This is a genomic window from Exiguobacterium sp. s130, assembly GCF_018619055.1.
Classification (GTDB): Bacteria; Bacillota; Bacilli; order Exiguobacteriales; family Exiguobacteriaceae; genus Exiguobacterium_A.
In genome coordinates this window covers 166,707-223,245 of sequence record NZ_JACSNI010000003.1, presented here as the reverse complement: position 1 = coordinate 223,245, position 56,539 = coordinate 166,707, and the positions used below count along the sequence as shown (strand labels likewise).

The 56,539-nt window shown below is 48.1% G+C and carries 63 protein-coding genes, 1 riboswitch and 2 other annotated features (2 of these 66 only partly in view); of the genes, 15 read left to right on the top strand and 48 right to left on the bottom strand.

Translation table 11 applies throughout. The features are described 5' to 3' along the window. Positions 1-247: the 3' end of a glycoside hydrolase family 3 protein gene (locus HZS85_RS08795; protein WP_214855140.1), read on the top strand. 1,670 nt of this gene lie to the left of the window's left edge; 247 of the gene's 1,917 nt are visible here — the last part of the coding sequence; its start codon lies off the left edge, out of view; the stop codon is at positions 245-247. A gap of 30 nt (positions 248-277) precedes the next feature. On the opposite strand, the gene HZS85_RS08790 is transcribed toward HZS85_RS08795, so the two are convergent. Continuing rightward, on the bottom strand, positions 278-586 hold the full coding sequence (locus HZS85_RS08790; RefSeq protein ID WP_214855138.1) for a hypothetical protein: 309 nt from the start codon (positions 584-586) through the stop codon (positions 278-280). Positions 587-637: 51 nt separating this feature from the next. Continuing rightward, positions 638-1,333, bottom strand: a complete 696-nt coding sequence (tenA, locus tag HZS85_RS08785) for a thiaminase II (RefSeq protein WP_214855136.1) — start codon at positions 1,331-1,333, stop codon at positions 638-640. 73 nt (positions 1,334-1,406) lie between these two features. After that, positions 1,407-1,513: riboswitch (TPP riboswitch) on the bottom strand. A 193-nt stretch (positions 1,514-1,706) separates the two neighbouring features. Here tenA and HZS85_RS08780 point away from each other — a divergent pair. The 7 genes from HZS85_RS08780 to HZS85_RS08750 all read left to right on the top strand — a co-directional run bounded on the left by HZS85_RS08780 (position 1,707) and on the right by HZS85_RS08750 (position 10,896). Then, on the top strand, positions 1,707-2,588 hold the full coding sequence (locus tag HZS85_RS08780) for a DUF1002 domain-containing protein (protein ID WP_214855133.1): 882 nt from the start codon (positions 1,707-1,709) through the stop codon (positions 2,586-2,588). Positions 2,589-2,863: 275 nt separating this feature from the next. Continuing rightward, positions 2,864-4,663, top strand: coding sequence for a ribosomal protection-like ABC-F family protein (gene abc-f, locus HZS85_RS08775; RefSeq protein ID WP_214855130.1), 1,800 nt, complete (start codon positions 2,864-2,866; stop codon positions 4,661-4,663). A gap of 196 nt (positions 4,664-4,859) precedes the next feature. Continuing rightward, positions 4,860-6,323, top strand: coding sequence for an alanine/glycine:cation symporter family protein (locus tag HZS85_RS08770; protein ID WP_214855128.1), 1,464 nt, complete (start codon positions 4,860-4,862; stop codon positions 6,321-6,323). 137 nt (positions 6,324-6,460) lie between these two features. Next, positions 6,461-7,354, top strand: coding sequence for a diacylglycerol/lipid kinase family protein (locus HZS85_RS08765; protein ID WP_035409044.1), 894 nt, complete (start codon positions 6,461-6,463; stop codon positions 7,352-7,354). Positions 7,355-7,599: 245 nt separating this feature from the next. Next, complete coding sequence (locus HZS85_RS08760) at positions 7,600-8,316, top strand: peptidoglycan DD-metalloendopeptidase family protein (RefSeq protein WP_214855126.1); 717 nt, start codon at positions 7,600-7,602, stop codon at positions 8,314-8,316. Between the two features lie 116 nt (positions 8,317-8,432). Then, on the top strand, positions 8,433-10,406 hold the full coding sequence (locus HZS85_RS08755) for a penicillin-binding transpeptidase domain-containing protein (RefSeq protein WP_214855124.1): 1,974 nt from the start codon (positions 8,433-8,435) through the stop codon (positions 10,404-10,406). 19 nt (positions 10,407-10,425) lie between these two features. Further along, positions 10,426-10,896, top strand: coding sequence for a GNAT family N-acetyltransferase (locus HZS85_RS08750; protein ID WP_251137943.1), 471 nt, complete (start codon positions 10,426-10,428; stop codon positions 10,894-10,896). A 260-nt stretch (positions 10,897-11,156) separates the two neighbouring features. Here the strand turns inward: HZS85_RS08750 and trpA are convergent, their stop codons facing one another. The 15 genes from trpA to HZS85_RS08675 form a co-directional block, all read right to left on the bottom strand. Further along, complete coding sequence (trpA, locus tag HZS85_RS08745) at positions 11,157-11,939, bottom strand: tryptophan synthase subunit alpha (RefSeq protein WP_214855120.1); 783 nt, start codon at positions 11,937-11,939, stop codon at positions 11,157-11,159. Then, positions 11,939-13,135: a tryptophan synthase subunit beta gene (gene trpB / locus HZS85_RS08740; protein WP_214855118.1), complete on the bottom strand. Its 1,197-nt coding sequence runs from the start codon at positions 13,133-13,135 to the stop codon at positions 11,939-11,941. The genes trpA and trpB overlap by 1 nt, the downstream gene beginning before the upstream one ends. Further along, the gene (locus tag HZS85_RS08735) at positions 13,132-13,701 is read right to left on the bottom strand and encodes a phosphoribosylanthranilate isomerase (protein WP_214855115.1); all 570 of its coding nucleotides are present in this window, start codon (positions 13,699-13,701) and stop codon (positions 13,132-13,134) included. The genes trpB and HZS85_RS08735 overlap by 4 nt, the downstream gene beginning before the upstream one ends. Further along, positions 13,698-14,465 carry an indole-3-glycerol phosphate synthase TrpC gene (trpC, locus tag HZS85_RS08730; protein WP_214855113.1) on the bottom strand — a complete coding sequence of 256 codons (768 nt, stop codon included), beginning with the start codon at positions 14,463-14,465 and terminating at the stop codon, positions 13,698-13,700. The genes HZS85_RS08735 and trpC overlap by 4 nt, the downstream gene beginning before the upstream one ends. Next, positions 14,462-15,478 (bottom strand): anthranilate phosphoribosyltransferase, encoded by a 1,017-nt coding sequence (gene trpD / locus HZS85_RS08725; protein WP_214855111.1) that lies wholly within the window; start codon positions 15,476-15,478, stop codon positions 14,462-14,464. Before trpD ends, trpC begins: the two co-directional genes overlap by 4 nt. Before the next feature lie 6 nt (positions 15,479-15,484). Continuing rightward, on the bottom strand, positions 15,485-16,051 hold the full coding sequence (locus tag HZS85_RS08720; protein WP_214855109.1) for an anthranilate synthase component II: 567 nt from the start codon (positions 16,049-16,051) through the stop codon (positions 15,485-15,487). Next, a complete protein-coding gene (gene trpE, locus HZS85_RS08715) occupies positions 16,048-17,442 on the bottom strand; it encodes an anthranilate synthase component I (RefSeq protein WP_214855107.1) in 1,395 nt (464 codons plus the stop codon). Before trpE ends, HZS85_RS08720 begins: the two co-directional genes overlap by 4 nt. 49 nt (positions 17,443-17,491) lie before the next feature. Continuing rightward, positions 17,492-17,741 (bottom strand) — a binding site (T-box leader). A gap of 48 nt (positions 17,742-17,789) precedes the next feature. Continuing rightward, positions 17,790-18,041: a binding site (T-box leader), on the bottom strand. Between the two features lie 56 nt (positions 18,042-18,097). Next, on the bottom strand, positions 18,098-19,366 hold the full coding sequence (locus HZS85_RS08710) for a dihydrolipoamide acetyltransferase family protein (RefSeq protein WP_214855105.1): 1,269 nt from the start codon (positions 19,364-19,366) through the stop codon (positions 18,098-18,100). A gap of 14 nt (positions 19,367-19,380) precedes the next feature. Further along, positions 19,381-20,364, bottom strand: coding sequence for an alpha-ketoacid dehydrogenase subunit beta (locus tag HZS85_RS08705; RefSeq protein ID WP_214855101.1), 984 nt, complete (start codon positions 20,362-20,364; stop codon positions 19,381-19,383). Further along, positions 20,361-21,374, bottom strand: a complete 1,014-nt coding sequence (locus HZS85_RS08700; RefSeq protein ID WP_056060235.1) for a thiamine pyrophosphate-dependent dehydrogenase E1 component subunit alpha — start codon at positions 21,372-21,374, stop codon at positions 20,361-20,363. The genes HZS85_RS08705 and HZS85_RS08700 overlap by 4 nt, the downstream gene beginning before the upstream one ends. Before the next feature lie 13 nt (positions 21,375-21,387). Next, the gene (lpdA, locus tag HZS85_RS08695; protein WP_214855098.1) at positions 21,388-22,809 is read right to left on the bottom strand and encodes a dihydrolipoyl dehydrogenase; all 1,422 of its coding nucleotides are present in this window, start codon (positions 22,807-22,809) and stop codon (positions 21,388-21,390) included. Further along, on the bottom strand, positions 22,779-23,882 hold the full coding sequence (gene buk, locus HZS85_RS08690; protein ID WP_214855095.1) for a butyrate kinase: 1,104 nt from the start codon (positions 23,880-23,882) through the stop codon (positions 22,779-22,781). The genes lpdA and buk overlap by 31 nt, the downstream gene beginning before the upstream one ends. 16 nt (positions 23,883-23,898) lie before the next feature. Beyond that, positions 23,899-25,023: a Leu/Phe/Val dehydrogenase gene (locus HZS85_RS08685; protein ID WP_023467593.1), complete on the bottom strand. Its 1,125-nt coding sequence runs from the start codon at positions 25,021-25,023 to the stop codon at positions 23,899-23,901. Positions 25,024-25,036: 13 nt separating this feature from the next. Next, entirely contained in the window at positions 25,037-25,957 is a 921-nt protein-coding gene (yqiS, locus tag HZS85_RS08680) for a phosphate butyryltransferase (protein WP_214855093.1), read from the bottom strand. A gap of 144 nt (positions 25,958-26,101) precedes the next feature. Then, positions 26,102-27,757 (bottom strand): sigma 54-interacting transcriptional regulator, encoded by a 1,656-nt coding sequence (locus HZS85_RS08675; RefSeq protein ID WP_214855091.1) that lies wholly within the window; start codon positions 27,755-27,757, stop codon positions 26,102-26,104. A gap of 122 nt (positions 27,758-27,879) precedes the next feature. On the opposite strand from HZS85_RS08675, the gene HZS85_RS08670 reads away from it, so the two are divergent. The 3 genes from HZS85_RS08670 to HZS85_RS16955 all read left to right on the top strand — a co-directional run bounded on the left by HZS85_RS08670 (position 27,880) and on the right by HZS85_RS16955 (position 29,393). Beyond that, positions 27,880-28,134 (top strand): DUF2627 family protein, encoded by a 255-nt coding sequence (locus HZS85_RS08670; protein ID WP_023467590.1) that lies wholly within the window; start codon positions 27,880-27,882, stop codon positions 28,132-28,134. A 674-nt stretch (positions 28,135-28,808) separates the two neighbouring features. Then, positions 28,809-29,162 carry a dihydrofolate reductase family protein gene (locus tag HZS85_RS08665; protein WP_214855089.1) on the top strand — a complete coding sequence of 118 codons (354 nt, stop codon included), beginning with the start codon at positions 28,809-28,811 and terminating at the stop codon, positions 29,160-29,162. Between the two features lie 18 nt (positions 29,163-29,180). Then, a complete protein-coding gene (locus tag HZS85_RS16955; RefSeq protein WP_214855954.1) occupies positions 29,181-29,393 on the top strand; it encodes a dihydrofolate reductase family protein in 213 nt (70 codons plus the stop codon). 157 nt (positions 29,394-29,550) lie between these two features. Here HZS85_RS16955 and spo0A read toward each other — a convergent pair whose 3' ends face one another. The 15 genes from spo0A to aroQ all read right to left on the bottom strand — a co-directional run bounded on the left by spo0A (position 29,551) and on the right by aroQ (position 43,352). Beyond that, positions 29,551-30,273, bottom strand: coding sequence for a sporulation transcription factor Spo0A (gene spo0A / locus HZS85_RS08655; protein WP_214855087.1), 723 nt, complete (start codon positions 30,271-30,273; stop codon positions 29,551-29,553). A gap of 3 nt (positions 30,274-30,276) precedes the next feature. Continuing rightward, entirely contained in the window at positions 30,277-31,983 is a 1,707-nt protein-coding gene (recN, locus tag HZS85_RS08650) for a DNA repair protein RecN (protein ID WP_035409085.1), read from the bottom strand. Positions 31,984-31,995: 12 nt separating this feature from the next. Next, entirely contained in the window at positions 31,996-32,445 is a 450-nt protein-coding gene (ahrC, locus tag HZS85_RS08645) for a transcriptional regulator AhrC/ArgR (protein ID WP_214855085.1), read from the bottom strand. Between the two features lie 154 nt (positions 32,446-32,599). Beyond that, positions 32,600-33,406, bottom strand: a complete 807-nt coding sequence (locus HZS85_RS08640; protein WP_214855083.1) for a TlyA family RNA methyltransferase — start codon at positions 33,404-33,406, stop codon at positions 32,600-32,602. A gap of 6 nt (positions 33,407-33,412) precedes the next feature. Next, a complete protein-coding gene (gene dxs / locus HZS85_RS08635; protein WP_056060225.1) occupies positions 33,413-35,299 on the bottom strand; it encodes a 1-deoxy-D-xylulose-5-phosphate synthase in 1,887 nt (628 codons plus the stop codon). 118 nt (positions 35,300-35,417) lie between these two features. Beyond that, complete coding sequence (locus tag HZS85_RS08630; protein WP_214855080.1) at positions 35,418-36,287, bottom strand: polyprenyl synthetase family protein; 870 nt, start codon at positions 36,285-36,287, stop codon at positions 35,418-35,420. Continuing rightward, positions 36,284-36,505 carry an exodeoxyribonuclease VII small subunit gene (gene xseB / locus HZS85_RS08625; RefSeq protein WP_023467583.1) on the bottom strand — a complete coding sequence of 74 codons (222 nt, stop codon included), beginning with the start codon at positions 36,503-36,505 and terminating at the stop codon, positions 36,284-36,286. The genes HZS85_RS08630 and xseB overlap by 4 nt, the downstream gene beginning before the upstream one ends. A gap of 2 nt (positions 36,506-36,507) precedes the next feature. Next, a complete protein-coding gene (gene xseA / locus HZS85_RS08620) occupies positions 36,508-37,830 on the bottom strand; it encodes an exodeoxyribonuclease VII large subunit (RefSeq protein WP_035409097.1) in 1,323 nt (440 codons plus the stop codon). Next, on the bottom strand, positions 37,827-38,660 hold the full coding sequence (folD, locus tag HZS85_RS08615; RefSeq protein WP_081780391.1) for a bifunctional methylenetetrahydrofolate dehydrogenase/methenyltetrahydrofolate cyclohydrolase FolD: 834 nt from the start codon (positions 38,658-38,660) through the stop codon (positions 37,827-37,829). Before folD ends, xseA begins: the two co-directional genes overlap by 4 nt. 71 nt (positions 38,661-38,731) lie before the next feature. Continuing rightward, complete coding sequence (gene nusB, locus HZS85_RS08610) at positions 38,732-39,133, bottom strand: transcription antitermination factor NusB (RefSeq protein ID WP_035409747.1); 402 nt, start codon at positions 39,131-39,133, stop codon at positions 38,732-38,734. 123 nt (positions 39,134-39,256) lie between these two features. Then, positions 39,257-40,609 (bottom strand): acetyl-CoA carboxylase biotin carboxylase subunit, encoded by a 1,353-nt coding sequence (gene accC / locus HZS85_RS08605; RefSeq protein WP_214855077.1) that lies wholly within the window; start codon positions 40,607-40,609, stop codon positions 39,257-39,259. Positions 40,610-40,624: 15 nt separating this feature from the next. Continuing rightward, positions 40,625-41,074: an acetyl-CoA carboxylase biotin carboxyl carrier protein gene (gene accB, locus HZS85_RS08600; RefSeq protein WP_214855075.1), complete on the bottom strand. Its 450-nt coding sequence runs from the start codon at positions 41,072-41,074 to the stop codon at positions 40,625-40,627. A 168-nt stretch (positions 41,075-41,242) separates the two neighbouring features. Beyond that, complete coding sequence (efp, locus tag HZS85_RS08595; RefSeq protein ID WP_023467577.1) at positions 41,243-41,809, bottom strand: elongation factor P; 567 nt, start codon at positions 41,807-41,809, stop codon at positions 41,243-41,245. A 35-nt stretch (positions 41,810-41,844) separates the two neighbouring features. Next, positions 41,845-42,909, bottom strand: a complete 1,065-nt coding sequence (locus tag HZS85_RS08590) for a M24 family metallopeptidase (RefSeq protein ID WP_023467576.1) — start codon at positions 42,907-42,909, stop codon at positions 41,845-41,847. Further along, positions 42,906-43,352, bottom strand: coding sequence for a type II 3-dehydroquinate dehydratase (aroQ, locus tag HZS85_RS08585; protein WP_214855073.1), 447 nt, complete (start codon positions 43,350-43,352; stop codon positions 42,906-42,908). Before aroQ ends, HZS85_RS08590 begins: the two co-directional genes overlap by 4 nt. Before the next feature lie 156 nt (positions 43,353-43,508). Between aroQ and HZS85_RS08580 the strand changes: the two genes are divergently transcribed. Further along, positions 43,509-44,441, top strand: coding sequence for a DUF1385 domain-containing protein (locus HZS85_RS08580; RefSeq protein ID WP_214855071.1), 933 nt, complete (start codon positions 43,509-43,511; stop codon positions 44,439-44,441). 20 nt (positions 44,442-44,461) lie between these two features. Then, the gene (locus HZS85_RS08575) at positions 44,462-44,863 is read left to right on the top strand and encodes an SA1362 family protein (protein ID WP_023467573.1); all 402 of its coding nucleotides are present in this window, start codon (positions 44,462-44,464) and stop codon (positions 44,861-44,863) included. Between the two features lie 57 nt (positions 44,864-44,920). On the opposite strand, the gene hpt is transcribed toward HZS85_RS08575, so the two are convergent. From hpt to HZS85_RS08560, 3 genes are all read right to left on the bottom strand, one after another. Then, the gene (gene hpt, locus HZS85_RS08570) at positions 44,921-45,448 is read right to left on the bottom strand and encodes a hypoxanthine phosphoribosyltransferase (protein WP_035398306.1); all 528 of its coding nucleotides are present in this window, start codon (positions 45,446-45,448) and stop codon (positions 44,921-44,923) included. Positions 45,449-45,597: 149 nt separating this feature from the next. Then, positions 45,598-46,020: a transcriptional regulator MntR gene (gene mntR / locus HZS85_RS08565; protein ID WP_035398709.1), complete on the bottom strand. Its 423-nt coding sequence runs from the start codon at positions 46,018-46,020 to the stop codon at positions 45,598-45,600. A 24-nt stretch (positions 46,021-46,044) separates the two neighbouring features. After that, complete coding sequence (locus HZS85_RS08560) at positions 46,045-46,875, bottom strand: lipoate--protein ligase family protein (protein ID WP_214855069.1); 831 nt, start codon at positions 46,873-46,875, stop codon at positions 46,045-46,047. 138 nt (positions 46,876-47,013) lie between these two features. Between HZS85_RS08560 and HZS85_RS08555 the strand changes: the two genes are divergently transcribed. After that, positions 47,014-47,394 (top strand): rhodanese-like domain-containing protein, encoded by a 381-nt coding sequence (locus HZS85_RS08555; RefSeq protein ID WP_023467569.1) that lies wholly within the window; start codon positions 47,014-47,016, stop codon positions 47,392-47,394. A 66-nt stretch (positions 47,395-47,460) separates the two neighbouring features. Here the strand turns inward: HZS85_RS08555 and gcvPB are convergent, their stop codons facing one another. The 8 genes from gcvPB to HZS85_RS08510 form a co-directional block, all read right to left on the bottom strand. Further along, on the bottom strand, positions 47,461-48,930 hold the full coding sequence (gene gcvPB, locus HZS85_RS08550) for an aminomethyl-transferring glycine dehydrogenase subunit GcvPB (RefSeq protein WP_214855066.1): 1,470 nt from the start codon (positions 48,928-48,930) through the stop codon (positions 47,461-47,463). Continuing rightward, positions 48,923-50,269: an aminomethyl-transferring glycine dehydrogenase subunit GcvPA gene (gene gcvPA, locus HZS85_RS08545; protein ID WP_214855063.1), complete on the bottom strand. Its 1,347-nt coding sequence runs from the start codon at positions 50,267-50,269 to the stop codon at positions 48,923-48,925. The genes gcvPB and gcvPA overlap by 8 nt, the downstream gene beginning before the upstream one ends. 13 nt (positions 50,270-50,282) lie before the next feature. Further along, on the bottom strand, positions 50,283-51,365 hold the full coding sequence (gene gcvT, locus HZS85_RS08540; RefSeq protein WP_214855059.1) for a glycine cleavage system aminomethyltransferase GcvT: 1,083 nt from the start codon (positions 51,363-51,365) through the stop codon (positions 50,283-50,285). A gap of 184 nt (positions 51,366-51,549) precedes the next feature. Further along, the gene (locus HZS85_RS08535) at positions 51,550-51,864 is read right to left on the bottom strand and encodes a hypothetical protein (protein ID WP_214855057.1); all 315 of its coding nucleotides are present in this window, start codon (positions 51,862-51,864) and stop codon (positions 51,550-51,552) included. Then, complete coding sequence (locus HZS85_RS08530; protein ID WP_214855055.1) at positions 51,861-52,346, bottom strand: shikimate kinase; 486 nt, start codon at positions 52,344-52,346, stop codon at positions 51,861-51,863. The genes HZS85_RS08535 and HZS85_RS08530 overlap by 4 nt, the downstream gene beginning before the upstream one ends. After that, positions 52,339-52,611 carry a hypothetical protein gene (locus HZS85_RS08525; RefSeq protein WP_251137904.1) on the bottom strand — a complete coding sequence of 91 codons (273 nt, stop codon included), beginning with the start codon at positions 52,609-52,611 and terminating at the stop codon, positions 52,339-52,341. Before HZS85_RS08525 ends, HZS85_RS08530 begins: the two co-directional genes overlap by 8 nt. A 282-nt stretch (positions 52,612-52,893) precedes the next feature. Beyond that, on the bottom strand, positions 52,894-53,253 hold the full coding sequence (locus tag HZS85_RS08515) for a type II secretion system protein (RefSeq protein ID WP_214855051.1): 360 nt from the start codon (positions 53,251-53,253) through the stop codon (positions 52,894-52,896). Positions 53,254-53,258: 5 nt separating this feature from the next. Then, complete coding sequence (locus HZS85_RS08510) at positions 53,259-53,720, bottom strand: prepilin-type N-terminal cleavage/methylation domain-containing protein (protein WP_214855048.1); 462 nt, start codon at positions 53,718-53,720, stop codon at positions 53,259-53,261. A gap of 313 nt (positions 53,721-54,033) precedes the next feature. Between HZS85_RS08510 and HZS85_RS08505 the strand changes: the two genes are divergently transcribed. After that, the gene (locus HZS85_RS08505) at positions 54,034-54,240 is read left to right on the top strand and encodes a hypothetical protein (protein ID WP_214855045.1); all 207 of its coding nucleotides are present in this window, start codon (positions 54,034-54,036) and stop codon (positions 54,238-54,240) included. A 50-nt stretch (positions 54,241-54,290) separates the two neighbouring features. On the opposite strand, the gene HZS85_RS08500 is transcribed toward HZS85_RS08505, so the two are convergent. From HZS85_RS08500 to HZS85_RS08480, 5 genes are all read right to left on the bottom strand, one after another. After that, positions 54,291-54,647, bottom strand: a complete 357-nt coding sequence (locus HZS85_RS08500) for an MAG6450 family protein (RefSeq protein ID WP_214855042.1) — start codon at positions 54,645-54,647, stop codon at positions 54,291-54,293. Continuing rightward, the gene (locus HZS85_RS08495) at positions 54,648-55,106 is read right to left on the bottom strand and encodes a Panacea domain-containing protein (protein ID WP_214855039.1); all 459 of its coding nucleotides are present in this window, start codon (positions 55,104-55,106) and stop codon (positions 54,648-54,650) included. 221 nt (positions 55,107-55,327) lie between these two features. Beyond that, positions 55,328-55,588: a holin gene (locus tag HZS85_RS08490; protein WP_214855036.1), complete on the bottom strand. Its 261-nt coding sequence runs from the start codon at positions 55,586-55,588 to the stop codon at positions 55,328-55,330. A gap of 23 nt (positions 55,589-55,611) precedes the next feature. Next, entirely contained in the window at positions 55,612-56,286 is a 675-nt protein-coding gene (locus tag HZS85_RS08485) for a M15 family metallopeptidase (protein WP_214855033.1), read from the bottom strand. Positions 56,287-56,298: 12 nt separating this feature from the next. Next, on the bottom strand, positions 56,299-56,539 hold the 3' portion of the coding sequence (locus tag HZS85_RS08480) for a hypothetical protein (RefSeq protein WP_214855030.1). It continues 176 nt past the right edge of the window; only the last 241 of its 417 coding nucleotides appear in the window; the start codon falls outside the window, past its right edge — the gene reads right to left on this strand; the stop codon is at positions 56,299-56,301.

Sequence of the window (56,539 nt, the reverse complement as noted above, 5' to 3'; positions counted from 1 at the left end):
CGTTCAACCGGACGCACCGGCACACGTCCTCGTCTATGGTTTTAAAGGGGATCCGAACGGACCGGACTCTGAAGCAGGCAATCTGAAATCAGCGGGACCGAACCTCCCTGCTGGTATTCGAGCAATTTTCGGAACGTTCAAACCGCAAGGCACTTTACCGGTTGATGTGCCGGTCTTTCAGAACGGTGTCTTTACCGATCAACTGCATCTCGAATTCGGTGATGGCTTTAAAAACTGGAAAAAATGAGAACATGATACACAAAAGACCGAGCCCCCTTTAAAGGATGCCTCGGTCTTTTAATGCTTGATACGGATATTCCGCTTCTTCTTTCGCACGATGGTAGACGCGGTAAAGTGAGTAGATCAGCAGTCCATAAATGACAATCATTATGACAGTCGAAATGAAGCTACCGACGCTAAATTCAAACTTGAACGTCACCTTCAAATTCCAGATGGTAGCATATGTGCCATACATCGTCACTAAAAGGGGGATGATATATCCAGCAAATCTAACGTTCGCTTTTCCAAGCATACGTTGTACAACGTAGGCAACGATAATGATCAGCAAAATGATAAAGATTTCCATTTTGATCCCTACTCTCACTATGATATATACCTAATTCTACCATCTATTCGTTTAAGAAGATACCGTCCGTGCTGGAATCGTCTCGTAAATCGACGTAAACGTTTCTTCCGTCCATCCCATATGCCAAAATAGCAACTCATAATAACAGCTCGTCACGAAATGCCGTTTCATCCGCTCTCGTTCAGCCGAGCTTGCTTGTTCCGCCAACGCATCAAGCCGTGCAATCTGTTCAAAGACGACCTTTTTGAACCATTCCGAACTATATGTGTCGATCCATTGCTGATAGATTTTTTCATCCGGTGTACACGTCAATAATTGTTGTCCAACTTCATAATACAACCAGTAACATGGCAAGATGGCAGCAATCGTCTCACCAAGCGTCCCTTCACTCGCATGATGCATGTGGGAGACGTAAGCATATGCTGTCGGTGCCGGTTCAAATGCTTCAAGATCTGCTTCCGTAATACCGAGCGGCTCAAAAAATGATTGATGTAAGCTCAACTCTGCCTCGTAAGTCGAAGTAGCATGCTCGGCAAGTGTCGCGATCGTCGCGAAGTCGTCTGCTTTTGACGCTGCCTTCGCTTGAATCTTCGCAAAGTGTTTTAAATAATAGGCATCCTGCATGACGTAATGCCGAAATTTCGAGAGCGGTAACGTTCCCTCGCCGATTCCTTGTACGAATGGGTGGGTAAAACTACTATCCCAATACGCTTGTGCCGCTTGTTTGATTTCTTGTGTGAATGTCATGATCTCATCCTCCTCGTTTAGTATGATACGAAAAAACACCACCCCGAAACACACGGGCATGGCGCAAGAAGAACAAGACTTGACGCCACTTCCCTCCGTAAGTACGAACTTAATCAGGTTCAAAGGGTCCGAACGTCTTCGTTCGTCTCAGTCGGTCTACCGACTCCCCTAGTGGTCATTATTCGATTCAAATTCACTATAGCATGCTGAAAATGGAAGTCAAGTTGTCCTCTTTTCGCTATACTATGGAGTGTCAGAAGACGGATGCCGTCTCCATCTACAGACCGATTCCGAACTTCTTTCGTTCTCGTACACTAATTTTAGTACCTGATACTATAGTTCATTCTGTTACTTACAATTGGAGGAATTCATTATGCATACACCAACAAAAATCATGGCGTCAGCCGTTATCGCTTCTGCTTTATTACTTCCGACAGCCGCATCCGCTGAGCAAGTCGTTGATAAAACAATCGTCACTCTCGGGGAGTCGCTCGGCGCAAAGGATAAGGCTTGGGTGCTTTCCCGTCTCAATGCACCGGAAGGCATCACGCCGATCATCGCCACTTCTGCTGACGAAGAAAAATATCTCGGGAAAAACATTCCCCAGTCGCAAAAAGGTGGCAACATGTATTCATCCGCTAAAATCGAATTGACGGAAAAAGGTGACGGACTTTCCGTTGCGACGGAAAACATTACGTGGGTGACGAAGGATATGTACTTGAACGCTCTCGTCACGGCAGGTGTCAAAGATGCCGACATCACGATCACTTCTCCTTATAAAGTGACTGGAACATCGGCACTGACAGGAATCATGAAAGCCTATGATCAAACTTCGGCTGAGACCGGAATCAAGCTGAGTGACGAACGGAAAGATTTAGCACAGCAAGAATTATCGGTCACTTCAGACGTCGGGAAGACAGTCGGGACAGATAAAGTCGCTGATTTGATGAATGAGATCAAGGCCGAAATCGCCAATCAAAAACCGGAAACAAAAGTCGAGATCGAAAACCTGATCGTCCAAGTCATTCAAAACAACAACATCCAACTGTCTGATGCACAGATGGATCGGTTGACGAATCTATTCAATCAAATGGAGCAAGCGAACATCAACTGGGGGCAAATCGAGAGTGGACTAAAAAATGCTGGTCAAGACATCCATGCGTTTGCAACGTCCGAGGAGACAAAAGGATTCTTCGCTAAATTATTTGATGGTCTGAGTGACTTCTTCAGCTCGATTGCTGGTGTGTTCAAATAATTCAGACTTCCGCAATTAACAAGATAATGGTAAACTGATTGTATCTGAAACGAAAGGTGGTGTGAAATGATGGACTTTGCTGCGTGCAAACATTGGTTAATGGAACAATTGTATCTGTTGCGCGCGATTTTTCATGGAATGGCGTTCTAAGGCACCCGTCTGCCCTTTTTAGAACTTCATGATTGAAAAATACAGCAAAGCGCATCTTTCACACACTAGGGAGAGTGCTATTTGCGCTCTCCTTTTTTTAATGCGCGCGAAAGGATCAACTCATTATGATGATTTGCGACATTCAACATCTGACAAAACAATTCGGAGGCGAAACGATCTTAACGGACGTTTCCCTCTTCTTAAACGAACACGATCGTGTCGGTCTGATTGGACGAAACGGGAGTGGTAAAACGACATTACTCCGCTTACTTGCTCGCCTTGACCAACCGGACGGTGGCGTCATCTATCAAAAGAACGGTTTGACGATTGGCTACTTGGAACAACTTCCCACTTATACCGAAACGATGACCGGACTCGACGTCCTTTGGGCGGCGTTTGAAGAGATCCTCGCAATCCGTTCTCGGATGCAACAGTTGGAGCTTTTGATGGCGACAGCGCCAGATGATCTGGATGCACTACTCGTTCGATATGCGGAAGCGACAAATGCATTCGAACAAAAAGATGGCTATCTACTCGACTCGAAGATCGAGCGCATGGTGAACGGATTACATTTACGTCCGTTACTCACTCGCCCTTTCCATCAGTTGAGCGGCGGTGAGCAAACTAAGATTTGCCTCGGTCGCATGTTGCTGATGGAACCACACCTCCTAATCCTTGATGAGCCGACGAACCATCTTGATTTAGCTGCCGTTGAATGGTTAGAACAATTCTTACGGGACTACACTGGAACTATCCTGCTCGTCTCTCACGACCGGGTCTTCTTAGACGCCGTCGTCACCTCGATCGTCGAGCTTGAAGATGGTGAACTGACCTCCTATCTAGGGAACTACAGTGCGTTCGTCGTCGAACGAGAACGTCGCTTGATGGAACAGTTCCACGCCTATCAGGAACAACAGAAAAAAATCAAGAAGATGAAGGAAGCGATTCGTCGACTACGGCAGTGGGCAAACGAAGCATCTCCACCGAGTGAGAAATTATTCCGTAAAGCAAAATCGATGGAGCGGGCACTCGAGCGAATCGAACGGATCAAACGACCGCAACTCGAAGCCAAAACCGCTGATGTCTCTTTTTCTTCTACCGATCATACGAGTCAAGTCGTCTTTCGCGCTGAAGAACTCTCGTTTGCTTACGGAATCCGCCACATTTTTGATGACGTCTCGTTCGAGATCATGGCACAGGATCGGGTCGCGATCGTCGGAACGAATGGGAGTGGGAAATCGACATTGCTCTCACTGCTGCTTGACGAATTATCACCAGAGGCAGGCACACTCACGCGTGGACCATCGAATCATGTCGGTTACTTGTCCCAGCATGCCCATTTCGAGGAGGACGCGCGGTTAATTGACTGGTTTAGAGACCGGATTGCCGTTCCAGAAGCGGAAGCCCGCCATATCCTAGCCCGGTTCCTGTTCTTTGGACCAACTGTCTTTCGGTCCATTTTGTCACTAAGCGGAGGAGAACGTGTGCGATTGCAACTCGCCGTCCTCGTTCATTCGTCGATCAATGTATTAATTCTCGACGAGCCGACGAACCATCTCGATATTGAATCAAGAGAGACACTCGAAGAAGCACTCGAGAATTTTTCTGGTACATTGATTGCCGTCTCACACGACCGCTATTTCTTGAATCGGCTTTTTCCGCAGATCCTGTGGCTCGAAAATGGTCTGACGCGTTATCATGGTACGTATACGTATGCTCAACAGAAGCGTACTGAGTTCGCTACGTCTTCCTCACTCCACGTAACCCCTCAAAAACCAAAACGCTTGTCACAATACGAGTTAGAAGTGCAGATCGAGCGGCTTGAACAGAAATTAACAAAACGTGAAAAACCGACCGATACCGTTTCTAAAAGCATCCAACAGCAACTCGATGACCTATACGAACAGTTGCTACAGTATGGATGATTTAGCTTTACTTGCCTGTCACTCTCGATACCGAGAGTGGCAGTTTTTTCGTTCATTCACAAGATTTCAGCATACGGTTTTTTAGCTAACCTTATTAAGTTTTAAAATTTTATTTTATTTTGTTGTTGATTATTTTCAGAAAATTCGTATAATTTAGCGTATAGTTTTTATTATTCTTTGGGAGGAATACACCATCATGAACGCCATTCAGCAAGTCATTCAAGGAAGTGTCGATTACGCTAACAACATTTTATGGTCGTATGTATTAATCGCTGTATTGATCGGCGGCGGGATCTACTTCACCATCCGAACTGGCTTCATCCAATTCACTTACTTAAAAGAGATGTTCCGCGTCACGCTCGATAAAAGTGAACAAACAACAGACGATAAAGGAGAAAGCATCACTTCTCTCCAGTCATTCTTCATCGGTGCTGCGACACGGATCGGTACGGGTAACCTTGCCGGTGTCACGATTGCCGTCACACTCGGCGGACCAGGTGCCGTCTTCTGGATGTGGATGGTCGCTCTCTTAGGGGGCGCGACGGCTCTCATCGAAAGTACACTGGCTCAAGTCTATAAAGTACGCGATACGAAATCGAACGCATACCGTGGTGGTCCTGCCTACTACATCGAAAAAGGCTTGAAGAACCGAGCTCTCGGAATCGTCTTTGCAATCTTGATTGCTGTGACGTTCGGCCTTATCTTCAACTCCGTTCAATCAAACACGATTGCCGCTGCCTTTGACAATGCGTTCGGTATCAACACAGCTGTCGTCGGCGCAGCACTCGTCGTCTTGACGGGACTCGTCATCTTTGGTGGTGTCCACCGTGTCGCGAAGTTCTCTGCAATCATCGTTCCTATCATGGCAGGTCTCTACTTGATTGCTGCTCTTTATGTCGTCGTTACGAACCTGACGGAACTTCCTGGTGTGTTCGCAATGATTTTCAAAAGTGCCTTCGGAATCGAGCAAGCATTCGGTGGCTCGGTCGGTGCTGCAATCTCACTCGGTGTCAAACGCGGATTGTTCTCAAACGAAGCGGGAATGGGGTCTGCTCCAAACGCTGCGGCGGCGGCTGAAGTCTCTCACCCAGCAAAACAAGGTTTCTTACAAACACTTGGTGTATTCCTTGATACGTTGATCGTCTGTACAGCGACAGCAACGATTATTCTCCTCAGTGATAGTTATGCGGCTGGAAATGGCGAAGGAATCGGCATGTTGCAAAACGCGCTCTCCGAAGAATTTGGTGCAATTGCCCCACCATTCATCGCACTCAGCGTCTTCTTATTTGCTTTTAGTTCGATCGTTGGTAGTTACTACTACGGTGAGACGAACATCGAGTTCATCAAACAAAGTCCAGCAGCCGTCTTCGGTTTCCGGATTGCGACAATGGGCTTCGTCTTCATCGGATCTATTCTCAGCCTCGGTATGGTATGGAGTTTTGCCGATCTCTTCATGGCAGGCATGACATTAATCAATATGACAGCGATCCTCCTCTTGAGCGGCATCGCTCTCAAAGTCATCAAAGATTATCAGGAACAACGGAAACAGGGACTCGATCCTGTCTTCTCAGCAAAAGCACTCGGGATTGAAAATACGGAGTGTTGGGACGTTGAAGAAGAAGCTCGTCCTGCTGCTGGTGAAGTGCCGCCATCACAATGATTTAACTCTGAGTTCAAACTTCAACACCGAGGAAGCCATGCGCCTACTCGGTGTTTTTATTTGTAAAAAAGAATTTGGATTATGTTTTCATCGGACAGGGAAAAAGTCAACAGATTGCCCCGAAGGAGGAATTCATCTTGTCTCAAGCTATGTTGATCATCAACCCGTCTTCTGGTAAAGAACTCGGAAAAAAACACGCGACGCTCGCTGAAGAGACGCTTGCTACTCGCTTTCAAACCGTCGACGTTCGATTCACGGAAAAAGAACACGATGCAACGGAATTCGCACGTCATGCCGCCCAGTCTAATTACGACGCCGTCATCGCCATGGGTGGTGATGGAACGGTCAATGAAGTCATTACTGGAATTGCCGAGCAACCACATCGTCCAACACTCGGGATCGTACCGCTTGGGACGGTCAATGATTTATCACGCGCGTTACACATCCCGACGGACCCCGAAGAGGCGATTCAGATATTAGCTGATGCCCCTGCCCGCCCGCTTGATATCGGTAAATATGATGATCATTACTTCATGAACGTCATTGCGGTTGGTCTGATTGCGGAAGCCGTCGAAGAAGTGAGCATCGAACAGAAAACGTCACTTGGATCGGTCGCTTATTTCATTGAAGGTCTGAAAGCCTTTAAGGATCATAGTCCTTATCCAATCGAAATCAACTCTGCCGAAAAACAATTTGATGGAGAAGCCCACTTGTTAATCATCGCCTTGACGAATTCCGTTGGTGGATTCGAATCGTTTGCGGAAGAAGCAAAAGTCGACGATGGATTACTGCATGGATTCATCATTACGAAGCTCGGATTCTTTGATGCGCTTCAAGCATTACCTAAACTCATCACGGGTGGGTTATCAAAGGCGGATCAAATCGAACACTTCACGACGACACGTGTCGAGATTCGTTCGAAAGAAGAGTTACCAATCAATGCCGATGGTGATACGGCAGGTCATGTTCCTGTGACTGTCGAGGTACTTCCTCAACATCTCACTGTATATTCACCATTCTCTGCTGACTAACGTTATACGAGTAAAAAAAGAAATCGACGATTTGTCGGTTTCTTTTTTTACTTTAAAATCCATTACAATATATGTTAACAAAGCGTAATTTTGAAACATATTTGAAATATTTTTGTGTTATTGACGATGCTATAATCATCTCAGGCGAAAAATCATTCTTTAAAATAAATAAATATGCATAAAATCTTACAATTTTGTAATGATCAGTTCTGGCGCTTCAGATTTTTAAGGAGGAAATACACTTAATGAAACGTTTGCTTACAACAATGACAATGACAGCTTTGGTAGTTTCAGGTTTTGCTACAACGAGTGCTTCGAAAGTTGAGGCCGCAACGACATATAAAGTAAAAGTCATGGCAGACGGACTACGCGTCCGGACAGGTCCATCAACGGCTTATAAAATCGTCGGTAGCGTCAATACAGGACAGACATTCAATTATCTCGGTGTTTCTGGTTCATGGACAAAAATTTCATACGGCGGCGCATCACGCTACGTTTCTTCTACATATGTTAAAAAGTACAGTACGACGACTTCAACAAAAGCAACGACTGGTTTTTCGCGTCCAGCAAGCGGTCCGATCACACAAGGATACGGTGCGGCAAGCGGTGTTTATGGTTACACGTTCCACAATGGTATTGATATCGGTGCTCCGACGGGTACACCCATCTATGCTTCAGCTGCTGGAAAGGTCATCACGTCTCGTTACTACGGTGCATACGGTAATCATGTCATGATGACGCATACGGTTAACGGCATCCAGTACACGACAGTTTACGCACATATGAACAGCCGTGCTGTTTCTGTTGGACAAACGATTGCTAAAGGAACAAAAATCGGGACAGTCGGCTCGACAGGAAATGCCTTTGGTGCTCACTTGCATTTTGAAATGCACCGCGGCTCTTACGTTTACAGTGGAACGTCTGCAGCAAACAGCGTTAATCCACTCAATTACTTCAACTGAATCAGATTTGCCGGACTTCTCATCTTGAGAAGTCCGGTTTTTTGTTTCAGATGAAATCTTCTGACAGGAGTGGTACGGTATATGCATGGCTCTCATGCATATAGGAGGCGAATCATATGAAACGAACCATTCCCTTGATTCTATCGGCATCTTTCGGCGTGACTCTGCTTGCCGGTTGCCAAGATCAACCGACACCTGAAGAACGTCTTGATGCCTATATCAAACTTTGGGAGAAACAGGACTACGATAAAATGTATACGTACGCGAGTACAGCTACTAAAAAAGAATACGGTAAAAAAGAATTCATCGAGCGAACGAAACAATTGTCGAAATCACTTGATATTCAAAAGTTATCCGTCGAACGAAAGAAAGCGGAGGAAGCAACGGATGACGAAAAAGCGTCCCTTCCCGTGCGGATTTCCTTTGATACAGTTGCAGGAACCGTTGCCTACGATAAACAAGTTCCACTGACATTCGAGAAACAAGGTGAGACCGAAAACTGGTTCATCGACTGGGATACTTCTTTTGTCCTAAAGGATTTTAAAAAGGACGACAAAGTCCAGCTACAAACCGTTGAAGGCAAACGTGGTGATTTACTCGATTCGAATGAGAAACCGCTCGCAACCTCTGGAAAAGGATTTGCTGTCGGCGCGACAGCCGGACAATTAAAAGACGTCGAGAAAGTTGCCGAATTGCTCGACCGCCCGACCTCTTCAGTCGAAGATTCCTTAAAGGCAAGTTGGGTCAAAGATGGACAGTTCGTTCCGCTCAAAACGATGACCGACGAAGCAATGGTTGAAAAATTGCGTGACATTCCTGGAATCAGTGTCCAAGAAACGGAAGTCCGAACGTATCCACTTGGTAAAGCAGCCTCTCATTTGATTGGATATATCGGTTCAGCGACAGCAGACGAGATTAAACAATCAAAAAATCAAATCCAAGCTGGCGAGCAAGTCGGGAAACGTGGACTTGAACAAGTACTCGATGAGCGCTTACGTGGTAAAGCCGGTGCGACAATCACTTTACAGAAAATAGACGGCTCAAACGTTACTGTTGCCGAAACGAAACCGACAGATGGCGAAGATATTGCGTTGACAATTGATGCCACTCTTCAAAAAAAGACTTATGAAACGATGCAGGATGATCCCGGAACAGCATCAGCGATTGATCCGCAGACCGGCGAGACCCGTGTCTTACTCAGCTCTCCTGGCTTTGATCCTTCTGAATTCATGTCAGGAATCTCACAGGCACGACTCGATGAACTGACGCAGGACCCGGACCAGCCATTATTGAACCGATTCACAAGTGCCTTCGCACCCGGTTCGACTCAAAAACCATTGACGGCTGCTGTCGGATTAAAGAGCGGAACGCTCGACCCGGAAAAAGCCTACACAATCAATGGGCTGAAAAATAAGATCGATGGTTTTAACGTCACCCGCATTCATGAGACACCGGCCCCGGTCAATCTGCATAATGCGCTCGTCTATTCCGACAACATCTATTTCGCCCGTTCGACACTCGAACAAGTCGGAACGAAAGCATTTACGTCTGGTCTTGAAGCGCTCGGATACGGTGAAAAGCTACCGTTCACGTACCCCTTACGTGCCTCACAGATCTCAAACGACGGGACGATTTCTTCTGATGGACAGCTGATGGACACGTCTTACGGACAAGGTCAGATGTTGACGAACATTCTACACTTAGCATCGATGTATGAAATTTTCCTGACGGATGGAACAATCTATCGTCCGACACTCTTACAAGAGGAAAAAACGAAGCAAGTCTTTAAGAAGGATTTACTCGACGCAGACGACGCGAAGATGATCCGCGATGATTTGTATGATGTCGTTCATAACGGTTATACGCTTCCGGCTGATATCAAAGAAGTCGATGTTGCCGGTAAGACAGGTACGGCAGAATTGAAAAAGGCAGGCGAAACCGACGGCAAAGAGAATGGCTTCTTCGTTGGATACGACAACGACAAAAAAGATCTTCTCGTTGCCATCATGATCGAGTCAGTCGAAAAAGAAGATCGTGGCAGTCCGTACGTGTCGGGACTTGTCGCCGAAGTACTCAAACAAAATCGATGATCGGAGTGATCGCTTCTTGATGATCCGCACTAGCTGTACTTCAGACCTCCCTGCCCTGCTTACACTGACGGCAGAAACATTCGCGCATCACAAGCGGTTGTCGCCTCACTTTCACCCAGATGTAACGACACCATACACGCTAGAGTCTTTAAGTCAGATGATAGAAGCAGAACAACACCTCTGTCTGACAGCGCTCGATGGAGAAACACTCATTGGTTACTTGTTTGGCAAGTGGACGGCGCCAGCATCCGATCGATTTACGCCCATTCGTATCTTGAACATCACTGACGTCGGTGTCACCTTTTCCCATCGTTCATCAGGAATCGGTCGCCAGTTGATGCAGGTGGCAGAAGAACTCGCACTCGAACGAAAGGTCGATGCTGTTCGCTTAAACGTTTGGACGGTCAACGACCGGGCCGCAACGTTTTATGAAGAACTCGGATTTGAACCGCTGTATACGAACTTGCAGAAGTCACTCGTTCAAAAGTGACATCTATACGAAAAAGGGGCTGACTCAAAAAAGAATGACGCGTCTTTTCACGCCCTTTCCTCAGACGAGACACAAGCCAGTTTTCCTGCTTCATTCAAGCAGGAAAGCGGGTCTTGTTTGTCTCTGACAGCGCATAATGCGCTTTTTCCTGTAGGAGTGGCGTGTGACGCGTCATTCTTTTTTTAGAGATACGGGTGGCAGATCATCATTCTGCCACCCTTATGTTTGTAGAAACTGACTTTTGAGACAGCCCCTTTTTATTAATGTGACGGCGTCGCCGCAAGACGTGCTGCCATCAACTGTTGAATCGTTTCTCGATCGTTCTGATGGAGTAAGTCGACGATCTTACTGCCGACGATGACCCCCGAGACTGGGCGGCTTAATTGTTTGACGTGTTCCGGTGTACTGATTCCGAAACCGGCAAGTACCGGTACCGGACTATGGGCTGCGACATTTGCTAAATGTTCTTCAAGTGTCTTATCAAACGTCGTCTGTCCGCCTGTTGTCCCATTGACCGTAACCGCATAAAGGAATCCTTCGCTTTTATCGGCAATCTTTTGAATCCGTTCCATTGGACTCGTCAAGGAGACGAGTTGAACGAGCGCGATATCCGACTTGTCCTCTTGTTCGAAGAACTGTTCGCTCTGTTCAAGTGGTAAATCAGGAATGATCAATCCGTCAACCCCGACTTCGCGACATGTAGCAAGAAACGCCGTTAATCCGTAGCGGAAAATCGGATTCAAGTACGTCATCAAGACGATTGGAACATCGACGGTCTGACGGGCAACGCGAACCGCCTCAAGAACATCCTTCAGTCCGACGTTCGCTTCTAGCGCCCGGAGTCCCGCTTCTTGAATGACTGGACCGTCAGCAACGGGATCCGAAAACGGAACGCCGACTTCAATCGCTGTCGCTCCGGATTCAGCGAGAAACGCTAAGATTTCCGGAAGGCGATCAATCCCTCCATCTCCCCCCATGACGTACGGGATGAAGGCTTTTTCGCCCTTACTTGTAACGTTACGAATCGCTGTTTCTAATCGCATCATTCTTCCCCCTTTAGTGCGTTTCTGACAGTAACAACATCTTTGTCGCCACGTCCTGATAAGCAGATAACGAGAATCTCTTCCTTGTCCATCTCTGCAGCGAGTTGAGTCGCATAGGCAATCGCGTGTGCCGACTCGAGTGCCGGGATGATTCCCTCCTTGCGGCTCAACAGCTGTAGTGCTTCGAGTGCTTGTTCGTCGGTCACTGCTTCATACTGAACACGACCGATATCTTTGAGCAAACTATGCTCGGGTCCGACGCCCGGATAGTCAAGTCCAGCTGAGATCGAGTGCGCTTCTTGTACTTGACCATGGGCATCCTGTAAGAGATACATCATCGAGCCGTGCAAGACACCGACCTCTCCTTTTGTCATCGTCGCTGCGTGTTGATCCGTCTCAACACCACTTCCCGCTGCTTCAATGCCGTACAATTTTACGTCCGTATCATCGATGAACGGATGGAACATGCCGATCGCATTACTGCCGCCGCCGACACAAGCGACGATCGCTTTCGGCAGACGCCCCTCTTTTTCGATGATTTGACGTCGTGTCTCTTTTCCGATGACTGCTTGGAAATCACGGACGAGTTGCGGGAATGGGTGTGGTCCGAGAACAGAACCCATCAAGTAATGCGTGTCTTCGACATGTTTGACCCAGTAACGGAGTGCTTCATTGACGGCATCTTTGAGTGTCCGACTCCCTTGTGTGACCGGGATGACGGTTGCTCCAAGTAACTCCATCCGAAAGACGTTCAACTCTTGACGACGGACGTCCTCTTCGCCCATGAAGATGACACACTCGAGGTCGAGCAAGGCACAGACCGTTGCTGTTGCGACACCGTGTTGCCCTGCCCCTGTCTCAGCAACGATTTTTCGTTTCCCCATCCGTTCAGCCAGTAACGCCTGACCAATCGTATTGTTGATTTTGTGGGCACCGGTATGGTTCAAGTCTTCTCGTTTCAAGTAGATCTTTGCGCCACCGATCGTTTGCGTCAAATGTTCAGCAAAATAAAGTGGTGTCTCACGTCCGACGTATTCTTTCAGCAATTCGTCCATCCGCGCTTGAAATGTTGGATCCTCTTTTACTATTGCATAAGCTTCTTCGAGTTCAATCACCGCGTGCATCAATGTTTCCGGGATGTAGCGTCCTCCGTATTTACCATATTGCCCTAATGTATCCGGTTGTGCGTAGCTCATGCTTCTCTCTCCTTTACGGCATCTGCGAATGCCTGCATTTTGATGGAATCTTTCTGTCCATCCGTTTCGATGCCACTTGAGACATCGACGGCGAACGGGTGATATCGTTTGATTGCTTCTCCTACATTTTCAGCTGTCAAGCCACCGGCAATGAACAGTGGACGATCGGCTTGAATGTCTCGTGACCAGTCGAATGTCTCGCCACTTCCAGCAACCGGTGCGTCGACGAGCACGTACTCCGTCTGTTGCTCTACTTCCGTGATGTCCGTCACGGGAATCGCTTGAATGACGGGAACCGGTAGCTTGCCATCCGGGATGATCCCGTGAATTTGAACGAGATCTAGCGCGACTTGCTCGACCGCGTCGACGACCTGTTGATTAGTCGGGGAGACGAAGACACCGACGACCTGGACCGTACTCGGAATGTCGCGTCTAAGACGCGCCGCCTCTTCTAGCGTGACCTGTCTTTTGCTTTTAGCAAAGACGAAGCCGATGTAGTCCGCTAAGCGAACTGCCGCTTCGACATGTTCTCCTTCCCGGAGACCACAGAACTTAATCCGTGTCATACGCGAACGCCACTCACTTCTCGGATGAAGACTTGTGGATCGTCTGCTCGCATCAATGTCTCACCGACGAGGATCCCGTCTGCACCGGCAGCGTGTAATCGCTGTGCTTCCTCGACCGTCTTGATACCACTCTCACTGATATACCGGACGTCCGGTTGTTTCTGTTCGAGTAATCCGACCGATGTCTGTAAATCGACTTCGAACTTTTTCAAGTTCCGATTGTTGATTCCAATGATTTGTGCACCGATCGCCTCTGCCCGGCGTAATTCCTCTTCGTCATGGACTTCGACTAAGACCTCAAGTCCTTCTGCGTAAGCATACGCATACAAGTCAGCAAGCGTCTCCTGCTCGAGGGCCGCAACGATCAAGAGAATCAACTGTGCGCCATGTGATTTTGCCTGGTCAATCTGAATCCGGTCAATCATGAAATCCTTACAGAGGACAGGGATGTTGACTGCTGCAGCGACTGCCGCTAAATCGTCCATCGATCCTTTGAAGTACGTCTCGTCCGTCAAGACAGAGATGACGGTCGCCCCACTCGCTTCATATTGTTTGGCCTGAGCGATGACGTCGACGTCGAGTGCGATGGCACCTTTTGATGGCGAAGCTCGTTTGATTTCCGCGATGACGGATAAATCCGCTCCGGCTAGTCGTTGCTTGATCGACGGCTTCAATGCCTCCCGATCAATCCGTTCGACACCAGTTAATTTTAATTGCAGGACTTCTGCTCGTTTCGTTTCGATGATGCGATCTAAGATATTCATCCGATTGCTTCCTCCCGTGTCATTTGTCGTAATTGGTTCAATCGTTCCATCGCCCGTCCTGAATCGATGCTATCTGCTGCTAAGGCGATCCCTTCTTCGATCGTCTTCACCCGATTTGCTGCAAAGAGAGCGATCCCAGCGTTCAGTAGAACGGTGTCGCGATAAGCACCATTCTCTCCACTCAGGACTTGCAGTAAAATCGCCGCATTCTCTTGTGCACTTCCACCGCGGATCGCTTCAAGCGGTGCGGTCTTCAGTCCGACTTCCTCCGGATGAAGACTGAAGCGGATCAGTTCACCTTCGTCGAGTAAGACGAGTTGGTTCGTTCCGGCAAGAGACGCTTCATCCATTCCATTCGCACCGTGCAAGACGATCGCCCGCTTTCGTCCGAGTCGGTGCAGTGTCAACGCCATCGTCTCGAGCATATCCTCCCGGTAAATTCCTAATAGTTGTGTCTTGAGCGGGACCGGATTCGTCAACGGACCAATCAAGTTAAAGATCGTCGGAATCCGTAAATCACGTCGGACCTTCATGATTTGCTTGACACGCGGATGCATCCGTTGTGCAAACAAGAAGGCGATTCCGTTCGTCTCGAGTTGCTCTACTAAGTGTTCCGGTGTTGCATCGAGTGAAACCCCGAGTGCTTCAAGTACATCAGCGCTACCCGTCTTACTTGAGACACTCCGGTTCCCGTGCTTCGCGACTTTCATGCCGGCACCGGCTAGAACGAAAGCGGCTGTCGTACTGATGTTGAACGATTGCGAGCCGTCGCCTCCTGTACCGCAGTTATCCATGAAATCACCGGTGACTGGAATGTCGAGCGCGACTTCGCGCATGATCGAAGCGAGACCGGCTAGCTCTTCTGCTGTCTCTCCTTTTGCTTTCAGAGCAACGAGAAAGGCGGCAATTTCGCTATCAGTAACATCTTCGGCAAACAGTTCGCGTGCTGCCTGTTGCATCTCTTCATATCGTAAATGTTTCGCTTCTGCTAATTTCAATAACGTCTCTTTCATCGTTCGTCACTCCTTCGTCAATTCAATGAATCGTTTAATCATCTGCTGTCCTTGTGGTGTTCCGACGGATTCAGGATGGAACTGGATTCCGAATGTCGGATGTGTCTTGTGCTCGAGCGCCATGATCGTCCGGTCATCCGTTTCTGCTGTGATGACGAGCTTCGTCGGTAAGTCGTTTCGAGCGACGATCAGCGAATGATAGCGCATGACCTCTAACGTTTCCGTCATGTCGTCGAAGAGTTGTCCCGATTGTCGAATCATCGATGTCTTCCCGTGCATGATGACTGGTGCTTCGACGACGCGTCCCCCGAATGCTTCGCCGATTGCCTGATGTCCGAGACAGACACCGAGAATCGGTACTTGCCCCGAGAATTGACGAATCAGATCGATGCAGATGCCAGCGTCAGCCGGACGGCCAGGACCGGGTGAGAGGATGATACCGTCCGGTTTCATCTCGCGTAGTTCTTCGATGCTAACCGCATCGTTTCGAATGACGTGAACGTCCGTATAAACGGATGCGTATTGGTATAGGTTATAGGTAAAGGAATCATAATTATCAATTAGGACGATCATTTCCAAACCTCCAGTAGTGATTTCGCTTTGTGTAACGTCTCCTGGTACTCAAGTCGTGGAATCGAGTCGTAGACGATACCAGCCCCTGCTTGAACAGAAGCGACACCATCCTTGATCACCATCGTCCGGATAGCGAGAGCAAAATCCATATTCCCCCGAATGTCGAAATAGCCAACAGCTCCAGCGTATACTTCTCGTTTGACCTGTTCGTACTGGTCAATCAACTGCATCGCTCGAATTTTCGGAGCTCCTGTGACCGTCCCAGCCGGTAGACAAGAGACAAGTGCGTCTGCTCCAGTCTTCCCGTCTGCTAACGTCCCTTCAACGACGGAGACGAGGTGCATGACGTTCTTGAATCGTTCGATTTGCATGAAGCGTGTCACTTCGACGGTACCAATCTGACAAATCCGTCCTAAGTCGTTGCGTCCAAGATCGACGAGCATCCGGTGTTCTGCCCGTTCCTTTTCATCGTGAAGCAACTCTTCTGCTAGCCGTTCATCTTCCTCTGTCGTCTTTCCCCGGCGACGTGTGCCGGCAATCGGATTCGTCGTCACTCGATCCCCTTTGACTTGGACCAAACTTTCCGGGGAGGCCCCAAGTATGATTGCTTCGCCTAAGTCGATATAAAAGAGATAGGGACTCGGATTATCCTTGCGGAGCTTCCGGTAAAACTGGAATGGGTCACCCGTAAACGTCGCATCGAGGCGTTGCGAGAGAACCAGTTGGAAGACGTCTCCTTGGCGAATATGTGTCTTCGCTTGCTCAACGAGCCCTTCAAACATCTCTTGATCCATCAATGGTTCATAGATGACATCCTGGAGTGGTCGCTCGATATCCGTTCGTTCTCGCGGTTGCTCGAGTTGCGCTTTTCGTTCTGCTAAACGTTGACGAAGGACGTCACGATCAGTGATGCCGCCAAGTGACGTTTGAATCAAATGAACACGATGTTCGAGATGATCGAACAGGATGATTTGGTCGTAGACGGCGAGCAGCGCGTCCGGTAATTGGCGCGTTCGTCTCGGAATCGCTCCGAGTGTCTCATACGCCCGCATCATATCGTATCCGACATATCCGATCCCGCCTGCTAAAAACGGAAGATCTTCTTCGACGCCCTCCCGGAGGATCATTTGTTGCATCAGCCGTACTGGATCACCTGTTTCTTGTGTCAATCGACCTGTCTTCAACTGTTCCCGTGTCACGGTTCGTCCTTCTGCGCGGATCATTTCCACCGGATCGACACCGATGATCGAATACCGTCCATGATCCGTATGCGCTGAACTTTCAAGCAAGCATTTCTGTGTTCCACTCAGTTGTTGGAAAATCATGATTGGCGTCATCTCGTCGCCGTTTAGTTCAAGTTGTTCGATGATAAGTGTGTCTGTCTGAACCATCCCTGTTCGCCTCCTAGAATAAAAAAAGTCCCCCACACAGCTATGCTGTATGGAGGACGATGATCTCGCGGTGCCACCTCTCGATTGGAACGGTTCGACCGTTCCCACTCTGTCTGATGCGTCTAAATAAGAGACATCATAGCCTACGATAACGGGGGCATCCGTCGTGACATACTTCTTCGTTCAGCCACGCTCTCATGAGACCATTCACGAAACCTCGCCGTACGGAAGTCGCACCATTCTTCCGCTCTCTGAAACGCCGATGTTGTCTCGCTACTTAACTCACTCTACGATTTATTCGATTCGATTGTATACGAAAAGGGTCTTCTCGCCCATTCATGTAGAACATGAAGGACGGGAAGACCCGCGGTACCACCTTCGTTGACGATGCTGACACCGTCCCCTTTGAAACGAACCGGACCGTTGCCCTGATTCGTCGACCCCGATAACGGGAGGAACCCGTCAGAGCCTACTACCCATTGAAGGGATTCGGTCTGAAGCTCAGAAGGCCATTCGCTTGTTGCCCGATACTGATTCGCACCACCCATCAGCTCTCTTGAATCGTTTCACAAGTTACTTCTCTTCGTCTTTGCTATCGTGTGTTGAATTGTTTCTTATATTACGATGCTTCTACTTCCCTGTCAACTGGAAAATCTCAGTATAAGGAAAGTTGGTTTGGATCGATGGATTCGAGCGCTTGTTTGACAGTTTGTAGGAACTGTCCGGCGACGAGTCCGTCGAGCACCCGGTGATCGATCGACATACAGAGGTTGACCATGTCGCGTGCTGCGAACATGCCGTTCACCCAAACTGGACGTTTGACGATTGATTCAACGGATAGAATCGCCGCCTGCGGGAAGTTAAGGATCGGTGCTGATTGGATTGAACCGAATGAGCCCGTATTGTTGACCGTAAACGTCCCGCCCTGCATCTCTGCAGACGACAACGTGCCGGCTTGTGCCCGTTTCCCGAAGTCATCAATCGCGCGTGCGATCCCTTTGATGCTTAGTTCATCCGCATTCTTGACAACTGGTACGAACAGAGCGTCCTGTGTCGCGACAGCAAGTGATAGATTGATCGCTTTCTTTTGAATGATCTTATCTCCCGCCCATGTCGAGTTCATGATCGGATGTTTCTTCAATCCTTCGACCGTCGCCTTCATGAAGAACGGCAAGAACGTCAATTTGACCCCTTCTTGTTTGAAGAACGCATCTTTATGACGATTACGTGCTTCGACCAAGTTCGTGACATCGACTTCAATCATCAACCAGGCGTGTGGCGCTTCGTGTTTCGCGCGAACCATGTTCGAAGCGATTGCTTGACGTACGCCGGCAGTTGGAATCTCGATGTCGCCTGTTTCAGTCGCTTGTGGTGCGCTGACCGGACGTTTTGGTGCGGATGGCGCTTCTGTTGGAGGCGCTACCGGAGCCATTTTCGCTTCCGGTTTTGGTTCAGTTGTTTTTGGTGTAGGAACAGCGCCGGACTCAATCAGTTTCAACAAATCTTTCCGAGTAATCCGCCCGCCGGCTCCTGTACCCGTCACTTGTTCGAGATCGATGCCATGCTCACCCGATAGTTTCAAGACTGCTGGTGAATAGCGCTTTTTCATCGAAGTATCAGCCGTCGTTGTCTCTTCGACAGCCGGTACTTCTTGTTCAGTCGCAGCGACTTCCGTTGATCCCCCGTTGACTTGCATCGTGACGATTGCGTCACCGACTTGCAACGTATCGCCTTCTTCTGCAAGAAGTTTTTCGATCACACCATCAAACGAAGATGGGACTTCTGCCGTTACTTTATCAGTAATGACTTCTGCAATCGGATCATATTTTTTGACAGTGTCACCTGGTTTGACCAGCCACATCGAAATCGTTCCTTCAGTAACGCTTTCCCCGAGTTGTGGCATCGTAAGTGTTTCAGTCTTCATCGGTCAGTTCCCCCTTAGTATGCGTGTAACGTCCGGATTTTATCTTCAATTTTCTCACTTGAGATGTTGAAGAACTTCTCCATCGTCGGAGCGTATGGCATCGCTGGTACGTCTGGACCACAGAGTCGTTCGATTGGTGCATCAAGATCGAACAAGGCTACTTCTGCAATGATCGCCGATACTTCACTCATGACGCTACCTTCTTTATTATCTTCCGTGACGAGCAAGACTTTCCCCGTCTTTTTCGCTGCTTCGACGACTGCTTCGCGGTCGATTGGATAAACAGTCCGCAAGTCAAGGATGTGAACATCGATTCCGTCTTTTTCAAGACGTGTTGCCGCCTCGAGTGCCATATGGACACACAGTCCGTAGGTAATAATCGTCACGTCTTCGCCCTCACGCTTGACGTCTGCTTTACCGATTTCAACCGTATAATCGCCTTCAGGGACATCTCCCTTCAATAGACGATAGCCCCGTTTATGCTCGAAGAACAAGACCGGGTCATTCGAACGAATGGCTGCCTTTAGCAATCCTTTCGCATCGTATGGATTAGACGGGATGACGATCTTCAGACCTGGCGTCGAGTTGAACATCGCCTCGACCGATTGGGAATGATAGAGCGCCCCGTGAATACCACCACCGAACGGTGCGCGGATGACGATCGGACACGTCCAGTCATTGTTCGAACGGTATCGAATCTTTGCTGCTTCACTGACGATTTGGTTGACCGCTGGCATGATGAAATCAGCGAATTGCATTTCAGCAATTGGACGCATACCGTACATCGCAGCTCCGATTCCGACACCAGCAATCGCACTCTCAGCGAGTGGTGCATCGATGACACGTTCTTCTCCGAATTGTTCAAGCAACCCTTGTGTCGCCCGGAAAACACCACCACGGACACCGACATCTTCGCCGAGGATGAAGACGGACTCGTCGCGCTCCATCTCTTCTTTGATTGCACTATTGATCGCTTCGATTAAACTTAACGTCGTCATTTCGTTTCCTCCTCGTCGTACACGTAACGTAATGCATTTTCTGGTGCATCGTAAGCCGCTGCTTCAGCATACGCCGTTGCTTCATCGACTTCTTTCTCCATCGCTTGTTCGATTTCAGTCGCTGTTTCTTCCGTCAAGACACCCATTTCAATCAGACGCGCACGGAAGAGTTTGATTCCGTCACGTGCTTTTAAGGCATCGAGTTCTTCAGCAGAACGGTATGATTTATCGTCATCATCGGATGAGTGTGGCACGAGACGTTCGACTTCAACTTCGATTAAGGTTGGACCTTCTCCCCGTAATCCACGTTCGCGTGCTTCTTTGACGACTTTGAAGACAGCAAGTGGATCAATACCGTCCACTGTATATCCTGGCATACCATAGCCAATCGCCCGGTCAGCAACGTGTTTAGCTGACAGCTGTTTCGAAAGTGGTGTCGAAATCGCGTATTTATTGTTTTCACAGAACAAGATGACAGGAAGCTTATGAATTCCGGCAAAGTTTGCTCCTTCATGGAAATCACCTTGGTTTGAAGAACCTTCACCGAACGAGACGTAAGCAACGAGTGGCTCCTTACGCATCTTCGCAGCCAGTGCAATCCCAACAGCATGTGGTACTTGCGTCGTAACCGGACTTGAACCTGTCACGATGTTCAAGGCACGTGAACCATAGTGTCCTGGCATTTGGCGACCACCTGAGTTCGGATCTTCTGCTTTGGCGAATGCCGATAGCATGATATCGCGTGACGTTTGACCGAAGTGCAAGACGACACCTAAATCACGGTAATACGGCAAAATGTAATCTGTTCCTTTTTCGAGTGCGAACGCTGCACCGACTTGAGCCGCTTCTTGTCCTTGACACGAGACGAGGAAGGGAATTTTACCTGCTCGGTTCAACTTCCACATCCGTTCATCGATTTTCCGCGCACGGACCATCGTTTCGAACATGTGAATCGCGTCTTGTTCCGTTAATCCGAGTTCTACCAATTCTTTGAATTCTATCTTTTCCATCCGTAATTCCTCCTTAGGCGTGAACCGCAAGTCCGTCGACTGCAAGTGCTGCTTCTCCAAATGCTTCTGATAAGGCCGGGTGCGGATGCACGAGCTGTCCGACTTCCCATGCCGTTGCATTGAGTACGAGCGCTAACCCACCTTCACTAATCAGTTCCGTTGCTTTTGGTCCGACGATGTGAACGCCGACGAGATCATCTGTCTTCGCATCCGAGACAAGCTTGATGAAGCCTGCTGCTTCTCCTTCAATCCGCGCTTTTCCTAACCCATTGAACGAGAAGCTCCCGACCTTAACGTCCATTCCGGCACGTTTCGCTTCGTCTTCCGTTAAACCGACCGATGCCGCTTCCGGTACGCTGTAGATACAACGTGGTACGAACGCATATTCAAGTGGTGTCGTCGTTCCGTTTACGATCGCCTCGACTGCTTTGACGCCTTCTGCTGACGCGACGTGCGCGAGTTGCAAGCGACCGATGACATCGCCGATTGCATAGATATGTTGATCCTTCGTCCGGAAATGGTCATCCACTTGGATGAAGCCATTTTCGACGACGATATTTGTGTTTTCGATTCCGATACCTTCGACATTCGCCATCCGACCGATGGCGACGAGCAACTTATCCGCTTCAAGCGTCGTCTGTTCTCCGTTACGGTCGATCGCGATCGATACGCCGTCTTCTGACATACGGAACGTATCACTTTGTGCAGCTGCGCCCGTATGAATCTTGACGCCCCGCTTTTTTAATTGGCGGGCGACTTCACGACTGACTGCCGCATCTTCTGTCGGTAAAATCCGGTCGCTGAATTCAACGACCGTTACTGCGACGTCAAAATCTGTCAACATCGATGCCCATTCGACACCGATGACGCCGCCGCCGATGATGACGATTGATTTTGGCAAATCTGCCATATCGAGCGCATCATCCGAACTGAGGATATACTCTGAATCAAAAGCAAGACCGTTCAGTGGACGTGGACGTGATCCTGTAGCGACGATCAATTGGCGTGGAAGAATCAACTCGCCTTCGCCTTCTTCCGGCTCGACACTGATTGTTCCGGGCATCGGTGAAAAGATACTTGGTCCAAGAATCGAACCCCGACCATGAAAGACTTCAATCTTTCCTTTTTTCATCAGGTGCTGAATGCCTGCCTCTAATCCATCTACGATCTCTTGTTTACGTTGTTTGACCTGTTCGAATCGTAAAAACGATTCCGGTACGTCCACGCCATATGTAGTAGCGTGTTTGACCGTCTGATAGACTGCTGCTGATTTCAAAAAGGCTTTAGAGGGGATGCAGCCACGATGTAAGCATGTCCCGCCTAATTTTCCTTGTTCTACGATTGCTACCGACTTCCCGGCTTGTGCTGCACGGATCGCGGCGACATATCCACCGGGTCCTCCACCTAGGACAACGACGTCGAATTCTCTAGCCATGTTGGTTCGCCTCCATATTCCTTAACTTCCTCTTCCCCACGTAATACACGCAACACTCCTTCTGCGAGCGCCTGCAACTCATCTTCACCAGGACTACGCACGACTTGACCAAGGTGGGCGACGCGTTCTTCGATCACACGCGTCAACCGATCACTATAAGCAAGTCCGCCTGTTAGAATGATCGCGTCGATCTGACCGAACAAGACAGCACTTTGACCTGCGATTTCTTTCGCGATCCGGTACGCCATCGCGTCATATAACAATGCCGCTTTTTCATCGCCTTCTTCAATCCGGCGCTCGATCTCAACCGCGTCAAACGTACCTAAGTGCGCAACAAGTCCGCCTGATCCAACGACCAGACGCTTCATTTCTTCAAGTTTATACTTGGTACTATAACATAGTTCTACTAGTTGACCAACAGGTAGCGACCCGCTTCGTTCTGGCGAAAACGGTCCTTCTCCATCGAGTCCATTGTTGACATCGATAACACGCCCCTCATGGTGTACGCCGACTGTAATGCCGCCACCCATGTGTGCAATGATCAGGCGCAGTTCCTCGTATGGACGTCCGATTTCCTTCGCGTACCGTTTCGCAACAGCTTTCTGATTCAAGGCATGGAAAATACTTTTTCGTTCAAGTTCAGGTAAGCCTGTAATACGCGCAATCGGTTCTAGTTCGTCAACGACAACCGGATCAACGATAAATGATGGGATGTCGAGTGTCCGAGCAATCTCATCCGCAAGGAGTCCACCGAGGTTCGATGCATGAACGCCAAAAATACCGCTGAGTAAGTCTTCTCGCATTTCTCTGTTGACCGCATACGTACCGCTGACAAGCGGTCGGAGTAACCCACCACGACCCACGACTGTAGTAAGCGCTTTCAAATCAATCTGTTCTTCAGCTAACACTTCGAGTACTACATGACGACGCATCTCCAGCTGCGCTGGAAGCGGTCCTCTGACCGCTTCAGCTGGATGGCGTAACGTCTTCGTGAACACCGGGTTTGATCCTTCGAAGATACCGATCTTCGTCGACGTCGAACCGGGATTGATCGTCAAAATACGTTCGCTCATGGATATCCTCCTCTGATCAGCCACGTGATCCTAGAATGTTTTTATCACGACGCAAGAATTGGCTGCGAGCACTGCGCATCGTTGCGATACGCTCTTCTGCCATTTTCTCAGCCGCACGATATGTCGGTAAATGATCGCGTTTTGCGATTTCAAATACTTTCGTGACCGCATCGTAGACGAGTTCAACTTTTTTCATGGCACGATCACGGTTGTATCCGTCGAGTTCATCGGCAACGTTGATGACACCACCCGCATTGATGACGAAGTCGGGTACGTATAAGATATCGCGTTCTTCGAGCATGTCACCATGACGGTCTTCTTTGAGTTGGTTATTTGCTGCACCAGCGATGATTTTGACTTTCAATTGTGGAATCGTTTCATCGTTTAATGTCGCACCGAGGGCACATGGCGCAAAGATGTCCGCTTCGACGCTATAAATGTCTTCTGGTGCGACGATCAAGGCACCGAATGCTTCTTCTGCACGTTGCAGTGCTTCTTGATTGATGTCCGTGACGATCAGTTTCGCCCCTTCTTCATGCAAATGACGGCATAGATTGAAGGCAACGTTACCGACTCCTTGGATCGCAATCGTTTTTCCACCAAGTGAATCTGTTCCGTACACTTCTTTTGCTGCTGCTTTCATACCACGGTAGACACCGTATGCCGTAACTGGTGATGGGTTACCACTTGATCCGAATGCTGGGCTGACACCAGTGACGAAGTCCGTCTCCATATGGATGTAATCCATGTCTGCAACCGTCGTATTGACATCTTCTGCTGTAATATAACGACCGTTCAGTGACTGGACGTAACGTCCGAATGCCCGGAAGAGTGCTTCTGATTTTTGTGTCTTCGCATCGCCGATGATGACAGCTTTGCCACCACCAAGGTTCAAACCAGCGGCTGCATTCTTATACGTCATCCCTTTTGATAAACGAAGCGCATCAATCAATGCTTCTTCATCTGATGCATAATTCCACATACGAAGTCCACCGAGTGCCGGTCCGAGTGTCGTGTCATGAATCGCGATGATTGCTTTTAATCCAGATACTTTATCGTGGCAAAAAACGACTTGTTCGTAATCTTCCATCTCCATTGTTTCAAAGATACTGAAGCGTGATTCTACATTTGTTTCGACCATTTTAAGTTCCTCCTCAGATTGTTTGTTTTACTTTTTTCGTCTGTTGAGCATTTAATAGCGCAAAGGCTAGTGAGTACATTTTTGCTTCTGCTGTATCGGCGCGGCTTGTCAATACAACTGGAGCCCGTGCTCCAACGAGAATCGCCGCCACCGAGGCATGTGCGAAATACATGAGCGATTTGTAGATGACGTTCCCGACTTCGATTTGCGGAACGACGAGTAAATCCGCCTGCCCTGCTACGTCTCCCGTCAAGCCTTTTTGCTGGGCAGCGGCGAGATTCACGGCATTGTCGAGCGCGAGTGGTCCGTCTACAAGGCAATCCTTGATTTGACCACGTCGGTTCATTTGCGTCAGTAGGGCAGCGTCTATCGTTGCCTGCATCGTCGGATTGACGACTTCGACAGCTGCTAAGACTGCGACTTTCGGTAATCCGTACCCTAGCGCTCGTAAGGCGGAGACACCGTTTTCGATAATTTTTACCTTATCTTCGAGTGACGGTTGGATATGAATCGCTGCATCGGTCAATCCGATCGCTGATTCACGCCCTGGTACTTCGAACAACGCGACATGCGACAGGACATTCCCTGAACGCAGACCCGTTTCTTTGTTCAAGACAGCTTTCATGAACGTCGCTGTCGGAACAAGACCTTTCATCAAGACGCTCGCATCCCCTTTACGAACGGCATGAGCAGCACGTTCTGCCGCTTCTTGTGATGAAGAGGTGTGAGTAATCACGAACTGCGACTCTCGTAATGTCCGTTTTTGAATCATCTGCTGAATCCGTGTCGCATCCCCGAACAAATGAAAACGCGCTAAATCGTTTTCAATTGCTAATGCGACAGCATCCATCACTTCTTCGTCATCCGCAGCTGCAATCGCAACGACGGAATCTTCGAGTCGAGCTGCTTGCTCGACCATTTCACTGAATCTCACTGTATTCCCCCCTTACCTGTCATACATAATTAGTATTAGCAATTTTCGTGCCAATTCAAAAGAGACGGTAGGATAAGCAAGAACGTCTTTAATTTTGCACGCTTTTGCATTTTTTGCAATATATTGCACGCAAAAATTTGCGTTTCATGAATAAATGTTAAATCGTTCCACTTTGTAATAAAGTGCCCGGAGAGAAATTCCAAGTTGTTTTGCGGCTTCTGTTTTGTTGCCGTTAAAAGCAGTAAGCGCTTCCCGGATCAACCGTTCTTCGACGTGAGACATCTCGTCGGATAAATGTTTGATTTCCTTTTTCTGTCTCGTCGTGACTTTTGTTGTTTGTGGCACGACAAGTTGAAGATGTCCTTTACGTAAGACCGTTTCTGTTTTATCCGTAAAAATCAATGCGCGACCGATGACATTTTCAAGCTCGCGGACGTTTCCTTTCCACGGTTGCTTCTTCATTGCTTCGAGTACATCATCCGAGATCCGTCCGACCGATCGTCCATAACTTTGATTCAATTTACGGAGTAGGTGTAAGGTTAACGGTGCGATATCATCCGGTCTCTCACGTAGTGCCGGTATGTGAATCGGTAAACGATTGATCCGGTAGTAGAGATCCTCTCGGAACTCATTCATGATGATTTTTTGTTCGAGATTGGCATTCGTCGCCGCGATGATCCGGACATCGACTGGAATCGCCTTCGTGCCACCGACACGAACGACTTCATTCTCCTGTAGCACCCGTAACAGTTTGGCTTGGACGTCGAGTGGCAATTCGCCGATCTCATCTAAAAACAGCGACCCTCCGTGTGCTTCTTCGAAGTATCCCCTCTTGCCGCCGCGCCGCGCTCCTGAGAACGCGCCTTCCTCGTACCCGAATAGTTCACTTTCGAGTAACGTCGGTGCAATCGCCGCACAGTTGACGCGGACGAATTGTTCATATTTGCGTTCGCTCGCTGCATGGATCGCATGTGCGAACAGTTCTTTACCGGTTCCGGATTCACCGCGAATCAAGACGTTGACTGGCATCGTTGCCGCAAGCTTCGCTTGATCGACGACGAAGCGCATTGCTTCACTCTCGGCGATGATATCATCGAATGTATATTTAGCTTCGAGTGTCCGGATTTTTTGTCGCGCTGCCTTTAATTCTTTTGCTAGAGCCTTCATTTCCGAAATATCCCGAATGACCCCAACGGAACCGCGGACTTGTCCATCGACGATGACGGGTGCCGCGTTGACGATGATATCGCGTTGATCTTGTCCGATCTTCATACGAACATCTCGAACGTTCTCGCCCGTATTCAAGACTTTCAAATGAACGGATTCCTGCATTCCGATATCGGCACTTGCCGGTTTTCCGACGACGTCTCGCTCCGTGAAACCGGTCATGCGCGTATACGCCGGATTGATCAGCATCGTCTGTCCGTCTTGATCGGCAACGGAAATCGCTTCGCTCGTACAATGAATGATTGCTTCGAGCATTTTCTCTTTTTCAGTCAGACGCTCAAGTAATACTCTGACGAATTCACCCGGTAAGACCGCCGCTCCCGGAAAATCATGGATTAATTGTTCGAGTACGCCACTTTCTCCCGTAGCGTCAATGATGAAATCGACGTCTGCTCCTTCGAATGCTGCCCAGTTCGTTTCGATCCGAATGTCCGCGCGCCGTGCAAGCGCTACCCCAGGCGCCTCCATGTTTGGATCAACAAGACCAATGACCGTTAATAGTGGTGAACGTTGAAATGCGTGCAAGACCTCTGTTCCCCCTTGACCTGCTCCGACGACGAGTAGATGATGCATATGAATTCCCCCTTTGAAACTGCTTACATTTCTATCCTACTCGGAATAAAAAAGGGAAGCAAACCCGATTCGCAGAACGGTCGATTTTTTGATACAATACGCTTGGAAAGGAGTGGCGTCCTATGCGTATCATTGGTTTGCTCTCATTATTAATCCCTGGCATCATCGGCGCGATTGGTATTAAGCTCATGCGCGACAGTGTCTTTCTAATTGCGCAAGTGCCGTTTAAATACTTAGGCGATGCGGCTTACGTATATGTATTGCAAGGTCTCGTTGGGTTGATTCTTGCGATGGGTGGTATTGGATTTGTCGCAGGATATGTCTTTTATCGCGATCGAAAACGTGGAAAAGTCTCTGACCGCTATCAAAAAAAATAAACACAGAAAAAGGTCCCCATCTCTTGAACTCATTTCAAGCGCGGGACCTTTTACTCGTATAAAATTGGTTTCACTTACGGATGAACTCCTCTCATAGTTAGAACTATTCGTGTACTCCAAAACCTTAGGTGTTCCTCTTAATGAAGAGGTGGAAAGAAATCAGATCTGGCTATCGAGCTAACGATAGAATGGTATTTCAGTTCCATCATCTGACTGTACTCGGGACCTAGGTGGAGCGTAATGTCATCCGCTTGAAGCAGTCAAACATTCGGTTGCTAACAATCACTGCTAGACAACACTCCTTTTCACGAACTGTACTTTTCATCTTAGACGATCCGTTACCTTCCACTTTTCCCTAGCTTCGAAATCATGGAAGCTCCCATTCATTCGAGATTTCCCATCTAGAATGAACAAGATACCTTGGTACGACTTCTACCAAGAGAATGTCGTCCGGCATTCTTGAGCCATTTACAGTTGGCGTTCTGAGATGATATTCATCAACGGGATTTCCGGAGTCCTCGCCGACTCGACGTTCATCTGACGTCTTGCCAAATCATTTGGTACCTTTATTATAACAAACATTTCAGTTTATGCAATATTTATTTGCAATCACTTTTATTTTTTTGACCTCTACCGTTTGCTGTAGAAAGAGTGCATTCGAAAGGAGATCTTGTATGCGAAAAATCATCGTATTCGAACATCTATCTTTAGATGGTGTCGTTCAAGCACCGAGTGGAAAGGAGGAGGATGTAAGCAAAGATTTCGAACATGGTGGCTGGACCGTTCCGTTTCAACATCCTGAGATCGGTCAAGTCATTCGCGGATGGATGCATGAGGACTGCTCTTTGTTGCTCGGTCGAGCGACTTACGAACAATGGGCAAGTTATTGGCTACTCCACTCAGATGTCTGGCCGGTTGCCGATCATGCCATGAAGTATGTCGCCACGCGTCATGCACTACCTGTCCTTTGGCAGCCGACAACTTGTTTGAAGCATCCGACTTCTGAACTAAAGCTTTTGAAACAATAGGATGGCCCACCGTTTCATATCTGGGGCAGTAGTGAACTCGTTCATACACTTTATCAAGCGGATTTGATCGATGAGCTTCGATTGATCCATTATCCTGTCATCATCGGTTCCGGCAAGCGTCTCTTTCCCGATCAAAGAATGGTTCCCCTCACTTGGAACGTCATGGAACAACACACGTTTGATAACGGAGTGTCAATCATTCGCTATGAACGAAATAAGAATCAAATATAAACCGTTTATTGTATAGATACTTCCTTTTACCAGAAAGAAAGAGGAAAGAAGCGTAGCGATTCGAGATGGACAAAAAAAGCGCAATCTTTCTCGTCAAGAGAAAAACTGCACTTTGTCTTCAGTCTAGCGCCGTTTATGAATTAGACGGTATATGGCTTCAACCGGATTGTTCTTGATTCATATGACTCGATACATACGAGATGAATTCCGAGTTCTTTGGACTCTTCTCCTGTTCGATCCGACCGTTGAACAACTCGTGTTGCTGCATTCCTTCGTTCCAGGCGGACTTGATGGCATGACGCATCGCTCGTTCGACGCGAGAGGCTGTTGTTTGATGTTTTTTCGCAATCGTCGGATAGAGTTCCTTTGTGATCAATCCGAGTAGGTCTTCCCGTTCAAGCACCATTAAGACAGCGTCTTTTAAATACGTAAACCCTTTGATATGCGGAGCGATTCCCAATTCTCGAAGTGTCGAGCCGACTTTTAGATCAATCGTTTCGATCGCCGGAGCTTGTCCTTGATTCGTCACGAGACGAATTTTTTGAACGAGCTGATCCATGCTGAACGGTTTAAGTAAGAAGTATGATGCTCCAAGGGTGACCGCCTGTTGTGAGACCTCGTCCTTACCGAAAGCACTCAACATGATGACAGCAGGATTCTTCTTTTCTTTCATCAATTCTTCGAGCACACCAAGCCCATCTAAATGAGGCATGATGATGTCGAGGAGCAATACATCCACCTCATGTTCTTTCATGCGTTCGAGACAACTCTCGCCATTGTAGGCGACGCAAACGACTTCCATGTCTTCTTGCGCAGAGATATGCTGGCGAATCAGTTCGACCATTTCGCGATTATCATCTGCTATCCCGACTTTAATCAATCCTTACACCCCATTTTTAAGCGATTCTTTCATCGTCTTCGCCTGATCCATCAATTCCTCGGCATGCCGTAATGTCAAATCTGTCATATGGGCACCGGAAATCATCCGTCCAAGTTCGTTCCCTCGATCTGCTTGAGACAAGACGTTGACTTGGGTCGTCGTACGATCCGTCTCCTCAATCTTTCGAATATAGAGATGTTGATCCGCCATCGAAGCGACTTGTGGTAAGTGCGTAATACAAAGCACTTGTCCGTCTACCGACAAACGATAGATTTTTTCAGCCATCGCTTGTGCAACACGACCCGAGACACCCGTATCGACTTCATCGAATATGATTGAGGCGACTCCGACCGAGCGCGAGAAGATCGACTTCAGTCCGAGCATGATACGAGATAGTTCCCCGCCCGACGCAACTTTTCCGAGCGACTTGAATGGCTCTCCCGCATTCGTCATGATGAAGAATTCCACATGATCGATCCCGTTCTTGCGTAGCATCGGTGTCTTTCCGTCTTGAAGAAAACGAATTTCAAACCGCGCCTTCTCCATGTATAGCTCACGTAACTCCAAATGAATCGCTTCACTTAATTGAACTGCCGCTTTGCGACGCTGTTGTGAGAGTCGACCTCCAATTTCAAACAATTCGCTTTCGAGCTGTTCGACTTCGGTTTTTAAGCGTTCAATTCGTTCATCTCGATTTGTCATCGTATCAAGTTCAATCCGAATTTTCTCACCGTAAGCAATGACTTCCTCAATCGTCGCCCCATATTTTCGTTTCAGCTGTTGGAAGACGGACAAACGTTGTTCGATCTCATCGAGTCGATTGGAATCGAACTCAAGTGTTTCGAGTTGATCTCGAATCGCATAACCGACTTCTTCTAGTCCATAAAAGGCGCTTGCGATCGCGTCACTTTGCTGAGAAAACTGTTCGTCGATGCTTGATGCTTGTTGTAGTTCACGCATCGCGTCTCCAACGGAATCGATGCCGCGCATCTCATCGTGTAAGGCGTCATAGGCTGTCTTCAACGACGCATATAACTTCTCGAAGTTCGCAAGACGATTTCGCTCGACGAGTAACTCATCTTCCTCATGTGCTCGAAGTTTTGCGCCCTCGATCTCTTCGGTCTGAAACGATAACAAATCGATCCGTTGGGCGAGTTCTTGCTCGCTTTGTGCGAGCGATTGTAGCGCTGTCCGTTTTTCTTCATACGTTTGATAACCGGACTGATAGGCTTGAAGGAGTGGCGCGATCGCCTCTTGCGCGAAGTCATCGAGAATCGCTTGATGGTACGTACTGTCCATTAAATGCTGATGTTCATGTTGCCCGTGCATATCGACGAGGACACGTCCGAACTCACGTAAAATCGTCAGTGTGACCAGCTTATTGTTGACGCGACAGACACTTTTTCCTGTCGCGAAAAGATCACGTCGCAAGATGATCAATCCGTCTTCGATATCGATGCCATACTCTTCTGCAAGATCATAGACGAGATGGTCGTCTTCAATCAGAAACAATCCTTCTAGTTCCGCCCGATCTTCCCCGTATCGAACGAATTCCGCGGATCCACGTCCACCAATTAATAATCCGATCGCATCGAGAACGATCGATTTACCGGCACCTGTTTCCCCAGTCAAGACGGTCATTCCTTTTTTAAAGTCGATCTGTAGCTCGTCAATGATCGCAAATTGTTTGATCGATAATTCAGCTAGCATCCTGTCAACTCCTTACAGCATTTCTAAAATTCGTTCCGTCACTTCTTTCGCTTGTTCCTCACTTCGTGCAATCAATAGGATCGTATCGTCCCCACACACCGTTCCAAGCAGTTCGCTCCAGCTCAAATGATCTAGTAAGACAGCGACTGCATTCGCATTTCCCGGCAGGACATGCATGACGATCAGATTTTGCGCAGAATCAATCGAGATGAAGCTATCTCCGAGCAGACGCCGCAATTTCCCGAGTGGGTTGAAGCGTTGGTCGGCGGGTAAGCTATATTTATAACGTCCATCATTCAACGGGACCTTCACGAGATGGAGTTCCTTGATATCTCGTGATACCGTTGCCTGTGTCACCTTATATCCTGCATTCCGTAATTCCTCTACCAATTCATCCTGGGTTTCTACTTCTGATTGGGTGATGATCTCCCGAATCTTAATCAACCGTTGCCCCTTTGTCATTCCTGCACCTCACAGTATTCTTCGATGTTACTATTGTAATCCAATAAATCATCAAAAGTCCACGTTTCCCATTTTATTATCCGGTTTTCATCTTGTCACACAACAAGGAAGACGGACCCATGAACCGGATCCGTCTTCCTTATCATCTGTTCGTTTAAAGACTAGCATGCGCTAGCTTGACCGTCTCCGCCGCATGAACGGACGGATCAAGCCCTGGTTGACCAAGGCGTGCATGCAACAAGAACTCAATGTTGCCCTCTCCACCGGTAATCGGAGAATAGTCGAGCTGCTTGACATAGAACCCTTGTTGAATGAAGAATTCGATCATCTCATCGAGAACTCGGACATGAATCCGCTCGTCACGCACGATGCCTTTTTTACCGATATCCTCACGACCTGCTTCGAATTGCGGTTTGACGAGCGCCATGACGTCTCCTCCTTCAACGAGGATCATCTTCAATGGCGGAAGCATCAAACGTAATGAAATGAACGAGACATCGATCGTCGCAAACTGCGGCGCGACAGGGAACATGTCTGGTGTCGCATGCCGGAAGTTCGTTTTTTCCATCACCGTCACGCGGTCATCCGAGCGAAGCTTCCAGTCCAGCTGATTGGAACCGACATCAAGTGCATACATATGTGCTGCTCCATTTTGTAAGGAGCAGTCGGTAAAACCACCTGTCGACGATCCGATATCAAGACCTGTTTTACCCGTGACATCAAAATCGAATACTTGAAGTGCCTTTTCCATCTTAAAGCCACCACGCCCCACATAAGGCATCAACTGACCTTTTACGTGCAAATCGATATCGGACTTAACCTTTTCACCGGCCTTCTCCAATCGTTCCGTGCCACTAAAGACGAGTCCAGCCATGATCGACCGTTTCGCTTTTTCACGCGTTTCAAACAAACCGCGCTCGACGAGAAGAACGTCGAGGCGGATTTTCTTTACATTTTCCATGAATCTTCACACACTCTGTTTCTTTCCTTGATTGACGAAAGCGCGTACTTCTTCTGCGATTTGTCCAGGTAATAGTCCAATTTCTTCCAGTAACTCATTCACACCGCCGTGCTCGATATACCAATCCGGAATACCGAAGCGTTTGACGCGTGGGAATGCTTCCTGCTCGTTCGCATGCTCAAGGACAGCTGATCCGAATCCACCCTTTAGGACGGCTTCTTCCAGTGTCACAAGCGGAATTCCCTCTGCGTAAAGAGCGTTCAGCATCTTCTCATCAAGCGGTTTGATCGTCCGGGCATTGATGACACGAACTGATAATTCGCCTGCTAAGAGATCCGCGATTTTGAGCGCGTCTTGCACTTGTGGTCCGAATGCAAGGATGGCGACATCTGTTCCTTCACGTTCAACTTCCCACGTATCGAGCGAAATTTCATGCAATGTCTCATCCATTGGTACACCAAGTCCTTCGCCACGCGGGAAACGAACGGCGATTGGTCCTTCGTATTTAACAGCTGAATAGAGCAAGTGCTGTAGTTCATTCTCATCCTTTGCCATGACGATTCGAATATTCGGCACGTGGCGCATGAAAGCAATATCGAAGACCCCTTGGTGTGTCTCTCCATCTGCTCCAACAAGACCTGATCGGTCAATCGTAAACGTTACGTCCAGATTTTGACGCGCCACGTCATGCACGAGTTGATCGTATGCGCGCTGGAAGAACGTCGAGTAGATTGATACAACGGGTTTCATGCCTTGCGTCGCTTGACCAGCTGCGAACGTAACAGCATGTTGTTCCGCGATCCCAACGTCAAACATCCGCTCTGGAAATTCTTTTTCAAAACAATCAAGTTTTGAGCCAACACTCATCGCTGGTGTGATCAACGTCAGCTTTTCATCGTCGCGTGCCATCTTCGTCAAGGTATCCGCTACCGTAAAGGAATAACTTGGTGCTTTTGATTTTCCTTTAATGACTTCGCCGGACTCCATCTTGTATGGTCCAAGACCGTGCCATGTACCGACCCCGTCAAACTCTGCCGGACGATAACCTTTCCCTTTTTTCGTGATGACATGAAGCAGGACAGGTCCTTCTTCTTTTTTCACGTAATTGAGCTGTTCGATCAAATCATTAAGATCGTGTCCATCGACCGGACCGTAATAGTTGAAACCAAGTTCTTCAAAGAACATCCCAGGAACGAGCGCTCCCTTGACGGCTTCTTTCAATTTCTCGCTTCCTTTTTCCAAACGTCCGCCAATGACCGGAATCTTTTTGATCAATGCTTCAAGCTCGTCTTGCGCAAAACGTACTTTTCGAGATGAACGAATCCGTCCTAGCATTTGATGCATCGCACCGACGTTTGGTGCAATCGACATCTCGTTATCATTTAAGATGACGATGACGTTTTGTTGCTCTGCTCCGATGTGATTCAATGCTTCGAGGGCCATACCGCCTGTTAATGCCCCATCACCGATGATCGCGACTGCCCGGTCATCCTTACCGCTCAATTCGTTTGAAACAGCAATCCCCATTGCTGCTGACAAGGACGTCGAGCTATGCCCTGTCTCCCAGACGTCATGCACGCTTTCATTGCGTTTCGGAAATCCACAAAGTCCTTTATGCTGACGGAGCGTATCAAACTGGCTCGCGCGTCCTGTGAGAATCTTGTGCACGTAGGCTTGGTGTCCGACGTCCCAGACGAACTTGTCATTTGGACTGTCGAATTCACGATGCAGTGCAAGCGTTAACTCGACGACTCCAAGATTCGGTGCCAAGTGCCCACCTGTCGTCGCTAATTCTTCAATCAAAAAGCGCCGAATATCGCCTGCGAAAACTTCGAGTTCGGAGACCGACATACGCTTTAAAAATGACGGATCCTGTATTTCTGTCAATTTCATACCTTACCGCCTCTTTTCCTTACAATCTTATAGGGTTTGTACCCTACATTGTACTAGAACAATCTATCGAGCGCCATTGTCAGCATAGAAAAAGACGACGCACGATGCGTCGTCCTGCTTAATGGTCACGCTTGACCACGAAGTCTAGCAGTTCCTTAAGTGTCGTCGCTTCGACCGATAGTGCTTCAATCGCCTGTTCTGCTGCTTCTACCTGAGCTGTCAGTGCACGTTTCGCACCTTCAAGACCGAGGAGTTTCGGATACGTCGCTTTTTCATTTTCTTCATCGCTACCAACCGGCTTGCCGATTTTTTCAGCATCTCCTGTCACGTCTAAGATGTCATCTTGAATTTGAAAAGCAATGCCGAGATGGCGACCATATTGATGCAGGTGCTCAAGATCTCTCGGACTAACTGCGGCGAGCAACCCGCCTGCTTCGACCGCAAAGACGAGAAGTGCTCCTGTTTTTCGACGATGAATCGATTCTAGCTCCGCTACATCATTTATGCCACCACGCTCACCGAGCATATCATCGAGTTGTCCACCGACCATACCAGAAGCTCCTGCCGCCGCCGCTAATCGTTCGACGAGCGCAAGCTTCACTTCTGGCGAAGCTGGTGTCTCGAGGAGGCAGCTGAATGCGTTCGTGAGCAATGCGTCCCCTGCTAAAATCGCTGTTGCTTCATCAAAAGCGATATGATTCGTCGGACGACCTCTACGGAGATCATCATCGTCCATTGCCGGAAGGTCATCATGAATCAGCGAATATGTATGAATCATCTCAAGTGCCGCAGCAGTAGCATCTCCTTTTGAGCGGTCGATTGAGAAGGCATCGAGTACTGCATAAATCAAGGCCGGACGAATCCGTTTCCCACCGGCATCAAGTGAATACCGCATGGAGTCACGTAAACGGTCGGGTGCATCGAGTCGCTCCATGAACTCTGCCATTTTGTTTTCGACTTGTGTCTTCCATTCATGCAAGGCAATCATTGTGCTCCTCCTTTTTCCCGCAGCGTACCATCTTGCTCCAGGATCTGATCGAGTTTTTTCTCAGCAACGGATAACTTTCCTTGGCAAAGAGCTGTCAGTTTGACGCCCTCTTCATAAAGAGCCATCGCTTGTTCTAGCGGAGCTTCGCCCTCTTCGAGTAACGTGACGATCTCTTCTAGTCGTTCTAGTGCTTCTTCAAAAGATTGTTCCGTCTCCATCCTTACTCCCCATCCTCTCGTTTGGCACGAATCGTTCCATCATGGAATCGGATATCGAACGAAGACGCTGTTAATGCCTTCGCGGAACGAACAATTTGTCCATCCTGTTCGACATACGTATAGCCGCGCATCAGGACATGCGTCGGACTGACGGAGTCGAGTCGCGCGAGCACATGACGCACTTGTTGTTGTTTCGATTGCAAAAGCCGACGCACGATTTCGAGTCGACGACGCGACTGTTCAATCGTTGCTCGTTGTTGTACGAATCGATCACGTACTGGTATTCGCATTAAGCGTGTGTGAAGACGCTCCACCTGCTGTCGGTTTTGGGTCACGATATACTGCATCTCTTTTTGGAGCAACATTTCCGTCCGGTCCAGTTGTTCCTGCTTTAGTCCGAGTAAAACACGTGGCGATTTAAGACCGTAACTCGCAGCTAGACGTGTCACTTGCTCCTGTTTACTCTTAAGGAGTTGTGTATACGTTCGTTCCAAACGTCGCTCTACATCCTGGACACGACGGACGAGTGCCTCTGCTTCCGGAGTGACAAGTTCTGCCGCCGCTGTTGGTGTAGCAGCACGAACGTCGGCGACGAAATCACTGATCGTAAAATCAGTCTCATGTCCGACAGCAGAGACGATTGGGATACGTGATTCAAACACGGCTGTCACGACAGACATTTCATTGAATGCCCACAGCTCTTCGATTGAACCGCCACCACGACCAATGATCAACACATCACAGGCAGCATGCTCGTTCATCAGTTGAATAGCACGACTGATTTGAGGTGCCGCGTCTGCTCCTTGTACAAGAACTGGCGCGAAGACGATGGCTGCTTGCGGATAACGACGCCGGAGTGTCGTTGCAATGTCATGAAGCGCCGCTCCTTTTGGCGATGTGATGATCCCGATCCGATCCGGAAAAGCAGGCAACGGTTGTTTGATCGCAGGATCAAACCAACCACGTTCTTCAAGATCCATTTTCAGGCGAGAAAACGCCTCGTATAACGCGCCCACACCATCTTCCGTCATCCGTTCGACATAGAGTTGCATTTCTCCAGAAGAGACGTAGACGGATAAGCGTGCCGTGACGACGACACGCATGCCGTCGCGTATGTCTGTCTTGACCCGACTCGCATCCCGAGCAAACATGACGGCTTTCATCCGTGACTGTTCGTCCTTCAACGTAAAATAAAGGTGACCGGAAGAGTGTCGTTTAAAGTTCGACACTTCTCCCACCACCTGGACTTGTTGAAGAAGGGCGTCGCCTTCTAGTTCACGTTTGACATAGTGGACTAAATCGGAAACGTGAAGAGGTTCACTCATTGCGCGGCCTCGATCGTGTTATGCAGTAACATCGTGATCGTCATTGGACCAACGCCACCCGGAACAGGTGTAATCATCGATGCAACGTCTTGTACCGTATCAAAATCAACATCACCGACGAGTTTACCATCGACACGGTTGACACCGACGTCAATGACGACGGCATCCGGTTTCACCATATCTGCAGTAATCAGCTTCGGTACACCGACTGCGACGATCAAGATATCCGCTTGGCGTGTCATCGCACCGAGGTCTGCAGTTTTTGAATGACAGTATGAAACGGTAGCCGATTCATTCAAGAACAACATACCGACGGGTTTTCCGACGATTTGACTCCGTCCGACGACAACGACGTGCTGACCCGCGATCGGTACATTCATTTCTTTTACGAGATGGAGAATACCGTTTGGTGTACATGGTAAAAATGTCGGTTCACCAATCATCATCTTCCCGACAGAGACAGGATGGAAGCCATCGACGTCCTTTTCAGGAGAAATCGCAAAAATGACCTTGCTCTCATCAATATGGTCTGGCAACGGCAATTGAACGAGAATCCCGTGGACACTCGCATCTACGTTCAGGCGTTCAATCAAATGAAGGAGTTCTGATTCCGTTGTTTCTGCCGGAAGTCGGATCAACTCTGAATCCATTCCGATTTCCTTCGCTGCCTTCTCTTTTCCGCGTACATAAGATTGACTAGCTGGATCTTCACCAATCAAGATGACAGTCAATTGCGGTTGAATCCGCTGTTCTTTCAGACGTGCGACTTCTTCTTTCAGCTTCATACGATATGAATGGGCTACCTGTTTTCCATCGATTACTACTGCCATGATTTGTCCACTCCCCCAAAAAGTTCGATTCACTCTTCTGTCTGTTTGTCTCTATTCGGTTTTAAATCGGTTTATGAATTTTCTTTGACGACGCCTTGTGCCACTTTACCAAGAACACCGTTCACAATTTTCGTCGCTTCTTCATCTGCGAACGCCTTCGTCAATTCGATGGCTTCGTTAATCGTTACTCGAACCGGAATGTTCGTTTCGAACAACAATTCGTAGACGGCCAAGCGAAGAATCGTCCGCTCGATGTTTCCAAGTCGCTCGAACGACCAGTTGACGAGTGCTTCTCGAATATGCTGATCAATTGTTTCTTTGTTCGTTTCGACACCGTTCACCAATTGCTCGACGAATGTATCGTATTCCTTACCTTCTACCGCGAATTCAATGGCCTCTTGTGCAGTCAGATCCGAAAGTTCCATTTGGAACAAAGATTGGACTGCGAGTTCGCGTGCCATGTGTCGTTTCATCATGATTTTGCGTGCTCCTTTTTTTGTCGTTCTCAATCAGTTAGTTTAGCACATTCCTCTTTTAAAAAACATAGAGAACGCCAAAAAAAGACGGGAGTTCGTCGCACAAACTCCCGTCCTGATTCAGTTTACCATCGTACCTTTTAACTCACGCTCTGCGAATTTCGTCGTAAATGTACCACGACGGAATACCGGGTGACTGAGAACCCGTTCGTGGAACGGGATCGTCGTTTTAACACCTTCGATCCAAAATTCAGCTAGCGCACGTTCCATTTTCGCGCATGCTTCTTCCCGTGTTTCTGCATGAACGATCAACTTCGCAACCATCGAGTCATAGTATGGTGGAATCATGTACCCTGGATAGACCGCGCTATCGATGCGCACGCCCATTCCGCCCGGTGTCACATATTGTGTGACACGTCCAGCAGACGGACGGAAATCATGGTCTGGATCTTCGGCATTGATCCGGCATTCAATCGAATGACCATGGAACTTGATATCCTTTTGTTTAACGGCAAGTGGATGATCGAGCGCGACTTGGAGTTGTGCTTGAACGAGATCGAATCCTGTGATCATCTCCGTTACTGGATGTTCCACTTGAATGCGCGTGTTCATCTCCATGAAGAAGAATTCTTCCGTTTCTTCGACGAAAATGAATTCGATCGTTCCAGCTCCTGTATACTGAATCGCTTTTGCTGCTTTTACAGCAGCCTCGCCCATCTTCAACCGTGTCGTTTCACTGACCGCAGGAGATGGTGCTTCCTCAATCAGTTTCTGCATCCGGCGCTGAACGGTACAATCTCGTTCCCCGAGGTGAATGACATTACCGTGCCGGTCAGCAAGCACCTGTACTTCAACATGGCGGAATTCTTCGATGAAGCGTTCTAAGTATACGTCTCCGTTTCCGAAGGCTTGTTTCGCTTCACGGCGCGTCTCACTTAGACCATTGATCAACTCTTCTTCCGAACGAGCGACCCGAATCCCTTTACCACCGCCACCTGCTGTCGCTTTGATGATGACCGGATAACCGATTTCTTGCGCTAGCGCGACCGCTTCTTCGTCCGTGACCGTTCCATCTGAACCAGGTACGACGGGTACTCCGCATTCGATCATCGTTTTCTTCGCAACGTCCTTGATTCCCATCTGACGGATCGCATCTGACGTCGGACCAACAAATTTGATCCCACACGCTTCACACATCTCAGCAAAATCGACGTTCTCAGCTAAGAAACCATAACCCGGGTGGATCATCGTGACTTGACGGTTCGTTGCGATCGCAAGGATGTTTGTAACGTTTAAGTAGGATGAAGCAGAACTTGCTTCACCGATGCAATATGCCTCATCTGCTAAGCGAACGTGTAACGCTTCCTTATCCGCCGTCGAGTAGACAGCAACGGTCTGTATTCCAAGTTCCTTTGCCGCTCGAATGATACGGACGGCGATTTCTCCACGGTTGGCAATCAATAATTTTTCCATGCTGTTCACCCCCGTTTACGGACGGATCCGGAAGAGTGGTTGACCGAATTCAACGAGATCTCCATCGGCGACAAGAATCTCGACGACCGTTCCAGATACTTCCGAGTTTAAGTTATTGAAGAGTTTCATTGCTTCAAGGACACAAACGACTTGACCGACTTCGATCTGATCCCCGACTTTGACGTATGCCGGTTTATCCGGATTCGGACGAGAATAGAACGTTCCGACCATCAAGGCATTGATCGTGACCGTATCGTCAGCGACTGCTTCTTCTTCAACAGGTGCCGCTGTTTGTTTCACAGGAGCAGGTGCCGCCACTGGAGCAGCGGGTGCTTGGTGCGAGACTGTCACTGTTTCTCCTTGTTTCTTCAACTTTAATTTATACGTATCCGTTTCGAGTGAGAGTTCATTTACACTCGACTGATCGAGCATTTCGAGTACTTGTTTCAACTGATCGATTTTCATCTGTCATTCTTCCCCCATCTATGCTGTATTCACAATTATTATACCAGGTGCTAATGCCTACTCAAATACTTATATTAACTGGTCATACCATTGGATGCAAGTCATGCCGGATGAAAAAAGACGTCTCTCGACCTGATAAAAGGTGAGAGACGTCTTGTCGTTTCAATATTATCCGTTGTAACGACCTGTGAAATCACCTGTACGTGTATCAACCGTTACTTTTTCGCCTGCTTCGATGAAGAGTGGAACTTGAATGATATGACCTGTCTCAACTGTCGCATTTTTCTTGACGTTCGAAGCTGTATCACCCTTAACGCCAGGCTCTGCTTCAACGATCGTCATGACGACTGTGTTCGGCAATTCAAGACCGAGGATTTCGCCGTTGTAAACCGCGATTTGAACTTCCATGTTTTCAAGCAAGTATGGAAGAGCTGCTTCGACTTGTGCCGTCGTCAATTCCAATTGCTCATACGATTCTGTGTCCATGAAGACGTAAGTCTCGCCCATTGGGTAAAGGTATTGCATCTTGTTACGCTCGATGTGTGCACGCTCGACACGCTCACCACCACGGAATGTCATCTCTTGGATGTTTCCGTTACGGATGTTACGCATTTTCGTCCGAACGAACGCTGCCCCTTTACCTGGTTTAACATGTTGGAATTCAAGTACTTGCCAAATCATACCGTCTGAAGTCTTAATCGTTAATCCTGTTTTTAAATCGTTTACTGATACCATGAATGGTTCCTCCTAAAATGTTCCGTCACTCTGAATTAGAGAGTGATCAGTTCTTTTGGTGAAGACGAAAGAATTTCTCGACCTGTTTCCGTGATCAAGACGTCATCTTCAATCCGGCATCCGCCAACTTGCGGCACGTAGATACCTGGTTCGACCGTAACGATCATGCCCGGTTCAAGTTTTGTCTCAGAGCGGAACGACAAGCCAGGTCCTTCATGTACTTCTAGACCAATACCGTGTCCCGTCGAGTGACCGAAGTACTCGCCGTATCCCGCTTCTTTGATGATATCACGCGTCAATGCGTCTGCTTCGATCCCAGTGATGCCTGGTTTTAAGCCATCGACACCCGCTAGTTGCGCTTGCAAGACTGTATCGTAGATTTTCTGCAATTCAGCATTGATCGGACCGACTGCGACAGTCCGTGTGATATCTGAAACATAACCGTTCAAGAGCGCTCCGAAATCAAGCGTGACGAGTTCGCCTGTCGCAATGACCTTCGAACTGGCAACACCGTGCGGCAAGGCAGAACGATAGCCCGATGCCACGATCGTATCGAAAGAAGAAGACGTCGCTCCATGCTTACGCATGAAGAATTCTAGTTCATTTGATACTTCAAGTTCCGTTCGTCCTGGTTGAATGTACGTCAAGATGTGTTGGAAGGTCGCGTCTGCGAGCTCCACCGCTTCCTTAATCATCTTAATCTCTGACGAATCCTTAATCAAGCGTAGGTTTTCAATGATTCCTGTCGTCGGAACAAGCTCGATTGCCGAAGCTTGATCGTATGCTTCAAAAGCACCGAGTGTCATCGCATCCTTTTCGACACCAACCGCGCGAACACGCGCTCCTGCCATCAATTCGCCCATCGTCTCTGGAATCGAACGTTCGATTTGAACGATCTCCATTCCTTTGACTTGGTCTGCCGCTTGCTCCGTGTAACGGAAATCCGTCACGAAGTACGCTTGCTCTTCTGTTACGAGACATGCACCGCTTGAGCCTGTGAAGCCGGAAATGTATCGAATGTTCTCTGCCTTCGTGACGAGTAATCCTGGAAGGTCCCGTTCCTTTAAAGCTGCTTGTAACGCCTCGATCCGTTGTTTCATGATTGATTTCCCCCTTGTTCCGATTGTTGTAAAGCTTGGAGTGCTTCCGTTGCCAGACGATATCCCGTCATGCCAAGTCCAGCGATGATTCCTTGGCAGACAGGTGCAATCATCGAATGATGCCGGAAGGATTCACGCGCATGGACATTCGATAGATGAACCTCGATGACGGGTGCTTCGATCGCAGCAATCGCGTCACGTAACGCGATACTCGTATGCGTGTAGGCAGCCGCATTGAAGACGATACCGTCCGCTCCCCGTTCCTCGTGAAGAACATCAATCAATCGTCCTTCATGGTTCGATTGCTCGAACCGAAACTGAATGTTCGGAAAATAAGCGCGAAGCTCGTGTTCTAAGTCAGCTAACGTTGCCGTTCCGTATGTATCCGGTTCGCGTGTTCCGAGTAAATTCAAGTTTGGTCCGTTTAATATCAAGACACGCAAAAAAACACCTCCTCGAATTCTTTTTCATTGTATCATAACCCGATTTCCGACTCCTAAAGATTACCTCTTTTTGACGAGTCGAACATAGTTTTTTTGTCGTAAATCAAGTACACTGACGATACACCTAATTTTAATGAAGACGGGATGCGTTCTATTATGAAAACGACTAATCCGCCGGTCGGTGGTCAAGCCATCGTCGAAGGCGTCATGTTCCAAAATGCGACCCATGCGGTCTCTGCGATTCGTCGAAATGATGAATCGATCGAGACGTTCGCCCAACAAAAACCGATTCGACCACGAATCGCCAAAGGCAAAAAAATCCCACTTCTGCGTGGCTTGTTCGCTTTGATGGAGTCCTCAGCGAATGGTGCCAGTCACATGAATTTCGCAAGTGATCGCTACGGCGTTAAACCCGGTGAAGAACAACCAGAAGAGTCAACGGCTAGTCCATTGACGAAATGGCTCGGCGTAGCTGTCGTCGGAGTCCTATCATTCTTCTTCGGTAAATTACTTTTTACATTACTACCTGCTTTCCTTGCGTCACTATTCGATGTGTTCCCTGCTTTATCAGGACATGTCATTCAAAATGTCATCGAAGCAACAATCAAATTAACGCTTTTGTTCAGTTACCTCTACGTGATTTCATTGACTCCGCTCGTCAAACGACTCTTTCAATATCACGGTGCAGAGCATAAGGTCATCAACTGCGTCGAATCAGGACGCCCACTCACGGTCGAAAACGTTCGCGTCAGCAGTCGTCTTCATTACCGTTGCGGCTCGAGTTTCTTGATCTTCACCGTCATCGTCGGATTTTTCGTCTATCTGATCGTGCCAACGGATCCGCTCTGGTTGCGTCTCGTCTGCCGGATCGCTTTATTACCGGTCGTCATCGGTCTTTCATTTGAAGTGTTGCAGCTGACGAACAAAGCACAGCACATCAAAGGACTTCGCGTCATCGCCTTGCCTGGCCTATGGTTACAATACTTGACGACGAAAGAACCGGACGATGCACAGATCGAGGTTGCGATTTATGCGTTTGAAGCATTGGAAAAACAGGAACATAACCTACATGAGAATGCACTGGGTTAATCGATAACAGGGGTGATATTATGATCAGACAACGCATTGGTTCTACATTTGCACTCGTCGTGTTACTGTTCGCTTTTGTCGGCTTCGGATATAAACTCGTCAATAATCCAAGTAGTCTGTTTTCACAATTGCTGTTCTTCGGGATTACCGCCGGGATCATCTTCTTGCTCTTTAAGTTCCTGACTCGTAATCGAAGCGTCGGAACGGGCGCAAATGCTCAGTACCGAAAATCCGTCGCTCAATCAAAAAAGATGCATGGCTCTTCGAATTCTGTTCGCCGGACAGACTTTAAGAAAAAACCGGTCAAGTCTTCAAAAGCGCCGGCATCGAATAAAGTCAGACCGTTGCGGGATCGTTCAAAAGCGCCTCATCTGACAGTTATCGAAGGAAAAAAAGGCAAAAAGAAAAAACGTGCTTTCTAATTTCAGAAGTACATTAAAAAGGAGATTCGTCATGCGACGAACCTCCTTTTTTCGTGTTCAATCCGTTTCAACCCAACCGATATACGGTAGATTGCGGTATTCCTCCGCACAATCGATTCCGTACCCAACAACGAAGTAATCCGGAATCTCGAAACCGACATAGTCTGCGTCGAGTTCTACTTCACGACGTGCCGGTTTATCAAGCAATGTACATACTTTGAGAACTCCGGGTTGATGTAATTTCATGTGATCACATAAGAAATGGAGCGTCCGCCCTGTGTCGATGATATCTTCTATGACGACGACATATTTCCCTTGCACATCGAGATCGAGATCTTTCTTCAACTGAACACGCCCGGAAGAGACGGTCTTTGTTCCGTAAGAAGAGCACGCGACTGTATCAATTTGAACGCTTCCTTTGATTTCACGCATCAAATCGGCAGCAAAGACCATCGACCCTTTTAACACGACGACGAGAACGATTTGACGCCCAGCCGCATCCACTTCGATCTGTTGTGCTAATTCACGAACCTTTTCTTTCAGTTGTGACTCCGACACTAATTTTTCTTTAATAGTGATTTCCATGACAAGGTGCGAACACCCGCCACCCCCTTCGTCCATTTTCAGGCTCAGTATAGCATATCTACCTTGAAATGCGCACTTTATCATAAAAATGTAATGAATCGTTCGTGTTTGAGAACTTTTTTTAGCAAGGAACTATAAAAAAACAAGCCTCAATCCTCTGGATGGGCTTGTTGATAGCGATGCAGTTCCTCTTTCAAACCAGGACGTTCCGCAAAGAACTGAATCATTCCGTTAATCTTATCCAACGCTTCGATACTAATATGATGCTCGATTCCTTCGACATCCTTATAGATCAGTTCTTCATCCACACCAACGAGACGAAGAAAATCTTCAAGTAAGGCGTGTCGTTCCACGAGACGCTTTCCGATTTTGCGTCCTTTAGGTGTCAGCATGAGACCCCGATACTTTTCATAAACAAGGTACGTCTCCCGGTCGAGCTTTTGAACCATCTTCGTTACCGAGGACGGGTGAACTCCTAACGACTCCGCTATATCCGATACGCGAGCGTATCCTTTATCTTCAATCAGTTTATAAATTTGTTCCAAATAATCTTCCATACTCGGAGTTGGCACGACATCACCTTCCCATTTCATTCATTAGCGTTTCCAGTTCCACTCATCACTACGGTATTTCTCGGCAAGACGCTCAATCTCCTGCCACTGCTCACTCGTGAATGTCAACGGAACGAACGACAAATCAAGCGCGTCTTCGAAGCCTTTCGTGAACGCTTCTCGTACCTCGTCAAATGCGACAGCGCGACCTGCTAGCTCGTTCAAAGCGACAGCTTTTCCTGAAAAACGCGCTTTCATCCGCTCGCGCGTCGACTCATCATCATACAAGAAACAATCAAACAATTCACCTTCATCGACAGAGAGTGGGACCGAACCGTGCTGTAAGACAACGCCTTGATGGCGGACTTGTGCACTTCCTGCGACTTTCCGTTTTCCGACAGCAAGTTCATAATACGATGCTGCATCAAAACAGACGGCTGATTTCGGCTTCCGTAATTCTTCTTTTTCCTCTTCCGTCAACGGTACGGAAAACTCGACCGGAATGCCGAGGTGATGGTATCCTTTGCGAATCCCTTCCGTCAACATCCGATAACTTTCGATGACCGTGCGTGGTAAACCTTCTGTATCTTCCGGGATGACGACACTGTATGTCAACTCGTCCGCATGCAAAACAGCGCGTCCTCCTGTCATCCGACGCACGATCGGAATCCCGAGCTCTGCAATCCGCTTTCGATCGATATCACGGGTTGCCCGTTGAAAATGACCAACACTTAATCCACGTGGTTCCCATGAGTAAAAACGAAGCGTCGGCGCGATCTCCCCCCGCCCGACGAACTGAATCAATGCTTCATCGATTGCCATGTTCATTGCCGGCTCCATCGCCGGCGTCGTCAACACTTGCCACTCTCTGTTCACTTGAGCACCCCCAAAACGTTTCCGTCTTAGTGTATCAAACCCATTCTCGGTCGCGCAATCACGAGTCGATTGCCGAAATCGATTTCGTTGACTATAATGAAACAGAGGTTAAACGAACGAAGGGGTTGGAAGTCGAATATGGAAACTGGAACTATCATTACGATCGTATTATGGGTCGCGCTGATCGCCTACATCGCTTGGCGTTTCATGCCGGTCAAAGGCATCACGAAATTGTCGCAAGAAGAATTCCGTGCGAACTACCGTAAAGCACAAATCGTCGATGTTCGCGAGACACAGGAATTCAAAGGTGGACACATCGTAGGTGCCCGTAACATCCCGGTCAGCCAAATGAAGATGCGCTCGAAGGAATTACGAAAAGACATGCCGATTTACTTGTATTGTCAAGGTAGCATGCGTTCTTCACAGGCTGCAAAAGTCTTGAAAAAAGCAGGCTATACGAATCTGTATCAGTTAAAAGGCGGATTCAAGCAGTGGTCAGGAAAAATCAAACGGAGCTAATGCTTCGTTCATCGCAAAAAGAGGATCTCTCCTTCGTCGGAGAGGTCCTCTTTTTTATGAAACAGCTTATGCGTGTACTTCTTGTTTTGGTTCGTAGCGTAAGACGGGTTTTCGAGCAGCAAGTGTCTCGTCCATCCGTTTGACGACCGTCGTGTGTGGTGCGTTCAAGACGACATCCGGTGTCTCTTCGACCTCTTTTGCAATCTGGAGCATCGCATCACAGAAGGCATCGAGTGTTTCTTTCGACTCTGTTTCCGTCGGTTCGATCATGATACACTCCTCGACGTTCAACGGGAAGTAGATCGTTGGTGGATGGTATCCAAAGTCAAGCAGACGTTTAGCGATGTCAAGCGTCCGGACACCTAGTGCTTTTTGACGTTTACCCGACAAGACGAATTCGTGCTTGCAATAGACGTCGTATGGCGCGTCATACGCACCTTTGAGACGAGCCAACATATAGTTCGCATTCAAGACCGCTTCTTTTGAAACGCGAGCAAGTCCTGCGCCACCCATTGTCCGAATATAACTATACGCACGAACGTTGATGCCGAAGTTACCGTAGAATGGTTTGACGCGACCGATTGCTTCCGGGCGATCGTAGTCGAGGACATAACGCTCTTCTTCTTTTCGGACGATTGGTTTTGGCAAGTATGGAATCAAATCTTGTTTGACACCTACTGGACCCGATCCTGGTCCGCCACCACCGTGTGGTCCTGTGAACGTCTTATGCAAGTTCAAGTGGACGACATCAAAGCCCATGTCCCCTGGACGAGCGATGCCCATGATCGCATTCGAGTTCGCACCATCATAGTACAGCTTTCCGCCTGCTTCATGAACCGCTTGTGCGATTTCGACGATATCCGACTCGAATAAACCAAGCGTGTTCGGATTCGTCAACATGAGTGCCGCTGTATCGTCACCGACTTTTTTCTTTAAGTCCGCTAAATCAACAAGACCACGTTCATCCGATAAGACCGTCACGGTATCGAAACCAGCGACCGATGCCGATGCCGGATTCGTTCCGTGCGCGGAGTCTGGAACGAGAACCTTCGTCCGCTTGAAATCACCACGCGCATGATGATATGCCTTAATCAGCATCAAACCTGTCCATTCACCATGTGCCCCCGCAGCTGGCTGAAGCGTCACTTCATCCATTCCTGTGATGACCGCAAGTTTTTCTTGCAGATCATACATCAAACCGAGTGCACCTTGAACACTTTCGACTGGTTGAAGAGGATGAATGTGTGCAAACCCAGGAAGGCGCGCCATATCTTCATTGATTTTCGGATTGTATTTCATTGTACATGAACCAAGTGGGTAGAATCCAGAATCCACACCATGATTACGGTTCGAAAGCGCCGTGTAGTGACGAACGAGATCAAGTTCAGACACTTCCGGTAGCGCCACGTCTTCCTTCCGTAACATCGACTCTGGTAACAATTCTTCTACTGCCACCTCATCGACAGTCGGAAGCGGCAAGCTATAGGCGATACGACCCGGTTTGGAAATTTCAAAGATCAATGTTTGCTCATTCATGTGTGAGTCCCCCTAACGCTGTCACGAATTGATCCAACTCTTCATTCGTCCGTAATTCCGTTGCACAAACGAGCATCTCATTTTGACGCGCCGCGTCATAAGCACCTAACGGTAAACCCCCGATGATTCCGTGCTCGAGCAATTGTTGACTCGCTTGTGTCGCGTCGATTGGTAATGTAACAACGAATTCATTGAAACTCGGTCCATCGTCAACGATCGTCAAGCCAGCTTGTTTCAGCTTTTGCTTTAATGCATACGCCGTTTGCAAGTTGCGTGTCGCGAGTTCTCGGATTCCCCGTTTTCCGAGTGCGCTCATCGCGATCGAAGCAGCGAGTGCATTCAACGCTTGGTTCGAACAGATGTTAGATGTCGCTTTGTCACGGCGAATGTGTTGTTCACGTGCTTGTAACGTCAGAACGAAGCCCCGTTTTCCGTTTTCATCAACGGTCTGTCCAACGAGACGTCCCGGAATCTTACGCATTAATGCTTTTGTCGTCGTAAAATAACCACATGTCGGTCCTCCAAAACTTTGTGGAATTCCGAACGGTTGGCAGTCTCCGATCGTAATGTCGGCGCCAAGTTTACCTGGTGCTTCTAAGATACCGAGTGCCAGTGGGTTCGCAGAGACGATGAAGAGCGCACCACGTGCATGTGTCGCATCGGCCAATGCTTGTAGTTCTTCGACACGACCGTAGAAGTTCGGATACTGCACGATGACACAGGCAACGTCTTCGATGGCATCGAGTTGATCGATCCGTGTGACACCTTGCTCAAACGATAATGTCTCGACGTTTAGTCCTGGACCGTTCGCATACGTCCGAACGACATCGTGTGCTTCCGGGTGAACGCCGTCTGAAAGAACGATCGTCTTTTTCTTCGTATGGGAACACGCAAGCATGGCCGCTTCCGCTAACGCCGTAATACCGTCATACATTGACGAGTTCGCGACGTCCATCCCTGTCAATTCACAAATCATCGATTGGAATTCAAAAATCGCTTGTAGTTCACCTTGCGAAATCTCTGGCTGATACGGTGTATAGGCAGTGTAAAACTCTGAGCGCAGCAACATATGATTGACGACAGCAGGTGCATAATGATCATAGATGCCAGCGCCAAGGAACGATGGATATTGTTTCGTATTCATGTTTTGGTCGGCAAGCTTCGAGAGTGTCCGAATCAAATCCGTTTCCGGAAGTGGTACACCGACTTTTTCCAATGTACCGTTATCACGGACGGATGCCGGGATATCAGCGAGTAAATCTTCAATCGATGCTGCACCGATTGTCTGTAACATCGCCTGCTCATCTTCTGTTGTCATTGGTAAATAACGAAAATCCATAGAAATATCCCCCTTATTTCGTGCGACGATAAAACGGTGTCGCTGTTCGTTTCGCTGCTAGACGTTTTCCGCGTACTTCTACTTCAAATTCTTCTTTCTCCGCCACTTCAGAAGGAACGAGCGCCCAAGCGATTGCTTTTCCGACTGTCGGCGGTAACGTACCCGTCGTCACGACACCTACGACTTCTCCGTCATGCCAAACCGGTGCATCTTGACGCGCAATCCCTTTATCAAGTAGTTCAAGACCAATCAATCGTCTCGGTGCACCTTGTTCTTTCTGTTGTAACAAGACTTCCGAACCAACGAACGATTTGACTTGTGGTTTGACCGCAAAACCCATTCCGGCTTCGATGGGTGAAATCGTTGCTGATAATTCATGTCCATACAGCGGAAGACATGCCTCAAAACGTAATGTGTCACGTGCCCCAAGCCCGCATGGTACGACACCTTGATCAAGCAATGCTTGCCAGACAGCAGGTGCGTCACCAGCTGCCATGTAGAGTTCGAATCCATCTTCCCCTGTGTACCCACTACGTGAGACGATCATTTCCACTCCTGCAATCGTCCCTCGTTGGAACTTGAAAAATCCGATCTCCGATAAAGCAAGTGGTGTCATACCGGAAAGGATGGCTTCCGCCCGTGGTCCTTGGACCGCAATTTGACCATATTGTTCCGATTGATTCTCAAGCGTGACGTCCCCTGTTAGATAGTGGCGTAAATGTTGTTCGTCTTTTTCAATGTTCGAAGCATTGACAACGAGAAGATAATCCGTTTCTGCTAAACGATAGACGAGTAAATCATCCACTGTTCCACCGTCTTCTTGGCATAAGACGTTATATTGCGCTTGCCCCACCGCAATCTTTGAAATATCATTTGATAACGTGGCTTGTAAAAATGTCAGAGCATCCGGTCCGCTGACGAACAGTTCACCCATGTGCGAGACATCGAACATGCCGACGTTCTCTCTTACTGCAACGTGTTCTTCTTTAATCGAGGAAAACAAAACTGGCATTTCAAACCCCGCAAAATCCACCATCTTACCGGTTTTCGAAACCGTTTCGAATAATGGTGTTCTTTTCAATGTCGTCTGACTCATACAAATCCCCCTATTAACGAACGTTTTCACTCTCTCTTCTCATTAATGTTCCATTTTCAAATTTATCTTACCAATTTAAATCATAATTATCTAGTATTATTCGGAAAAAGGAACATACGAAAAAGAGAGAAAGGACCCTGTCCCTTCTCTCCTATTGTTTCATATTCTTCCCATGAAAGCCATTTCAAAATTGTTTGATTCCGGCAGTTCGTTTGATTTCCTCCTGGAGTCGACGACCTTCCGTCACCAATTGGCTTGTTCCTTGCTTCACACGATTTCCTTCTTCAGTGATTCGATTGATATTTCCTTTGATTTGATCGATTCGCTGCGTCGTATGATCAATGTTCGTCTGCAAGGTTTGCTGACGAATCGTAAAGCGCTCCATCAATTGCTTTAATTGTTGAATATCCTGAGATAGCTTCTTCTTGTAAAGAATGAATCCGAACAACACAAGTCCTACGATGGACAATAAAATAATACCTAACGTAATCCAAATCATGACTTTTCCTCCAATACAGTTTCAATCGCATGAACCAACTCTTCGATTGATGTCGTTCCTTCAATGCGAACAGTGGCAACTCCAGCATACAAAGAATAGCGACGATCGAATAAATGCTTCACCTGTTCCCGTTCTGTCACGAGTGGACGATTCGAGTCAGAAGCAATCCGTTTCCAGATGACATCAAATGGCGTATCAATCCAAATGACTGTCCCTGCCTTTTTCATGAACAGTCGGTTCTCTTCTCGTTCGACGATTCCACCACCTGTGACGACTACCTCCGCTTTGCTGTTCCTCAACAATTCGCTCTCGTGTGTACGAAATCCTGCTTCGCCATGCTCAGCAAAAAAAGAAGGAATCGTTTGTCCATGTTTCTGTTCGAAGTGTTCATCCAATTCGTCGACCGTGTATCGTCCACGTAATCGATGTCCGACGGCTGATTTACCAGTTCCCATAAAGCCAATCAAATAAACCTTACTCATGTGTAACGACCGCCTCGATTCTTTGACCATTCTCTAATCTCGCTTCCATTTTAAAGCCTTTATCGGTCACTGTACAGCTGACTTGCCCGATTGGATAGCGGAGGGTCTCATCCTTCGTACAATCTGCTTTTGCCGCGCGGATGAGAGATTCGAGTTGTAGTGCTTCTTGTTCCAACTGATGATGGCGCATTTCTTCGTCAATTTGCTGACAAGAAATCAAGAGCACGACTCCCATTCCTAGAAGTAACAGTAAGGTCTGAATCAAGATGAATCCGTCTTGACGCATCGGAAGGAACGTTTGCTGTCGTTCAACTGAATTGAAAGGATCTCGGCAGTGCTTGTCACAGTGTAATGTTTGACATCGCGAGCGTATGTCAGTTCACCTCCTTGTTCTTTCTTGAGGCGTAGTTGATCTTGCACACGGACGAGACGCCATTTTTCAGCCGTCTCTCCCGGATTAACGTCCATTCCGCGAATCTCATCTCCAACGCGTTCACACATCGTACTCCGCCACATGAGCCGTTCTACGGTATGAAAGAACAGTTCTTCATTTATTCGATTGACTTCTGGTGGGCGAACGAGTGGTGTCAGCGTCAAAATCGCCAACAGGAGCAACGGACTGATCCACAGGACGAACGATAGTTCGAGGAGGGTCATTCCGGATTCCGCTCGCAAGACATGTCGTTTCATTGCACCACGCTCCTTGCTTCAGAACATAGGACACTGTTCGGTTTTCAACTTGATCCGTCGCCATCTGCTCAAGCTGTTTCGTCTCTTGTTCCCAGTTGATTTGTTTCGTTCGTAAATCGAGATAAGGATCGATCGCTAGCATTATGAAGACACCCATCGCAACGATAGAGAGAATCACTTCGAGCAAAGAGAAACCCGCTTGTCGTTTGTCCTGCATACTTCTCACCTCACTTTACGGATTGCCATTTGATAGTTCCCAAGTAAGAATTTAATTTCATACTCGGCTGTTGCCGAACGGCAAGACCACGTCGCTGCATAAATCGAGTGATAGCTCTTAAAGTAGATGATGCGGTTTGACGGGGGAACGGCACATGTATGCCCATTCTGGAACGTTCGTTGCCATAACAGCCGGTCATCCGTAAGAACAAGGTATCCTGTCCCGTCTCCACGAAATCGAAACTGCATCAATGCTTGATCTTGTTTCGAGTACTGCATAAGCCGAAGCGTCTGAATATCTTGTTCCATCAGACGAACCTCTTGTTCAAGCGGAATCCAGTCCGGTCGTTTTTCAAACAGTGCCGGTAACAACAAAACAAGTAAACAAGCAATGATTGTCAGTACCGCCGTCATCTCAAATAAGGTAAATCCTTGTTCACTTCGTAAGTTCGCCAGTCTTCGGATCATACGTATACGTCTCCTGATCACAGACGAGGGCATTCGGTTTATCAGCTGTTCCCCGATTGATCGTCTGAAGTGATTCTGGATACTTCTTCTCTTTGGCATAATACTGTTCCTTTTTCAGCGGTAGTATTCAATAGTAGGAAGTGGGGATAAGACGCGGTTTTCTGACCGATTGTATTTCAAGAAGAAGATAAAAAAATGTGCAATTCACTGTGCAGTGTGCAATTCGTGTGCAGGTTTCGTGCGGTTTGCTTCATACCCACGCCGGGTATAGATAAGCATTGACCGTCGGACTGTTTCACACAAGGAGGAGCACATGAAAGTTTTGCTCGTGAACAAGACGCAGATCGTACTGTCGGGAGAGGCACCTGAGATCCTCGCCGCGTTCGACCGTCTGACGAAAGGCTTGCAGGTCGATGTCCTGAAGCAGACGGAGAACCTGATGCAGCTCGACGTCACGGCAAGCCAAAAGAAGCGGGAGCGTTTCGAGGAACAACTGAAGATGCAACTGGGAGTGTCCTGAACGGGCACTCTTTTTGCGCACAAAAAAAGACCTTCTGCATGTGCAGAGGGTCACTTGTGAAACTTATGGTTTGGATCAAGGCGAATGACTTTAAAACGCCCTTCTTCAATGACTCCATGAATGCGAAAACCATCCTTCACTTTATAGTGAACCACATTCTTTTCGTTGAAAGTATCATCACTATCAGACGGTCGCCGGAATTTACTATCCACCTCTTGAAAAGACATACCGGATACAAGGTCTAAAAAGTTTTGGAATTGTTTCATGTGCTGAAGTTGGAGTTCTTTGAAACCATAGTTGTTCGCGAGTTTATACTTAAATGAAATGATAAACGGGGCTTGCGTTCGGTTCGTTAACGCTTTTCCTACTGGTTTCTTAGGCTTGACGCGAGCTAACTGGCGAGGCATTTAACAATCATCCTCTTCAATTAAAATTGAACTATAAAAATTGCGCATTAAATCCATTGGGATTGGCTCCTTGCATCGATTATCAGCGTCTGGTCTAAACGTGTGTTTCCAAGGATCTTCGGTATGAGTGAGTGCCTCCAAAGAATTTCCGGTTTGGTCACCGTACGTGTACCAAACACTTTCAAGTAAATCTAGTTCTTCACTTGAAAATTTGCTGAAATCCTCAGCTACTGAAGGTATACTTCTATACCCGTACTCTTTATATCTGTCGTATAGTTCTGGTGATACTGGACCGTGGCGCCATGCCTGGAATTCAGTATCTGGTGCAACATTTTCCCCCCGAAGCGTGTAAATCCACGCTACCGCATAATACGAAAGTTTTTGTAATTTCTTGTTGGTCATACTCTCTTTCGAAAGGAAGAAGTTTGCGACATCAAAGATTGATGATTGTTCACGCATGTATAACATCTCCTTCATGCTACTTTTTTTGCTACGAGAATGAGAACAATAATTGTCTCCATATGGAGACATTTTATGCCTACATTTCTATTACGATTTTTGTCGCACTTATGATTCACTTTATTATCGTCATTGCGGTGTCATTTGTACAGTATATTCCCGCGACAATTTTCGACAAACTTGTTACACAAAAAAATCCCACCCGTGAGGGCAGGATAGAATCATGCTTTAGTTGTGCCGTCGCGTTTGCTCGTCAGCTCGTACAAGCCGGAAGCGGACAGACCAGACAGTGCGCCTGCCCAGAGACGGAGATAGAGATCGATGTCACTGATCGGCGCCGCAAGAAAGCCAATGGCGAGACCGACGACGACACCGAGTAACGGGATAAAGTTCTTCTTTACGTTAAACGCCTGCTTGATGATTTCGTTTACACCAAGTGTGACAGGTGCGATTAATGTCGCTAACAGTAATATTTCAGTCAAAGGTATTCCCCATTTCGTTTGGATTAAAAGAGCATGTTCCAGGTATCTTTACCGACGACACCGTCTGCATCGAGTTTCTTACGTTTCTGATAGGCTTTTACAGCTTTCTCGGTAGCGGCATCGAACTTACTTGTCACCGGTACCCCGACCGCTCGTTGAACCCGTTCAATGTCCTTCTGGAACATCTTCTTCGCTTCTTGTGTCCGGTACAGAGGATATTTCGGAACGGGAACGATTGCCTTGCCGTCGCCTTGTGGTGCAGCAGGCTTGCTCGCTGGCTTCGGTGCCGGTGTAGCAGCAGACGCGGCAAGTACCTTGTCTGATCCGTAGCCTTTGTAGTTGTACTGCAAGTGCGGCTTATCGACGAAGGATGCCCAGTCGCCACCCCACTCGAAGCCAAGACGTTTTGCTTCTGCTAACGCCTTCTTGATGTCCGCACGACCATAGCCTGCCCAGTCTGCTTTACCATTCGTGATAGGTACGAAGTCGAGCGCTTGCCCGACGAGGTGATAAGACGTCATCGTTTGCGATGCACCTGAACGAACATTCGCGAGCTGTTCTGCATACGTCCGGCGTGCGTCGTAGATCAACAGTTCGATGTCGTTCTTGATGAGGAAGTCGTACCATTTGAGTGCGGCTTTCTTCGTGTTCGGTGCCAGTTCCGCGAGTGCTGCGCGGTTTCGTTTGTCATAGTACATGGTGTAGCCTCCTTATTTATAGAAGATGCCGAGAATCGTGGCGATGCCGCCGAGTGTCGGGACGATGATGAGTGACCATTTTCCGAACGCCGCCCATATACGCTCGCTTTGTTTGTCCTTCACTTCCACGTTAAGCGTCTGTTCCTTATGCTTGCGGTTGGATTCGTTCTCGAGTGCTGTTGCTAGTTGCGAGATGACGAGCTCTTGCGATTTGAATAGCCCACGCGTCATTTCCTGCGAATCGCGGATGACC

Excerpts from the sequence above, each read along its gene's own strand:
- HZS85_RS08485 (WP_214855033.1), bottom strand. The coding sequence starts at position 56,286 with ATGTACTATGACAAACGAAACCGCGCAGCACTCGCGGAACTGGCACCG.
- HZS85_RS08790 (WP_214855138.1), bottom strand. The coding sequence starts at position 586 with ATGGAAATCTTTATCATTTTGCTGATCATTATCGTTGCCTACGTTGTA.
- trpA (WP_214855120.1), bottom strand. The coding sequence starts at position 11,939 with ATGCGATTAGAAACAGCGATTCGTAACGTTACAAGTAAGGGCGAAAAA.
- HZS85_RS08770 (WP_214855128.1), top strand. The coding sequence starts at position 4,860 with ATGAACGCCATTCAGCAAGTCATTCAAGGAAGTGTCGATTACGCTAAC.
- HZS85_RS08515 (WP_214855051.1), bottom strand. The coding sequence starts at position 53,253 with ATGCAGGACAAACGACAAGCGGGTTTCTCTTTGCTCGAAGTGATTCTC.
- recN (WP_035409085.1), bottom strand. The coding sequence starts at position 31,983 with ATGCTAGCTGAATTATCGATCAAACAATTTGCGATCATTGACGAGCTA.
- trpE (WP_214855107.1), bottom strand. The coding sequence starts at position 17,442 with ATGGTTCAGACAGACACACTTATCATCGAACAACTTGAACTAAACGGC.
- buk (WP_214855095.1), bottom strand. The coding sequence starts at position 23,882 with ATGAGCGAACGTATTTTGACGATCAATCCCGGTTCGACGTCGACGAAG.
- HZS85_RS08670 (WP_023467590.1), top strand. The coding sequence starts at position 27,880 with ATGCGTATCATTGGTTTGCTCTCATTATTAATCCCTGGCATCATCGGC.
- nusB (WP_035409747.1), bottom strand. The coding sequence starts at position 39,133 with ATGAAACGACACATGGCACGCGAACTCGCAGTCCAATCTTTGTTCCAA.
- trpB (WP_214855118.1), bottom strand. The coding sequence starts at position 13,135 with ATGAGCTACGCACAACCGGATACATTAGGGCAATATGGTAAATACGGA.
- accC (WP_214855077.1), bottom strand. The coding sequence starts at position 40,609 with ATGGAAAAATTATTGATTGCCAACCGTGGAGAAATCGCCGTCCGTATC.
- HZS85_RS08580 (WP_214855071.1), top strand. The coding sequence starts at position 43,509 with ATGAAAACGACTAATCCGCCGGTCGGTGGTCAAGCCATCGTCGAAGGC.
- dxs (WP_056060225.1), bottom strand. The coding sequence starts at position 35,299 with ATGAAATTGACAGAAATACAGGATCCGTCATTTTTAAAGCGTATGTCG.
- HZS85_RS08755 (WP_214855124.1), top strand. The coding sequence starts at position 8,433 with ATGAAACGAACCATTCCCTTGATTCTATCGGCATCTTTCGGCGTGACT.
- efp (WP_023467577.1), bottom strand. The coding sequence starts at position 41,809 with ATGGTATCAGTAAACGATTTAAAAACAGGATTAACGATTAAGACTTCA.
- hpt (WP_035398306.1), bottom strand. The coding sequence starts at position 45,448 with ATGGAAATCACTATTAAAGAAAAATTAGTGTCGGAGTCACAACTGAAA.
- gcvT (WP_214855059.1), bottom strand. The coding sequence starts at position 51,365 with ATGAGTCAGACGACATTGAAAAGAACACCATTATTCGAAACGGTTTCG.
- HZS85_RS08760 (WP_214855126.1), top strand. The coding sequence starts at position 7,600 with ATGAAACGTTTGCTTACAACAATGACAATGACAGCTTTGGTAGTTTCA.
- HZS85_RS08495 (WP_214855039.1), bottom strand. The coding sequence starts at position 55,106 with ATGCGTGAACAATCATCAATCTTTGATGTCGCAAACTTCTTCCTTTCG.
- HZS85_RS08630 (WP_214855080.1), bottom strand. The coding sequence starts at position 36,287 with ATGATTGCCTTGCATGAATGGAAGACACAAGTCGAAAACAAAATGGCA.
- HZS85_RS08705 (WP_214855101.1), bottom strand. The coding sequence starts at position 20,364 with ATGACGACGTTAAGTTTAATCGAAGCGATCAATAGTGCAATCAAAGAA.
- HZS85_RS08535 (WP_214855057.1), bottom strand. The coding sequence starts at position 51,864 with ATGATTTGGATTACGTTAGGTATTATTTTATTGTCCATCGTAGGACTT.
- HZS85_RS08700 (WP_056060235.1), bottom strand. The coding sequence starts at position 21,374 with ATGGAAAAGATAGAATTCAAAGAATTGGTAGAACTCGGATTAACGGAA.
- HZS85_RS08750 (WP_251137943.1), top strand. The coding sequence starts at position 10,426 with ATGATCCGCACTAGCTGTACTTCAGACCTCCCTGCCCTGCTTACACTG.
- HZS85_RS08720 (WP_214855109.1), bottom strand. The coding sequence starts at position 16,051 with ATGATCGTCCTAATTGATAATTATGATTCCTTTACCTATAACCTATAC.
- HZS85_RS08575 (WP_023467573.1), top strand. The coding sequence starts at position 44,462 with ATGATCAGACAACGCATTGGTTCTACATTTGCACTCGTCGTGTTACTG.
- HZS85_RS08780 (WP_214855133.1), top strand. The coding sequence starts at position 1,707 with ATGCATACACCAACAAAAATCATGGCGTCAGCCGTTATCGCTTCTGCT.
- gcvPB (WP_214855066.1), bottom strand. The coding sequence starts at position 48,930 with ATGAATGAGCAAACATTGATCTTTGAAATTTCCAAACCGGGTCGTATC.
- tenA (WP_214855136.1), bottom strand. The coding sequence starts at position 1,333 with ATGACATTCACACAAGAAATCAAACAAGCGGCACAAGCGTATTGGGAT.
- HZS85_RS08510 (WP_214855048.1), bottom strand. The coding sequence starts at position 53,720 with ATGATCCGAAGACTGGCGAACTTACGAAGTGAACAAGGATTTACCTTA.
- trpD (WP_214855111.1), bottom strand. The coding sequence starts at position 15,478 with ATGAAAGAGACGTTATTGAAATTAGCAGAAGCGAAACATTTACGATAT.
- HZS85_RS08735 (WP_214855115.1), bottom strand. The coding sequence starts at position 13,701 with ATGACACGGATTAAGTTCTGTGGTCTCCGGGAAGGAGAACATGTCGAA.
- xseA (WP_035409097.1), bottom strand. The coding sequence starts at position 37,830 with ATGAGTGAACCTCTTCACGTTTCCGATTTAGTCCACTATGTCAAACGT.
- trpC (WP_214855113.1), bottom strand. The coding sequence starts at position 14,465 with ATGAATATCTTAGATCGCATCATCGAAACGAAACGAGCAGAAGTCCTG.
- folD (WP_081780391.1), bottom strand. The coding sequence starts at position 38,660 with ATGGCAGTAGTAATCGATGGAAAACAGGTAGCCCATTCATATCGTATG.
- HZS85_RS08500 (WP_214855042.1), bottom strand. The coding sequence starts at position 54,647 with ATGCCTCGCCAGTTAGCTCGCGTCAAGCCTAAGAAACCAGTAGGAAAA.
- HZS85_RS08590 (WP_023467576.1), bottom strand. The coding sequence starts at position 42,909 with ATGAAACAACGGATCGAGGCGTTACAAGCAGCTTTAAAGGAACGGGAC.
- HZS85_RS08505 (WP_214855045.1), top strand. The coding sequence starts at position 54,034 with ATGAAAGTTTTGCTCGTGAACAAGACGCAGATCGTACTGTCGGGAGAG.
- gcvPA (WP_214855063.1), bottom strand. The coding sequence starts at position 50,269 with ATGGATTTTCGTTATTTACCAATGACAACAGAAGATGAGCAGGCGATG.
- HZS85_RS08710 (WP_214855105.1), bottom strand. The coding sequence starts at position 19,366 with ATGAAGACTGAAACACTTACGATGCCACAACTCGGGGAAAGCGTTACT.
- HZS85_RS08530 (WP_214855055.1), bottom strand. The coding sequence starts at position 52,346 with ATGAGTAAGGTTTATTTGATTGGCTTTATGGGAACTGGTAAATCAGCC.
- HZS85_RS08640 (WP_214855083.1), bottom strand. The coding sequence starts at position 33,406 with ATGGAAAATGTAAAGAAAATCCGCCTCGACGTTCTTCTCGTCGAGCGC.
- ahrC (WP_214855085.1), bottom strand. The coding sequence starts at position 32,445 with ATGACAAAGGGGCAACGGTTGATTAAGATTCGGGAGATCATCACCCAA.
- HZS85_RS08555 (WP_023467569.1), top strand. The coding sequence starts at position 47,014 with ATGGAAACTGGAACTATCATTACGATCGTATTATGGGTCGCGCTGATC.
- accB (WP_214855075.1), bottom strand. The coding sequence starts at position 41,074 with ATGAAAATCGATCAGTTGAAACAAGTACTCGAAATGCTCGATCAGTCG.
- abc-f (WP_214855130.1), top strand. The coding sequence starts at position 2,864 with ATGATGATTTGCGACATTCAACATCTGACAAAACAATTCGGAGGCGAA.
- lpdA (WP_214855098.1), bottom strand. The coding sequence starts at position 22,809 with ATGGCTAGAGAATTCGACGTCGTTGTCCTAGGTGGAGGACCCGGTGGA.
- HZS85_RS08685 (WP_023467593.1), bottom strand. The coding sequence starts at position 25,023 with ATGGTCGAAACAAATGTAGAATCACGCTTCAGTATCTTTGAAACAATG.
- xseB (WP_023467583.1), bottom strand. The coding sequence starts at position 36,505 with ATGGAGACGGAACAATCTTTTGAAGAAGCACTAGAACGACTAGAAGAG.
- HZS85_RS08665 (WP_214855089.1), top strand. The coding sequence starts at position 28,809 with ATGCGAAAAATCATCGTATTCGAACATCTATCTTTAGATGGTGTCGTT.
- HZS85_RS08675 (WP_214855091.1), bottom strand. The coding sequence starts at position 27,757 with ATGCATCATCTACTCGTCGTCGGAGCAGGTCAAGGGGGAACAGAGGTC.